At 33.3% G+C, this 57671-nt stretch carries 51 protein-coding genes, 1 pseudogene and 1 riboswitch (2 of these 53 cut by a window edge); of the genes and pseudogenes, 11 read left to right on the top strand and 41 right to left on the bottom strand.

Annotated features, from left to right (window positions below):
• The 9 genes and pseudogenes from BED47_RS06075 to BED47_RS06035 form a co-directional block, all read right to left on the bottom strand.
• A protein-coding gene (locus BED47_RS06075; RefSeq protein ID WP_069032880.1) for a carbohydrate kinase family protein crosses the window boundary here: on the bottom strand, positions 1-502 show its 5' portion. 467 nt of this gene lie to the left of the window's left edge; the window shows 502 of its 969 coding nt (coding positions 1-502); it begins with the start codon at positions 500-502; its stop codon lies off the left edge, out of view.
• Between the two features lie 71 nt (positions 503-573).
• Positions 574-2049 (bottom strand): glycoside hydrolase family 32 protein, encoded by a 1476-nt coding sequence (locus BED47_RS06070; RefSeq protein WP_069032879.1) that lies wholly within the window; start codon positions 2047-2049, stop codon positions 574-576.
• A gap of 63 nt (positions 2050-2112) precedes the next feature.
• A complete protein-coding gene (locus BED47_RS06065) occupies positions 2113-3570 on the bottom strand; it encodes a sucrose-specific PTS transporter subunit IIBC (RefSeq protein ID WP_069032878.1) in 1458 nt (485 codons plus the stop codon).
• Positions 3571-3699: 129 nt separating this feature from the next.
• Positions 3700-4692 (bottom strand): LacI family DNA-binding transcriptional regulator, encoded by a 993-nt coding sequence (locus BED47_RS06060; RefSeq protein ID WP_254664556.1) that lies wholly within the window; start codon positions 4690-4692, stop codon positions 3700-3702.
• A 433-nt stretch (positions 4693-5125) separates the two neighbouring features.
• Positions 5126-5407, bottom strand: a complete 282-nt coding sequence (locus tag BED47_RS06055) for a hypothetical protein (protein WP_175403457.1) — start codon at positions 5405-5407, stop codon at positions 5126-5128.
• Between the two features lie 691 nt (positions 5408-6098).
• Positions 6099-6386: a barstar family protein gene (locus BED47_RS06050; protein WP_069032875.1), complete on the bottom strand. Its 288-nt coding sequence runs from the start codon at positions 6384-6386 to the stop codon at positions 6099-6101.
• A 149-nt stretch (positions 6387-6535) separates the two neighbouring features.
• Positions 6536-7168: pseudogene (locus tag BED47_RS06045) on the bottom strand (SpoVR family protein); the annotation flags it as partial.
• Between the two features lie 191 nt (positions 7169-7359).
• Positions 7360-10413: an Ig-like domain-containing protein gene (locus tag BED47_RS06040; RefSeq protein WP_069032874.1), complete on the bottom strand. Its 3054-nt coding sequence runs from the start codon at positions 10411-10413 to the stop codon at positions 7360-7362.
• A gap of 256 nt (positions 10414-10669) precedes the next feature.
• Positions 10670-12091, bottom strand: a complete 1422-nt coding sequence (locus tag BED47_RS06035; RefSeq protein ID WP_069032873.1) for a SpoVR family protein — start codon at positions 12089-12091, stop codon at positions 10670-10672.
• 1010 nt (positions 12092-13101) lie between these two features.
• Between BED47_RS06035 and BED47_RS06030 the strand changes: the two genes are divergently transcribed.
• Positions 13102-13359, top strand: a complete 258-nt coding sequence (locus tag BED47_RS06030; RefSeq protein ID WP_069032872.1) for a YhdB family protein — start codon at positions 13102-13104, stop codon at positions 13357-13359.
• A gap of 42 nt (positions 13360-13401) precedes the next feature.
• Here BED47_RS06030 and BED47_RS06025 read toward each other — a convergent pair whose 3' ends face one another.
• The gene (locus tag BED47_RS06025) at positions 13402-15126 is read right to left on the bottom strand and encodes a phospho-sugar mutase (RefSeq protein WP_069032871.1); all 1725 of its coding nucleotides are present in this window, start codon (positions 15124-15126) and stop codon (positions 13402-13404) included.
• 172 nt (positions 15127-15298) lie between these two features.
• Between BED47_RS06025 and BED47_RS06020 the strand changes: the two genes are divergently transcribed.
• A complete protein-coding gene (locus BED47_RS06020; RefSeq protein ID WP_056471273.1) occupies positions 15299-15511 on the top strand; it encodes a DUF1540 domain-containing protein in 213 nt (70 codons plus the stop codon).
• 47 nt (positions 15512-15558) lie between these two features.
• Here the strand turns inward: BED47_RS06020 and BED47_RS06015 are convergent, their stop codons facing one another.
• On the bottom strand, positions 15559-16425 hold the full coding sequence (locus BED47_RS06015; RefSeq protein ID WP_069032870.1) for an SDR family oxidoreductase: 867 nt from the start codon (positions 16423-16425) through the stop codon (positions 15559-15561).
• Between the two features lie 187 nt (positions 16426-16612).
• Between BED47_RS06015 and BED47_RS06010 the strand changes: the two genes are divergently transcribed.
• Together BED47_RS06010 and BED47_RS23405 are read left to right on the top strand one after the other, a co-directional pair.
• Entirely contained in the window at positions 16613-17914 is a 1302-nt protein-coding gene (locus BED47_RS06010) for an NCS2 family permease (protein WP_069032869.1), read from the top strand.
• Between the two features lie 136 nt (positions 17915-18050).
• The gene (locus BED47_RS23405; RefSeq protein WP_139116344.1) at positions 18051-18344 is read left to right on the top strand and encodes a hypothetical protein; all 294 of its coding nucleotides are present in this window, start codon (positions 18051-18053) and stop codon (positions 18342-18344) included.
• Between the two features lie 172 nt (positions 18345-18516).
• Here BED47_RS23405 and BED47_RS06005 read toward each other — a convergent pair whose 3' ends face one another.
• Together BED47_RS06005 and BED47_RS06000 are read right to left on the bottom strand one after the other, a co-directional pair.
• Positions 18517-19389 carry a patatin-like phospholipase family protein gene (locus BED47_RS06005; protein WP_069032868.1) on the bottom strand — a complete coding sequence of 291 codons (873 nt, stop codon included), beginning with the start codon at positions 19387-19389 and terminating at the stop codon, positions 18517-18519.
• A 641-nt stretch (positions 19390-20030) separates the two neighbouring features.
• A complete protein-coding gene (locus BED47_RS06000; RefSeq protein ID WP_069032867.1) occupies positions 20031-22427 on the bottom strand; it encodes a penicillin acylase family protein in 2397 nt (798 codons plus the stop codon).
• 128 nt (positions 22428-22555) lie between these two features.
• Here BED47_RS06000 and BED47_RS05995 point away from each other — a divergent pair, with 128 nt between their 5' ends.
• Positions 22556-23110 carry a thioredoxin family protein gene (locus BED47_RS05995; RefSeq protein ID WP_069032866.1) on the top strand — a complete coding sequence of 185 codons (555 nt, stop codon included), beginning with the start codon at positions 22556-22558 and terminating at the stop codon, positions 23108-23110.
• 63 nt (positions 23111-23173) lie between these two features.
• On the opposite strand, the gene BED47_RS05990 is transcribed toward BED47_RS05995, so the two are convergent.
• From BED47_RS05990 to BED47_RS05960, 6 genes are all read right to left on the bottom strand, one after another.
• On the bottom strand, positions 23174-23935 hold the full coding sequence (locus BED47_RS05990; RefSeq protein ID WP_254664555.1) for a prepilin peptidase: 762 nt from the start codon (positions 23933-23935) through the stop codon (positions 23174-23176).
• Positions 23936-24154: 219 nt separating this feature from the next.
• The gene (locus tag BED47_RS05985; RefSeq protein ID WP_069032864.1) at positions 24155-24613 is read right to left on the bottom strand and encodes a C40 family peptidase; all 459 of its coding nucleotides are present in this window, start codon (positions 24611-24613) and stop codon (positions 24155-24157) included.
• 340 nt (positions 24614-24953) lie between these two features.
• Positions 24954-26630, bottom strand: a complete 1677-nt coding sequence (locus BED47_RS05975) for a glycoside hydrolase family 13 protein (protein ID WP_069032862.1) — start codon at positions 26628-26630, stop codon at positions 24954-24956.
• Positions 26631-26891: 261 nt separating this feature from the next.
• Entirely contained in the window at positions 26892-27704 is an 813-nt protein-coding gene (locus BED47_RS05970) for a polymer-forming cytoskeletal protein (protein WP_069032861.1), read from the bottom strand.
• Positions 27705-27724: 20 nt separating this feature from the next.
• Entirely contained in the window at positions 27725-28342 is a 618-nt protein-coding gene (locus BED47_RS05965; protein WP_069032860.1) for a DUF4004 family protein, read from the bottom strand.
• A 229-nt stretch (positions 28343-28571) separates the two neighbouring features.
• Complete coding sequence (locus tag BED47_RS05960; protein WP_069032859.1) at positions 28572-28907, bottom strand: MGMT family protein; 336 nt, start codon at positions 28905-28907, stop codon at positions 28572-28574.
• 154 nt (positions 28908-29061) lie between these two features.
• Here BED47_RS05960 and BED47_RS05955 point away from each other — a divergent pair, with 154 nt between their 5' ends.
• Together BED47_RS05955 and BED47_RS05950 are read left to right on the top strand one after the other, a co-directional pair.
• Positions 29062-29760 carry an FTR1 family protein gene (locus tag BED47_RS05955; RefSeq protein WP_069032858.1) on the top strand — a complete coding sequence of 233 codons (699 nt, stop codon included), beginning with the start codon at positions 29062-29064 and terminating at the stop codon, positions 29758-29760.
• A 175-nt stretch (positions 29761-29935) separates the two neighbouring features.
• A complete protein-coding gene (locus BED47_RS05950) occupies positions 29936-30226 on the top strand; it encodes a HesB/YadR/YfhF family protein (RefSeq protein ID WP_069032857.1) in 291 nt (96 codons plus the stop codon).
• Between the two features lie 81 nt (positions 30227-30307).
• Here BED47_RS05950 and BED47_RS05945 read toward each other — a convergent pair whose 3' ends face one another.
• The 11 genes from BED47_RS05945 to BED47_RS05895 form a co-directional block, all read right to left on the bottom strand.
• Positions 30308-31459 carry an SLC13 family permease gene (locus BED47_RS05945; protein WP_069032856.1) on the bottom strand — a complete coding sequence of 384 codons (1152 nt, stop codon included), beginning with the start codon at positions 31457-31459 and terminating at the stop codon, positions 30308-30310.
• 342 nt (positions 31460-31801) lie between these two features.
• On the bottom strand, positions 31802-34903 hold the full coding sequence (locus BED47_RS05940) for an efflux RND transporter permease subunit (RefSeq protein ID WP_069032855.1): 3102 nt from the start codon (positions 34901-34903) through the stop codon (positions 31802-31804).
• 111 nt (positions 34904-35014) lie between these two features.
• A complete protein-coding gene (locus BED47_RS05935) occupies positions 35015-36340 on the bottom strand; it encodes a sensor histidine kinase (RefSeq protein ID WP_069032854.1) in 1326 nt (441 codons plus the stop codon).
• Entirely contained in the window at positions 36337-37020 is a 684-nt protein-coding gene (locus tag BED47_RS05930) for a response regulator transcription factor (RefSeq protein WP_069032853.1), read from the bottom strand. The genes BED47_RS05935 and BED47_RS05930 overlap by 4 nt, the downstream gene beginning before the upstream one ends.
• Before the next feature lie 171 nt (positions 37021-37191).
• Positions 37192-37371, bottom strand: a complete 180-nt coding sequence (locus BED47_RS05925; protein ID WP_069032852.1) for a hypothetical protein — start codon at positions 37369-37371, stop codon at positions 37192-37194.
• 88 nt (positions 37372-37459) lie between these two features.
• Positions 37460-37597, bottom strand: a riboswitch (cyclic di-AMP (ydaO/yuaA leader).
• Between the two features lie 281 nt (positions 37598-37878).
• The gene (locus BED47_RS05920) at positions 37879-38067 is read right to left on the bottom strand and encodes a hypothetical protein (RefSeq protein ID WP_069032851.1); all 189 of its coding nucleotides are present in this window, start codon (positions 38065-38067) and stop codon (positions 37879-37881) included.
• A gap of 146 nt (positions 38068-38213) precedes the next feature.
• The gene (locus BED47_RS05915) at positions 38214-38561 is read right to left on the bottom strand and encodes a VOC family protein (protein WP_069032850.1); all 348 of its coding nucleotides are present in this window, start codon (positions 38559-38561) and stop codon (positions 38214-38216) included.
• A 50-nt stretch (positions 38562-38611) separates the two neighbouring features.
• Positions 38612-39190, bottom strand: coding sequence for a TMEM175 family protein (locus tag BED47_RS05910; RefSeq protein ID WP_069032849.1), 579 nt, complete (start codon positions 39188-39190; stop codon positions 38612-38614).
• A 115-nt stretch (positions 39191-39305) separates the two neighbouring features.
• Positions 39306-39806, bottom strand: a complete 501-nt coding sequence (locus BED47_RS05905) for a DinB family protein (RefSeq protein ID WP_069032848.1) — start codon at positions 39804-39806, stop codon at positions 39306-39308.
• A 313-nt stretch (positions 39807-40119) separates the two neighbouring features.
• Positions 40120-40389 (bottom strand): hypothetical protein, encoded by a 270-nt coding sequence (locus BED47_RS05900; RefSeq protein ID WP_069032847.1) that lies wholly within the window; start codon positions 40387-40389, stop codon positions 40120-40122.
• Between the two features lie 312 nt (positions 40390-40701).
• The gene (locus BED47_RS05895; RefSeq protein ID WP_069032846.1) at positions 40702-42297 is read right to left on the bottom strand and encodes an FMN-binding glutamate synthase family protein; all 1596 of its coding nucleotides are present in this window, start codon (positions 42295-42297) and stop codon (positions 40702-40704) included.
• Between the two features lie 603 nt (positions 42298-42900).
• Here BED47_RS05895 and mprF point away from each other — a divergent pair.
• From mprF to BED47_RS05880, 3 genes are all read left to right on the top strand, one after another.
• Positions 42901-45423: a bifunctional lysylphosphatidylglycerol flippase/synthetase MprF gene (mprF, locus tag BED47_RS05890; RefSeq protein WP_069032845.1), complete on the top strand. Its 2523-nt coding sequence runs from the start codon at positions 42901-42903 to the stop codon at positions 45421-45423.
• A gap of 205 nt (positions 45424-45628) precedes the next feature.
• Positions 45629-46081 carry a MarR family winged helix-turn-helix transcriptional regulator gene (locus tag BED47_RS05885; protein ID WP_069032844.1) on the top strand — a complete coding sequence of 151 codons (453 nt, stop codon included), beginning with the start codon at positions 45629-45631 and terminating at the stop codon, positions 46079-46081.
• A 26-nt stretch (positions 46082-46107) separates the two neighbouring features.
• Entirely contained in the window at positions 46108-46527 is a 420-nt protein-coding gene (locus tag BED47_RS05880; protein ID WP_069032843.1) for an organic hydroperoxide resistance protein, read from the top strand.
• A 45-nt stretch (positions 46528-46572) separates the two neighbouring features.
• On the opposite strand, the gene BED47_RS05875 is transcribed toward BED47_RS05880, so the two are convergent.
• The 5 genes from BED47_RS05875 to BED47_RS05855 are packed head-to-tail and all read right to left on the bottom strand — an operon-like array spanning position 46573 to position 51003.
• Entirely contained in the window at positions 46573-47352 is a 780-nt protein-coding gene (locus BED47_RS05875; protein WP_069032842.1) for an ABC transporter permease, read from the bottom strand.
• Positions 47353-47364: 12 nt separating this feature from the next.
• Positions 47365-48087: a phosphate ABC transporter ATP-binding protein gene (locus BED47_RS05870; protein ID WP_069032841.1), complete on the bottom strand. Its 723-nt coding sequence runs from the start codon at positions 48085-48087 to the stop codon at positions 47365-47367.
• Between the two features lie 60 nt (positions 48088-48147).
• Positions 48148-48948 carry an ABC transporter ATP-binding protein gene (locus BED47_RS05865; protein WP_069032840.1) on the bottom strand — a complete coding sequence of 267 codons (801 nt, stop codon included), beginning with the start codon at positions 48946-48948 and terminating at the stop codon, positions 48148-48150.
• A 4-nt stretch (positions 48949-48952) separates the two neighbouring features.
• The gene (locus BED47_RS05860; RefSeq protein WP_069032839.1) at positions 48953-50005 is read right to left on the bottom strand and encodes a FecCD family ABC transporter permease; all 1053 of its coding nucleotides are present in this window, start codon (positions 50003-50005) and stop codon (positions 48953-48955) included.
• Positions 50002-51003 (bottom strand): FecCD family ABC transporter permease, encoded by a 1002-nt coding sequence (locus tag BED47_RS05855; protein ID WP_069032838.1) that lies wholly within the window; start codon positions 51001-51003, stop codon positions 50002-50004. The genes BED47_RS05860 and BED47_RS05855 overlap by 4 nt, the downstream gene beginning before the upstream one ends.
• Before the next feature lie 169 nt (positions 51004-51172).
• Here BED47_RS05855 and BED47_RS05850 point away from each other — a divergent pair, with 169 nt between their 5' ends.
• Positions 51173-52132 (top strand): ABC transporter substrate-binding protein, encoded by a 960-nt coding sequence (locus BED47_RS05850; RefSeq protein WP_069032837.1) that lies wholly within the window; start codon positions 51173-51175, stop codon positions 52130-52132.
• An 84-nt stretch (positions 52133-52216) separates the two neighbouring features.
• Here BED47_RS05850 and BED47_RS05845 read toward each other — a convergent pair whose 3' ends face one another.
• The 6 genes from BED47_RS05845 to BED47_RS05820 all read right to left on the bottom strand — a co-directional run.
• Positions 52217-52756 carry a GNAT family N-acetyltransferase gene (locus BED47_RS05845; protein ID WP_069032836.1) on the bottom strand — a complete coding sequence of 180 codons (540 nt, stop codon included), beginning with the start codon at positions 52754-52756 and terminating at the stop codon, positions 52217-52219.
• A gap of 235 nt (positions 52757-52991) precedes the next feature.
• Positions 52992-53693 carry a response regulator gene (locus BED47_RS05840; protein WP_069032835.1) on the bottom strand — a complete coding sequence of 234 codons (702 nt, stop codon included), beginning with the start codon at positions 53691-53693 and terminating at the stop codon, positions 52992-52994.
• On the bottom strand, positions 53659-55293 hold the full coding sequence (locus BED47_RS05835; RefSeq protein WP_069032834.1) for an ATP-binding protein: 1635 nt from the start codon (positions 55291-55293) through the stop codon (positions 53659-53661). The genes BED47_RS05840 and BED47_RS05835 overlap by 35 nt, the downstream gene beginning before the upstream one ends.
• A gap of 69 nt (positions 55294-55362) precedes the next feature.
• Positions 55363-56868 (bottom strand): tripartite tricarboxylate transporter permease, encoded by a 1506-nt coding sequence (locus tag BED47_RS05830; RefSeq protein WP_420488132.1) that lies wholly within the window; start codon positions 56866-56868, stop codon positions 55363-55365.
• 45 nt (positions 56869-56913) lie between these two features.
• Positions 56914-57366, bottom strand: a complete 453-nt coding sequence (locus BED47_RS05825; protein WP_069032832.1) for a tripartite tricarboxylate transporter TctB family protein — start codon at positions 57364-57366, stop codon at positions 56914-56916.
• A 62-nt stretch (positions 57367-57428) separates the two neighbouring features.
• Positions 57429-57671, bottom strand: the end of a protein-coding gene (locus BED47_RS05820) for a Bug family tripartite tricarboxylate transporter substrate binding protein (RefSeq protein ID WP_439097768.1). Its footprint extends 777 nt past the window's final position; the window shows 243 of its 1020 coding nt (coding positions 778-1020); the start codon falls outside the window, past its right edge — the gene reads right to left on this strand; its stop codon occupies positions 57429-57431.

The following is a 57671-nucleotide window of genomic DNA, read 5'->3' as shown; positions in this document are numbered from 1 at the left end:
GTACATTTGGATCGAAGCTAACAATTCCACCTTTTGTAATAATTGATTTTATTGCTTTTAAATGAGCTCGCTTCATCGGACTTTCAACTAAATCAACGGAACAAAAATGAAGAATATCGTTTTTTGTAAACCATTCATCTTTAACTTCGTCCTCAGTTAGTAATAGATCGGCAGAAGGATTTCTGTAAAATGAAAAGTCACGATCACCGTTTTCCCGAAGGGAAACAAAAGCTAAGCCAGTATTAGCATCAGTAGTTCTTAAAACTTTATCTGTCTTGACGCCAACGGCCGATAATTGATCACATATAAAGTCACCAAAAGCATCTTCTCCTATTTTTGTAATCATGGACGCGCTGCCACCGTACTTAGCTACTGCTGCAGCGACATTTGCAGGTGCGCCACCAGGTGCACGCTCAAAAGAAGTAACATCCTTTAAAGGTCTACCTTTCTGTAAAGGAATAAAATCAATTAATACTTCACCGATTGAATATAGTTGTCCCACTTTTCCACCTCATCACTTTTAAAGTTTCTACTTTATCAGCATCAAATTTAACATATTAAAATTTTAAAAAGTTAATAATCCCATTTCACTGCTTGAAGTTTAACACTTCCACGTGATGCAAAGAAACGAATTCCAGTGCTTTCTCCTTTTGGGAAAATCCTGCTCGTGATTACTTCTTCACCATCATTTATGAAAATCTCAACTGAAGAAACATCGACAAACATATGAATCTTAATTTTATCTTGTTTTAATTCCTGACTACATTTCCTAATCGTTCCAAAAGGAGAATCAATGGTTTTTCCAGAAAAAGTACGATCGAGTATAACCTTTTTCTCTATAACATCATAGGTCAATACCGTTTTTTCTTTTTTACTTGTCCTAAATTCAATCCCAAATTCGGATGCATCTATATTTTTAAACTCACAAATCATCTCATATGATGTTCCTGTGAAACTATTTATCATCTTTAATTCACTATTAATAATATTTTTTGTTCTAGCTTCCTGTTTACGAAGTGACTCAAGCTCCTTCACTGGCTGTTGAATTAATTTCCCATTTTGTACTGACAATTCTCGAGGAATAGTTAAACAATGCGCCCATCCATTTTGATCTGTAGGATACTTAATTTCAGGTAAACCCATCCATCCTACTAAAAGACGACGCCCTGATGAATCAATTGTAGTTTGAGGTGCATAAAAATCAAATCCACGATCAAGCTCTATAAATTCTCCATGTTCCATAACTTTTTGCAGTAGATCTAATTTTTTACCTAACACATATCCAGACTGATAAATATTCTGATACTTGTCTCCTTCTGGTTCTATACCTTGAGGTGAAAAGATGAGTACTCCTTGATTTTGTAATTCGAAGTAATCAGGGCACTCCCACATGTATCCAAATGAATCCATTTTTGTCCTAATTTCCCCTTCAAATGTCCATTTAAACAAATCTGGTGAACTATATAAAACTACACAGCCAGTTTTATTACTTCTTTGTGCTCCAATTATTGCATAAAACAATTCTCCTACCTTCCATACTTTTGGATCACGAAAATGATCTGTGTATCCATGTGGTACGTCAGAGATTACAGGGGTATCTAGTTTTGTAATCCCCCCCCTTTTACCCATTATAGCAATGCATTGAAAAGGATGTCTTACCCAATGTTCATCACGTGTATTTCCTGTATATAATAAATACAGATTATTCTTATGTTCTATGGCTGACCCTGAGTATGCTCCATGACTATCGTAGTATTTATTCGGCTTTACTCCAATTCCATCGTTTTCCCAATGTACAAGGTCCTTTGATTTAACATGATACCAATATTTTAACCCATGCACAGGACCAAGTGGAAACCACTGATAAAACAGATGATATTCCCCATTAAAATACGAGAAACCATTCGGATCATTTAAAAGCCCTGTGTTTGGTTGAATATGAAAAGATTGCCTCCATGGACAATTATCTACTTTAGATTTTAGTACAGCCAATTCTTCATTACTAACTTCTTCTAACTGGCGGTAAAGTAGTTCTTTTGTCCACTCCATTTTTTTCACTCCTTTAAAATAATAGAAGGGAAAATTTAAATTCCCCCTCTTCTTTTGAAGCGCTTATGAATAAATTGCTTTTTCGGATGACATTTTAGTAGTAGTTATTCTTTCATCTCTTTTTGCTAGTACCAATGTTACAATAAATGCTATCGAAAAAGATATTACCATTCCAACAATATACGGAATAATGCTTGTAGGTTTTATCGAAATAATACCAGGGATACCAGCTGCTCCGAGCGCAACTGCTTTTACTTTATATAACGTTACAAATGAAGAACCAGCAGACGATCCAATTATTGCACCTATAAATGGATACCTTAATTTTAAATTAATTCCAAACATTGCAGGCTCAGTAATTCCTAAAAGTGCTGAGATACCACTAGCCGAGGCAGTACTTTTAACTTTTTTATCTCTTGTGGTAAGAAAAATGGCAATTGTTGCTGCACCCTGTGCTACATTAGACATTGCTGCAATTGGAAATATGAATGATCCTCCTGTTTTACCAATATCAGCTAATAATTGTGTTTCTACTGCAATAAAACTGTGATGCATTCCAGTTATAACTATTGGTGCATAGATAAGGCCAACTATGGCTCCACCAATAAATCCAGTTGTATCGTATAACCATATTAAACCATCCGTTAATAAGTTACCTGCTGTGCGTGTAAATGGTCCAACTACCGTGAAAGTTATAATACCTGTAATAAAAATAGTAAGTAATGGAGTTAATAGATTGTCTATTGCTGAAGGAATTACTCTTCGCAAGTTTATTTCTATTTTAGCAAGAATAAAAGATGAAACGAGAACTGGTAATATACTACCTTGATACCCTACCTTTTCAATCTCGAAACCAAAAATCTTCCATACCGGAATATCATTTTTTATTAATGCCGCACCATAACCGTATCCATTTAGTAAGTCCGGATGAACCATTAACATCCCAAGTACCGCACCTAGATAGGGATTTCCTCCAAAACGTTGCGTTGCTGAAAAACCAATTAATATTGGAAGGAATACGAATGCTGCATTAGCGAACGTATTAATAAGTGAAGCTAAATCTGCAAGTGCAGGATTAGCTTCCACCAATGACTTACCCTCAATAATTAAATTCTGTGCCGTCAACACATTGTTAATCCCCATTAGTAAGCCTCCAGCGACAATGGCTGGGATAATTGGAACAAAAATATCTGAAAGTATTTTCACAAAACGTTGAAGTATATTCATTTTCTTTGTACCAGCATCTTTTACATCTTTAGTTGACATTTCTGAAATGCCAGCTAACTTTGCAAGCTCTTTATATACTTCATTTACTATACCCGCACCAAATATTATTTGATACTGTCCACCCGTAGAAAACGTCCCTTTCACTTCTTCTAGTTCATCTAATTTTTTTTGATCAATAATTTCTTCATCTTTTAATACTAGTCTTAGACGTGTTGAACAATGAGCCGCGGCAGTTATGTTCTCTTTTCCACCTATTGCTTCGAATGTCTCTTCTGCAATCTTTTTAAAATCCATAATAAATACCTCCTTTTTTTCATTGGAACCGGTTCCGAAATACATTAAAAAAACACAACACCTGGTTTGATTCTCAAAAGGAACCGGTTTCAAAATAAATCATATTTTTTGGAACCGGTTTCAACTTGATTATAAAATATTAACAATTCGATTGTCAACGCTTTCTCTTTCGATTAATTTAAATTTCGAATGTGTAACTTTATTGACATCTTCCCCATTAACTAATTTAACTATATTCCTAGCGGCCACTTGACCTGCATCTTTATAAAAATACTTAATAGTGGTTAATCCTGGATGAATCACCTCTGTAACATCGTATCCACCAAATCCTGTAATTGATAAGTCTTCGGGAATCCTTAACCCTTTTAAAGATGCAGCTTTTAAAACTCCAAGCGCTATATTATCTGTTGCGCACACTATAATTGAAGGTTTATATTTTTCAATTATCAATGTGGCCTGTTTTAAAGCTTCCATCATGCTAAAACTTGTTTCATGGAATCTTACATTGCAATCTACTACCTCCTCTAAAGCTTTTTTAAATCCTTCTTTACGTCTAACACCTACAGCAATATCTTTTTCTGTAACACCTAGGAATGCAATGTTACGATGTCCCTTTAACAAAACATATTTACCCATCTCGTAACCAGATTCGTAATCTTGATGAATTAAACTATATATTTCGTGATGGAGTTGACCAACTAAGATGACAGGTATTTGTATTTTTTTAAACGCCTCTAAATGCGCATCTGTTATCTGTGTAGCCATCAAGATTATTCCAGCTACTTTTTGTCTTGCAAAGCCATAAATGCTTTCAAGCTCTCGGTCTAAATCCTGACTAGTATTTGATATAAGCATTTGACAATTTAAAGCCCTTAATTCCTCATCAATTCCAATTAATGTTTTAGCAGCCGCATATGAATCTAGACGAGGAATAACTGTGCCTATAATATTTGTTCTCTTTGCTTTGAGACTTTGTGCGAAAGTATTTGGAATATACCCAGTGTTTATAATAACATTTTCAATCTTTCTTTTTGTTTCTTCACTAACTGATCCTCCGTTAAGATAACGTGATACAGTGCTCTTAGCAACCCCAGCTAGTTTGGCAATATCAGAAATTGTCATTTCCTTCACTCCCATTAGTTGAATTTTTTCTCACAAGCATTTAACCTACCATTAGTAAATACAGAACAAACGTATGTGCTAAAAAAATTGTATTATATAATCTACTTTTTTTAAAGCTTAATTAATGCTCACAAATTAAAATCAAGTATCGTTAGCCAATCCAATTATAAGTGAAAATTTAGGAGATATGACAAACTTGTCTATTATCACAATTTATACAGCAGTAGCAAAAATTGAAAAATCTGTCGTGCTACAATTGTTTTAACTTGTTAAATATTAATTATTGCTATTCCCAAAAACACATACTTCCCCATTATTCTTTACCAATAAGCTTACTTACCAACGTTATTTTGCCCAATTAATTAGATTAAAACAAATCTTGGATGGCTGTTTATATATTATTTTAGATTTGTATTTTGTATTTTCATAGATTCTACAGTAATATTGTCGGGATTCCCAAAGGACGTTTCTTTCCATTCTTCTTTGGTATGTATACTCTTTTAACTGGTTGTGCTTGGTAAGTCTTTGCTTTCAACTTTTCAAGTAAAGACATGATATTTTCATGCAGGTTTGATTCATAGCTTTCTATTGATTCACCATCAATACCACCTGTTCCTTTATTCGCCTTAACTTGTTCAAAGCTTTGAGTTAATTTGCGGTCGAATAATAATTGACCATAAACACTGTGTAATTTAAATTTCCACTCTTGATTCATTACGTATTCCATGCCTTTCCTTGATGTTCATCCAAACGGTTTTACCTCGGTAACTTGATTGTTAACATTCCATCTTGTCCATGACTTGGAGTCATAGGTCGTTCCCCTTCCGTTCATTCGATGTTATGGTCATCAAACTACTTCTGTACTATGAGAACGTCTGACTTCTCTACCAGTTCATCATCACTTCGGATTTCCCTTATAGATTAGAACCCTGCCTGTTCGGTAAGGTAGAGACCTCACGGGGTCATCGCATTTTCCTTCAAGACATACCCTGCACCATCACGTTATAAGCCACCTTTCCTCGTTCTGACTTCTAAAGAAAATGCCATTTTAGTGGGCTTCCTCACTCTTCGAAAAGTCGCTAACTTACTCCGCCCCCGTGCTTCACACTTCTTGCATTAGGGTCTATCTTTTCGTCTACGGGTCTCTCGATTTACCGCATCTCCTTCAGACAATACCTCACGATAATGCCCTAGATTAGACTTCTCGAACTAGGTCAGTCTCCTCGAGGATGGATTTTCACCATCTGGAAGTCATTAATTTATCCTTCATTCAGTCGTCACACCGAGGTGTCGTCTCTGTCTAGATAAGCAAATGAAGGGCGCTGACTAAGTCAGCACCCTATGCGACTGCCCGTCGCACAAAAAGCCGCATATTAGCAGCTTGTGATCTTCAACTATTGCATGCTTTAGTTGAATAAGAAATTACTCTTCCAGCTTGTAAATTCATTATTGTAATCATTCAGGCACTCTTTCATTATTTTTGTATCACGAGGCAAGGCTTTTTTTAAGTCAGACCATCCAATAAAAATTATTTTCTTAGGCAGGGGTGCTACAAGACCTGTTATTGCATCCCAGAAAGCATCCCAATTTTCACCATAAAAATCTGGAAAAGATAGTTTTTCTTTAAGTAGTATATGTAAATCTTTTTTAGTTTTTATATCACTTACATCAATTGTTACTATTTCATTAGTCATTAAAACACCTCTATATTCAATACTACTTAATATATTAACATTGTTTTTCTTGTTCAACTATCCTGCCATTTAGTTGAATAAGGTTAACTTACCAAAAAAGAATTTTATACTTTCTAATCCATTAAGAAAACCACCTAAAAAAGGTGGCTCTAAATATACTTCCGATGAATATTCTTTCCATCATAACTAAACAACACAGACTTATTCTCAATATTCGTCTCCAAATGAACCCCTCTACCCCACAACTGATGAATATACGGCATAACCTTCTCAACATACTTCACATCAAGTTCCATATTTTCATAGGAATGCTTCAAATAAAGCTCACCATTTTTTAAATAATCGCCCTCTTGAACAACAATATAAGGAAATCCGCCATTTACCCTACTAACAACAAGTTGATCTCTTACATTCTCCCAAGCTTTATCGGTAACCTTATACTCCTTACCTTGGCGCTGGAATAAATACATATCTTCTCGCATTACTAGTTCTTTAGTTAAGTAGTTTCGTATGAATGAGCTATCAGACTCTAACTCTCGCACTTCAAACATTTTTTCTCTTCCGCTGCCAGGTTTAACACCTAACTCACGCATTTCTTTTGTTGGATGATTGTATCGTTCTTCAATGTCTTCAAACATACGTAATCCTAAGTAATATGGATTAATGCTTGTTTTCGATGGCTGTACAACACCTGCGTTTAGTTTTGCGTATTCGATTGCTTCGTTTGAGTCGAGGTTCAGTTCGCGCATAATACGGATGTGCCAATAACTTGCCCAGCCTTGTTTCTCTCAAAGATCTTCTTTTTTCCAACAAAAAAATTTATTAGTATTAGTCCAGCAAACAAAGATTTTAACCAATCTGAAATCCAGAAAAAATGATTTTCCTTAATTTGTCAGTAGATGTTTTATATTTAGGGTTGAACAAAAAAGCAGTGGAATTGAGTTTCCACTGCTTTTCATATTTCATGCAGATTTTAATAGACCTTTACAGTTCTTGTTGCACTAATTAATCCTTTTGCATCCTTTACGGTTACATATAAATATGTACCGGCCTTTTGCTTTGGTATATTCACCTTAAAATCCCCATAGCTATTTGCTTTCGAAGTATAAACTTTTGTACCGATTTTTACTGAAGCAATTGCATACTTTTCAGTCTTCCCGGTAACTGTTGTTGAATAATATCTAACTGAACTCACTAACGGTATATTCGGAGCAACACGAGTAACTTTTAAGGATCTAGCATTACTAACTTTTTCAGCTACGGTTGAAGTCACATTAATTGATATTCCACTGTTTTGAATTGGTATCGATACTTTGAAATTCCCTACACTATCAGCTTTAGCGCTGTATGACTTTGTGCCAATCTTAACAGTTACTACCGCATACTTTTCGGTTTTTCCAGTAACAGTTGCCGCTTTATTGTTGAGTGTGTTAACCACCGGGACATTCGGAGCAACTCTAGTAACCTGCATTTCTTTTGGTAAGCTTATATTACCTGCTGCATCTTTTGCAGTAATACTCAATTTTACACCACTGTTTTGAGTAGATATCTTGACTGTGAACTTCCCGTAAGAGTCAGAAATGCTACTATATGATAATGTCCCCACTTTCACGGTAACCGTGGCTCCTTTTTCACTTACCCCTGTTACTGTAGTAGATTTGTTTGTTACCGTACTAACTACTGGAATATTTGGAGCAACTCTAGTAATCTGCATTTCCTTTGGTAAGCTTATATTACCTGCTGCATCTTTTGCAGTAATGCTCAATTTTACACCACTGTTTTGAGTAGATATCTTGACTGTGAACTTCCCATAAGAATCAGCAATGCCGCTATAGGATAATGTCCCCACTTTCACGGTAACCGTGGCTCCTTTTTCGCTTATCCCTGTTACTGTGGTAGATTTATTTGTTATCGTATTAACCACTGGAATATTTGGAGAAATTCTTGTAACCACCACATTTTTGGACTGACTTTGGTTCTGTGCAAGATCGGTTGAAGTAACAGAAATCGCTGTTCCACTATTTTGAATCGGGATCATAATGTTAAAAATACCATTTACATCAGCAATGGCGTTGTAAGTTTTATTACCTATAACAGCTTTAACAGTTGCTCCTACTTCCGTTTTTCCTGTGATTTTTCCATCTTTATTGGTGACAGGATTAACGATTGGTTCTGGCGGTGAAGTTTTATCAATCACCGTGGTAGTTACACTTGGACTTACATTATTTGAAGCGTCACTTGCAGTCACGTATAGAACTGTACCTGCTTTTTGCATTGCTATTGGTATTGCAAAACTACCATCATTCTTTGCATAGCCATCAGAGACAATTTCTTCCCCATTTCTGATCGTGATCTTTGCCCCTGCTTCCGAGTTGCCGATGACTTCCTTTGATGCGTCAGTTAGTGGAAAATCAAAGGAAAGTTTTAACGAAGGTGCTGTCACATCCTTCACTGTTAATTGAATGATGTCACTCCTATTTTGATCTTGATCTTCTGCAAAAACTTTCATTATCGTGCCGGCTACTTGTGGTTGGAAATGTATTGAAAACATACCATCTAAAGCATAGGACGAACCAATGAGTGTTTCACCAGCAAACACTTTAATTATCAAGTTTTTGTCTGCATATCCACTAATACTAGTCGATTGATCAGTCATTTCAGTAGTTATAAGCTGTGGTGCGACTGGGAGTGCTCGGTGGATCACCGTAACAGTCTTAGCTTCACTCCTATTTCCGGACTCGTCTATAGCAATTACACGTACCTGTGAATCAGCCATTAATGTTTTAATTGCAATCGAAAAATAACCATTTTCATCTGTTATATCCTTACCGACTAATTCGCTACCAACCATCGCCACTACGGTGGATAATGGCTCGGCTGTACCTGTGATTGCTAGTTCAGTATCAGTCACTTCATTTACGCTAGGGACTTCTGGTGGCGTAGTATCCATCACTGTCACTTTCGTCATTGGACCTGTTCTGTTGAAACTATCTCTTACTATTATCGATAAGACGGTTCCGCCTCGTTGGAGTTCGATTGGAACCTGAAAACTTCCATCCGGCAGTGAATTTCCCTCACCGATCTTCACATCATTATGGTAAATTTCCACAAGGCTGTCCGCATCAGTCATGCCATTAATAGATTGGTCATGATCGCTCACGCTTGTGACGAATACGCCCAATTCTCCTTTTGGGTAGCTATTTTCAAATGGTTTATATGTATTCGAAGAGATGTCTAACTTATCTCGATAATCGACAATTCCTTGGTTAATCTGACTGGAATCTGTCACACCCCAATAATTATTTTTCCCATCAAAGATTATCCCATTATATCCAGAGATTTTCACCTTTATTCGAGGGTAACCGAAGAAATTGTTTTCGTTAATAAAAATATTTGGATTTCCACCGTCAGGTTCTCTACTATTCAAGTTAATATCTGGAGCATAATGATCAATTGGATTGATAAAGGTGTTATTTTTTATCATCACTTTACCACTTCCATTATTAACATCTAGCGTTGCTTTTTGACTAAAAAAATTATGCTCGATCACAGAGTCCAAATTAGAGGACGAAAGAAAAATGGAACCGTTTCGATATTGGTTATGTCGTAGCGTAACATTTTTTTTCATTGTGGTTACGAGGAAACCACCATTGTATGTAGTTTGATGAAAATGGTCGGCATACTCAATTTGAATCGTGCTGTTATTAAAATCAGTACCCTTTACATAAACATCTTGTAATAAAATGCGGTCTTGTTCCGTACCAACAGCCTGTAATTTACCTTTAACAGAGATCCATAACCCATTTTTTCCAATCAACTGTACACCAGGTTCTATGGTAAGCGTGACTCCCGGATAGATATCAATTATACCTGTTTGAATATAAGGGGATCCCTCTTTTGTTAATGTTCTGTTCTCGCTAATGACACCATAAATTTCGGTTCCGGTTGTCGTTTCAGCGAATTTTTTAGCTGGAAAAAGAGAAAAAAGCAAAAGTAAAACTATCAAAAGTTGGAAGTATTTTTTCATTGATTCGCTCCTTAATTTTTTAATTATATCTTAATTTTTATTGCTATCCTGTTCTTTTGCAAGATAAATTCACTTAAAATTCCAGAATATATACAAAAACTAGCGTTGGTCGACTATTTCACTGCCGTAGCTCAAATACCGAGAGTTTAAAATTTTAAATACCTAACAAAAAAATATAATCAGTATTCAAGCTGGCATCTTACCGAAAAAGAATTCTATACTTCTAAACATAAAAAAACCACCTATAAAAGGTGGCTCAAATATACTTCCGATGAATATTCTTCCCATCATAACTAAACAAAACAGACTTATTCTCAATATTTGTCTCCAAATGAACCCCTCTACCCCACAATTGATGAATATAAGGCATTACCTTCTCCACATACTTCACGTCAAGTTCCATATGTTCATAGGAATGCTTCAGATAAAGCTCCCCATTTTTTAAATAATCGCCCTCTTGAACAACAATATAAGGGAATCCTCCATTTACGCGACTAACTACAAGTTGATCTCGTACATTTTCCCATGCCTTATCAGTAACTTTATACTCCTTGCCTTGTCGTTGGAATAGGTACATATCTTCACGCATGACAAGATCTTTCGTTAAGTAGTTTCGTATAAATGAACTATCAGACTCTAACTCTCGTACTTCAAACATTTTTTCTCGACCGCTGCCAGGTTTAACGCCTAACTCTCTCATTTCTTTGCTTGGATTATTATATCGCTCTTCAATATCTTCAAACATTCTTAGTCCTAAATAATACGGGTTAATGCTTGTTTTTGATGGCTGAACTACTCCTGCATTAAGCTTTGCGTACTCAATCGCTTCATTAGAATCAAGATTTAATTCTCGCATAATTCTTATATGCCAATAACTTGCCCAGCCTTCATTCATAATTTTCGTTTCAAGCTGTGGCCAGAAATAAAGCATTTCTTCTCGTAACATAGTAAGGATGTCACGTTGCCATTCTTCTAGTTCTCTAGAATATTCTTCGATAAATAATAAGATATCTTTTTCGGGTTGTGGTGGGAATTGTTTACGTTTAATCGGGATCAAGTTTGAATCATTTTTCTTTTCTTTACTTTGATCCATATTCCATAAATCGTCATATGGTGTAACTCTTTTTTTCTCTTTCATTGGGAAATCACTTTCTAAATCATAAGCTAGTTTTGGTCGCATCAATGAAGGATCAATATGCTCTTGAATTGAGAGTACTGCATCTAGGAAATTTTCTACTTCTTGTTTTCCGTATATATGTTCATAGTGTTTAATTCGTTCAGCAGTAGCTGCCATACTTTCAACCATATCTCTCTTCGTATTTGAGAAACGAATATTATTTTTAAAGAAGTCACAGTGTGCTAAAACGTGTGCAACGATTAATTTATTTTGAACGAGAGAGTTTGTATCTAATAAAAACGCATAACATGGATCAGAGTTGATTACCAATTCATAAATTTTGCTTAGTCCCAAATCGTAATGAAGCTTCATTTTATAAAACTGTTTTCCAAAGCTCCAGTGGGAGAATCTTGTAGGCATACCGTAAGCGCCAAATGTATAAATGATATCTGCAGGACAGATTTCATAGCGCATTGGGTAAAAGTCTAGCCCAAATCCTCTCGCAATCTCTGTAATTTCGTCAATAGCATATTCCAACGCTCTATAATCACTCGCCTTCATCACACTCTCCTCCTGTCTCTTCTTATATTATTCTATGAACTAAAAATTGAATTAATGTAAAAATAGTCATATCCAAACTATATTCATTTATCTAATTCGAAATTTTTCAAAAAAACATAAACACAAAAAACGTATGAAAAAAATTCATACGGTAGTTCATTTTATTTGTGCAATGTGATTGATATAACTTCATTTTTGAATTTTTTTTTGATTAAGAAAATCTAATTAGTTTGGAGTACATAGTTTCTCCAGATTGCTTATTATTTTAATCTTATTATCCCTGTTTCAAATAAAAGTATACTTAAGTGTTGGAAAAGATTTTATCTGTAGGGGAGAATTCAGATTAAATCAATAGGAGCTTTTATATTCCGGGTACCGCAATTAATTTCCGCGAATCGCATTAAATTCCGGAAATCGCAATTAATTTCTTCGAATCGCAATTAATTTCCGCGAATCGCAATTAATTTCCGTGAATCGCAATTAATTTCTTCGAATCGCAATTAATTTCCGCGAATCGCAATTAATTTCCGTGAATCGCAATTAATTTCCGTGAATCGCAATTAATTTCCGTGAATCGCAATTAATTTCCGCGAATCGCAATTAATTTCCGTGAATCGCAATTAATTTCCGTGAATCGCAATTAATTTCCGCAAATCGCAATTAATTTCCGTGAATCGCAATTAATTTCCGCGAATCGCAATAAACTCCAGGAATAGCAATTAAAACTCCAACCTAAATACAAAAAATAACAGTAATCAATATATTTTGGGCAAATTTCATCTATTTTGAGTTCCATTTAACTTAAATTGATCAAAACCAATAAAGTATTGCTAAAATACGAAAAATCATAACACTTTACTTCCTGTTTACTTCCTGTTTCCCCTTTCATTCTTGCACTTAACCATCCTTTTTTTACCTAACCTCTACCGTAACCTTTTGTTAAATTCTCTCATGGCTAATTAATTTTTTTCGCCATAAACTATGTGTACCCTCTAAAAAGGAGGTTCACAATGCAAGTACAATCCGATTATGATTTAGCATTGTATTACACTTATTGTTGTCAATGGGATAAGCTTCTCGTGTTAATGGTAAATACGAAAGACGAACTTTTTTCAAAGCGTATCGAACATTTTCTACATGCCTTTAAATACGAGAGGGATTTAGCGATCATTGATGAAAAACTAAAAGGTATGTTCCAGCATATTGAGCATGCCACTAGAGAAGAAAGCGCAGAGGAACAATCTTTTATCTCATCATTAGAGCTTTAACTAAAAATAAATGAAAAGAGCGACTAAATAGTCGCTCTTTTTTTAGACTAATACTTCAATTTTTTCCATAAATGCTTGTTGTAAACTATCCAATTTTTGGATGCTATCTTGACGAGATTGTCCAACAATTCCAAAATAGAACTTGATTTTTGGTTCAGTTCCAGATGGGCGTAAGCATACCCATGAACCGTCTTCAAGTTGATACTTTAATACGTTTGATTTAGGTAGAAGTATTTGCTCTTTTTGTCCTGAATCTAAAGTCGTTTTCTCTTGAAGTTTATAGTCTTCAACTGTAACAACTTTTAGACCATTTATATCAACCGGAGGATTTTGACGGTAATTTGTTAAAATCGATTGGATTTTTTCTGTACCTTCAATCCCTTTTAATGTTAATGATTTTAGTCCTTCTAGGTAATAGCCATATTGCTCATATAGGCTATTTAGGCCTTCATATAAAGTCATACCTTTTGTTTTGTAATAAGTAGCAATTTCTGCAGCAAGTACTGTTGCTTGGATTGCGTCTTTATCACGAACAAATGGTTTAATTAAGTAGCCATAGCTTTCTTCATAACCGAATAAGAATGAGTATTCGTTCGTTTGCTCATATTCTTTAATTTTTTCACCAATAAACTTAAATCCAGTAAGTGTATCGATTGTTTTAACACCAAATTTTGATGCGATTACTTGACCAAATTCAGATGTAACGATTGTTTTAAGTAATAGAGCATTTGAAGGTACATCTTGTTGGCTTAATAAATAATGAAGCATTAATGCTCCTGTTTGATTTCCAGTTAGGACTACATATTCGCCTTTTTCATTTTTCGTAGCGATTCCTAAACGGTCAGCATCAGGGTCAGTTGCAATTAATACATCTGCATCAATCTCTTTACCGTAACGAATTGCATATTCAAATGCTGCGTGTTCTTCAGGGTTTGGTGATTTTACAGTTGTAAAATTTGGATCTGCTTTTGCTTGTTCTTCAACAATTGTTACATTTTCAAAGCCAACTGCTTTTAATGACATTGTTGCAGGTAGTAATGCTGTGCCATGTAATGGAGTAAAGACAATTTTTAAATCCTTACCATGTTCTTGAACTAATTCGTTATTAACAACAACAGTCTTTAGTTGCTCTACATATAATTTGTCCATTTCTGCATCTAATCTATGTATTAAGCCTTTATCAACTAATTCTTTTTCAGAAGATACTTCAATTTCTAACTCATTTTCAAATGAATTAACATATTCAATTACTTGATCAGCAGCAGCTGGAGGTAATTGTCCACCGTCATCACCATAAACTTTAAATCCGTTATATTCAGGTGGATTATGACTAGCCGTAATGACAATTCCACCGAAGCAGTTTAACTCACGTACTGCAAATGATAATTCTGGTGTAGGACGTAATTCATTGAAGACATACGCCTTAATACCATGGGTCGCAAGTGTTTTTGCTGCTTCCATTGCAAACTCAGGACTTTTATGACGAGAATCGAAAGCAATTGCAACTCCACGGTTTTTTGCTTCTTCTCCAAAGCTTTCAATATATTTTGCAAAACCAGCAGATGCTTTACGGATAGTATAAATGTTCATACGATTCGTTCCAGGCCCGATTTCCCCGCGCATTCCACCAGTTCCAAATTCTAAATTTTGATAAAAGCTTTCCTTAAGTATAAGGTGATTATTCTCAAGATTAATTAATTGTTCTTTTAGTTCTTGATCTAATGTCGGTGATTGAATCCATTTCTCATAAGTTGTTTCCCAATTCATATTGTTCTCCTCCTATACTTAATCAGAGTTTTGATTCGATAAAAGTCTTACGAACTCCTTCTATATAACAAAAGTTTACAATATTCTCACTAAAATTTCTATAAATGCACTATTTTAATCTGAATGAGATTGAAAAGTATGTAGAAAATAAAAACTAAAGGAGGGTGAGTTCATGCCAGAAATTAGATGTAGTGTTGCAAATTGTAATTTTTGGGGGCAGGGAAACTTTTGCCAAGCAGACTCAATTCTTGTTCAAACCGAAGCATACGAATACTCAAATGACTTTGATTTAACGATTCAAAATGCAGTCTTAGACGGTGAGATAACTACTTCTGCTGTACATAGTGGTGAAACTTGCTGTCATACGTTTCGACCTAAATATTAATAAAATGGTGCCATTTACATTTTCGTATATGGCACCATTTTATTAGTTTATCCGTTCACAATTACTCCACCATTAACATGAATGATTTGTCCTGTAATAAAGGAAGATTCATTGCTGGCTAAATAAAGATATGCCGGTGCGAGCTCTACTGGTTGTCCAGCTCTTTTCATAGGAGTTGTGCTACCAAACTTTGCTACTTCTTGTTCGTCAAAACTTGCTGGGATCAATGGTGTCCAAATTGGCCCAGGAGCTACACCATTAACACGAATTCCCTTTTGAGCAAGATTTGTAGAAAGTGAACGAGTAAATGTAACAATCGCTCCTTTCGTCGCAGAGTAATCCAATAATTGATCATGTCCTTTATAAGCAGTTATTGACGCAGTATTTATAATAGAGTCTCCTTGCTTCATATGTGGAAGGCAAGCTTTTGATAAAAAGAACATTGAAAAAATATTCGTTTCAAATGTTCTTTTCAATTGCTCTTCAGTAATGTCTTCTAAATTCTTTTGTGGATATTGAACAGCAGCATTGTTCACTAAAATGTTAATTTTCCCAAAGGTTTGAATTGCATTTTGAACGATTTGTTTACAAACTTCCTCTGTTCGAATGTCACATCTCATTATTTCACAATTTCCACCAAAATCATTTATAAATTTTTTTGTATCTTCTGCATCAACATCCTCATCGAAATACGGAATAAAAACTGATGCCCCTTCTTTTGCAAAAAGTATTGCAACTGCTCTTCCAATCCCACTATCTCCCCCAGTAATAATGGCTACTTTTTCCTTTAATTTACCACTTGGCGTGTAGTTTGGATCATCTGATATAGGTATTGGCGTCATTTCCTTTTCGATACCTGGTTGCTTATTTTGATGTTGCGGATTAAATTTAGTCGGAAACTGTTTCTGATTCATTTACTACATCCTCCTTTAAAATAATTCAGATTTAGCATACCCAAATCGTACTTTTAGGAATACTAAACATAGTTGAATTTGTTAAAAGCTGTAAAATTCACAAAAACTATTGCACTTTCACAATAAAACGAATAATATTAATAACTGTTGAGTATATCATTCGTATTTTTTAGCAAGGAGAACTATTATGTTTAAATTAAAAGAAGCTAACACTTCAGTTAAAACAGAAGTAATAGCTGGTTTTACCACTTTTTTAACAATGGCTTATATAATAATTGTTAATCCTATAATTTTATCTGCTGCTGGCGTCCCATTTGACCAAGCATTTACTGCAACAATCATTGCAACTTTAGTCGGAACATTATTTATGGCATTGTTCGGAAACTATCCAATTGCAATTGCTCCCGGAATGGGAATGAATGCATATTTTGCTTATTCAGTTGTTTCAAAAGCACATGGTATTTCATATCAATTGGCTTTCTCAGCTGTATTCGTTACAGGTATTTTATTCGTAATTCTATCTTTAACTAAATTTAGAACTCATTTAATAGAAGCAATTCCAAATACATTAAAACATGCAATTAGTGTTGGAATTGGATTATTTATCGCTTTTATAGGTTTACGTCTTTCAGGTATAATCGTTGCTAACAAAGATAATCTTGTAGGATTAGGTGATCTTCATTCGCCTGGAGTAGTTCTTACTTTAGTCGGAATCGCCATTACAGTGATCTTATTTGCCTTAAATGTAAACGGAGCTTTATTCTTCGGAATGGTTTCAACAGCAATCATTGCGGGCTTTGCTGGAAAATTACACATTAAAGGAAGTATTTTCTCTTTACCTAAATTACCTGAGCATATTATTGTTGCTAATCCAATAACTGCATTTTCAGATGTCGTTCATTATGGATTATATTCAGTTGTCTTTTCATTTTTATTAGTTACAATTTTTGATACGACAGGTACATTTTTGGGTGTAGCTTCACAAGCTGGTTTATTAAATAAGAAAGATGAAAAACGTACTGGTCGTGCGATGCTTTCTGATTCACTTGGTACAACAATTGGAGCTATGTTTGGTACTTCACCTACAACTGCTTATATCGAGTCTACTGCTGGTGTTGCAGCTGGAGGTAGAACTGGTTTAACGGCACTTGTTGTTGCATTACTATTCGTTTTTGCAGCATTCTTTAGCCCACTTGTTAATTCAATTTCTGATGTAGCAGCAATTACATCACCGTCATTAATCGTAGTAGGTTGCTTAATGATGGGTAGCGTTCGTCATATTGAGTGGGATAACTTTGAAGAAGCATTCCCTGCATTTCTAGTTATTATCACAATGCCACTTACATCAAGTATTGCTACAGGTATTGCTCTTGGGTTTATTACCTATCCATTATTAAAAGTCGTTAAAGGGAAAGCAAAAAATGTTAAACCAGTTATTTATATATTTGGTATTTTATTCTTAATCCAAATGGTTTTTTTCCCACATTAATATTAAATATTTCAAGGCACATGATCTTTAAAAAGATTAATGTGCTTTTTTATTTTTTTTTTAGGTACTAGCCTTTCCTTGATGGGACATCTATGCATATTTTGTTTATGTAGATTATTCAAGGAGGTGTTCTACGATGTGGAACAACCAAGATCAAGTCAACATGAACTCAAGTAGATGTAGACGTAATGACTGTGATTGTGACGATTGCAGAAGAAGACGTTGCGACTGTGATGATTGCCATCGAGATCGTTGTGATTGCCATAACCATGATTGTCACTGCAGATGCCGATGCTGTTGTACTAGAAGAAAAAGTAACTGTGGCTGTATGAATCCGTGTTTAGGTGTCGATATGGTAATGTTTGAAATGATGATGAAAAACATGATGAACAATAATAACAACAAAAATAATAATAATAATAAGGATTAATCTATCTTCTCCCTCCCCAAAAAAAAACAACCTGAATTTAACAGGTTGATCAAACTGATGCAAACGCTCGATTTCTTAGTGTTTCGCTTTTATAATATGCTTCGTACTTTGAAAGACAAGCGTTTTCAATCAGTCTAAATAGTTTAATTTTCAACATATTAAAACGACCTGATTAACAGGTCGTTTTTTCATACGATATAAAACCTAAAATTTGTTCACGAAGCCGATTAGCATCTTCATATCCTTCTTTATAAAGCTCTAATAAACGTTCTTTTTTCCGTTCGATTCGGCTAACCTTTAACTTTTGTATAGGACGAATGACTAATATATTTCCAGCTTTTTCTTGCTCCTCAATATATTCAAGTTGCTTATTATAAACTTCATACCTATTTAGTACTGCTTGAACAAGCCCTGGATAATCCTTATACTTTCTTTGCAAATACCAAGTTCCTTTTGATGGTTTTTTACGATAACCAGCATTTCTAGTCAAAACAACTATATTTTTACGGTTGCCATCTGCTTCAGATTTACCGATTGGAATCGGATCTGCAATGCCACCATCCATCAAGAAATGATCATTAAACTTAATGATTGGAGCCATTAACGGTAAAGAACTTGATGCCCGAATTATATTTAACATATCTGTTGATTCTACAATTTGATCTTTATCAAAATAGACAGGTTCTCCTGTAACACAATCAGTCGTACCAACTACAAATTTTTGCTCAGCATTATAAAACGAATTAAAATCAAATGGATCTAACTCATTAGGAATAATATCAAATAATAAGTCCATACCAAAAAGCTGCTTATTACGAATTAAATTTTTAAAAGAAATATAATCTGGATGCTGTAAAAATTCCGTATTTACTCGTTTATTACGACCATGTTGTTTTGATAGATAAGAAGTACCCATACAAGCACCCGCAGAAACACCTATCACATAAGGAATTTCTATATTTTGTTCAAGAAAATAATCAAGAACACCGGCAGTATAAATCCCCCTCATTCCTCCACCTTCGAGAACTAACCCCATTCCATTCATTTTCACAGCCCCCCTTTATTCAATTAGTTTAGGACAATCTATTTAAATATTTTATTATATGAGGTGTCGAAAGGGAAGAAATTAGAGTTGAGTACGAGACAAGGTGTACAATTTTGATTTAACTTTTAAGGTGAGAAATTCCTCGAAGCTGCTTTCGGGTAATACAATTAAATTCTGGGTATCTCAATTAAATTCTGGGTATCGCAATTAAATTCCGGGTATCGCAATTAAATTCTGAGTATCGCAATTAAATTTTGGGTATCGCAATTAAATTTCCGGTATCGCAATTAAATTCCAGGAATCGCAATTAAATTTCGGATATCGCAATTAAATTCCAGGAATCGCAATTAAATTTCGGATATCGCAATTAAATTCCAGGAATCGCAATTAAATTTCGGGTACCGCAATTTAATTGCGGGTATCGCAATTAAATTCCAGAAATCGCAATTAAATTCTGAGAATCGCAATTATAATACTCAAATTCCCCGCTCATCTCATAAAATTAATTCGTTTCCACCCTTCTTATTCAATTTTTCAAATTATTGGTTGGTTTCATTAAAAAATGCTATATAAATCACTACATTCTCACTTCTCAAACAAAAAAACAGACCCCATAAAGGTCTGTCCTCTATACTTCCTTCTTACTTCTTTTTTGTTTTTCCCGGTACAAATATTTCTTTAACACCTTCAACACTTTTCAAAGATGTAGTATGATATGTTCCTTTTGCCCAATCTTCCATTTGATCACTATACCATTTGCTTCCGAGGTTTCCGGATTGTCCTGGTCCAACTACGTTTACTGATTTACTTAAATCTGCAAAGTCTACAACAGTTCTCCATGATGCACCATGGTCTACGATTCCTTGGTCATCATATCCTGCTGCTTTAACTGTAGTTGAGCTGCCTCCTACTGGGATTGGATCTCTTGCATTAAAGAAATAGCTTAAGATTTTAATACTAGATAATGGGTGTTCGAAAGCAACTTTATGGTGATCCCCCCATTTCCACTTAGCTGCATTTTCACCGTCTGTTTTGCTAATATTTTTAATTGTTGATTTGAAGGTTTTTAATAAAAGTTTATCAATTCCGCCTTGTTCATCAACCCAGATTACTTTTTTCCCATTTAAGCTGTCACGTAGCAATTGATCGACTACGACTTTGCGGTCTCCAAATAAATCCATCATATCGTTTGAAATTTGTTGATCGAACAATGCTTTATTTATTTCAGTCATCCACAATTGGAATATGAGAGGTGAAGCTTCATCTTTATCATCTATAAAATTCCATTTTTCAAGTTCCTTTAAAGCTGATTTTTCAACAGATGATAATTGATCTTTATTTTGTTTTATTGACTTAATAAACTTCGGTGCATGCTCCTTCGCCTGTAAGTTCATTTCGTCCATTTGTAGCTTTTGCATATCTTTAACAGTCAGTTTGTCATTCTTTTTTAATACTTCCTGAATGCGTAATTGACGGTAAGGCTGTGCCCATGAATTTGAAATATGGTATGGATATGAATCATCCACTACTTTATTATTTGCAGATGAAATAAAGCCTTCCTTTGGGTTAACGATTGTTGGTAGTTCATCGTATGGAATGTATCCTTTCCAACCATAATCACTAGTCCAACCTGGGACTGGCATTAGCCCATCACCTTTTTTACGGATTGGAATTTTCCCATTCGCTCGGTAGGCAATTGTTCCGTCATCCGATGCAAATACGAAATTTTGAGCAGGAGCTTCAAATAAAGCTAATCCTTCTTTAAACGAATTCCAATCCTTTGCAACATCAAACTTTAAAACGGCTTCTAGCTCTGTTGTTGGTTGTAGTGCTGTCCATTGTAAAGAGAATACAGTATCTTTTCCAGCATCACTCGCAAATTCCGAGATCACTGGACCATGTCTCGTAATCATAACAGGTAAAACTTTATTCTTTTTACCTTTAATTTTGATCGTTTCATTTATAACCTTTGCCTTTTCCCATTGGCCATCATATAAAAATTCGTCTGATTTATTTGGATTTCGTTTTTCAATATATAAATCTTGTACATCTGGTCCTACGTTTGTTACTCCCCAGGCAATATGTTCATTATGACCAACGATGATTCCCGGCACCCCTGCAAAAATTACACCACTTACATTCATATCACCAGATTTTAATTGAGTTTCATACCAAATTGCCGGTGTCGCCAATCCTAAATGAGGATCATCTGCCAATAACGCTTTACCGGACTTAGTTTTAGAACCACTCACAACCCAATCATTACTACCATTCCAAACTGGGGGAATAACTGCACTTGCAAAGCTCTTTTCTACGTCTATTTTTGAAGTATTACTTGGAATAATATACGGATCTAAATCATTATTAGCTGGGAATAGCTCCAAAGCCTTATCCTTTGGAAATTTATTCATAGCATAATAACGAAATGCTTGTTCATTCCAGTGACCGCCTAAATCAAATGCCATATATTTACCAATTACTAGTGAGTCAATTGCCGTCCATTTAGTTGGATTATATTTTAAAATTTTAAACTCAACTGGTAGTTTATTTTCTTTTATTGCGTATTTTATGTACGCATTTACGCCTTCTGCATACCAATTTAATACATTTTGTCCATTTTTATCGTATTTGCTATAAGAAGCTTCAGCAGCTCTTCTTAAACCAAGCGTTCGAAAATATGAGTCGCGCTCCACTGTAGCATCACCAATTATTTCACTTAATTGTCCGGACGCTTGTCTCCTGCTTAAATCCATTTGAAATAATCGATCTTGTGCAGTTACAAAACCTTGCGCAACATACAAGTCATGCAAACTTTTAGCACTAATATGAGGTACTCCTTTATCATCCCTAACTACCTCAACTTTATGGTTTAACGTACGTATCGTTAAATTTCCTTTAATGCTTGGTAATGATTTTTTGGTTAAATACAAGCCGGTGCCCGCAACGATTAAGACGTTAACGATTACGATAGTTGATGTAACTTTAATCCACTTTGGAAAGCGCTTTCGATTTTTTGAGATTTCAATAGGCGCACTCATTTTTCTCCCTCCTGCTTAAACTGCATATAAAACATATACTGTATAATAATTCTGCAAGTCTTTTTGCATTCCTTCTTATGACGAATGGGGTATAATACTATTTATTAACTTTAAAGGAGTGTATGGAAATGTCATTAAATTCTTGGTTCGAAAAAGGCATGACTTTTGAAGAATATGTGGAAGCAATGAATGTAAATAAAGAAGAACTTCTAAAGATCTATAATGAAGTAACGATTCCTGAAAGTACACAAGCAAAACTTGAACAATTAAAGAATCGTCATTGGAAGGTTGTTACTTTAACTGCAGATTGGTGTGGAGATGCATTACTTAATGTACCAGTTATTCAGAAAATGATGGAAAAAGCAAATATAGATACTAGATTCCTAATTCGTGATGAAAACCTAGAATTAATGGATAAATATTTAACTAATGGTAAATCTCGTTCTATTCCAATTTTTGTTTTTATGGATGAAAAAGGGAATGAAGTAAATGTTTGGGGTCCACGTTCTGCGGAGATTGAAGAAATTGTACTTGAAATGAAAAAAGAGCTTCCAGATAAAGATGATCCTAATTTCCAAGAAAAACAAACTGCTGTTTTTAAAGCCATTCGAACAAACTTCGTTGAAGACAAAAAATACTGGAATTCAGTTATTAATAGTGTAGAAGAAAAACTATTCTCATAAGAAGAAGTACTGGTTATTTAGTTGAAAGAATTTTTCAATTAAATAGCCTTTTTATTTATCAGTTTAACAAAAAATTATATCGTAAAATTCTAATAGATTTTCACTATAAAAATAACTTACTACTCCACCCATTGCGATGAATGGACCAAAAGGAATCGGATTTCGTTGCTTTAACTTTCCGGACAATATTACGACTAATCCGTAAATACTGCCTGAAAAGCATGCAAGCATAAATGCAATAAGGTTTAGTTTCCAACCTAAAATTATTCCTAGCACACTAAATAACTTTATGTCTCCTCCTCCCATACCACCTTTACTAATCAGATTAATTAGAAGCAAAACCACGAATGCTCCTAGCGCTCCTACTATACTACTCCACCAAGGAACCAATGGAATTAAGATTCGTTCAAAACTAAAAATAAATAAAAAGATTAGTAGAATACGATTAGGGATAATCATATAGTTCACATCCGAAACAACAATAATAATTAATAAAGATATTATCGAAAGAGCAATCATTAACTCTTTATGAAAACCAGTTTCATAGATGGAAAATACAAATAACATACCTGTTAGTATTTCAATTAATAAATATAGTTTGGAAATAAGACTCCCACAACTTTGACATTTCCCTCTTTGGATTAAAAAAGAAAATACAGGTATTAATTCAAGAGAACTCAGTTTATGTCCACAATTTGAACATGAGGAACCTGGTGAAATAATCGATTTCCCAATTGGAACTCTTAACCCGACAACATTAAAAAAAGAACCAAATACTAGACCTAATACAAAAAAAGTAAAGTAGACTATTGCTATAATTACCAACCCCCTTAAAGTCATGTAACTAGTTTAGTTAAGGGTCATTATATCATTGGATCATAATCTACTTATTTATTAAAAATGAAAACTTTATGAAAGATAAAGAAAACTCAGCGATAGGTGGAGGCAAAGACGTAGTTGCACTTATATTTTATTCCTAAAAAAAGTGCAAAAAAAAAGCAATCTACCATTCTTAAGAAAAGTAAATTGCATTTATTATTATGTTTATTTAATTACGCTACCTGAGCCAGCGAATTTTGGTTTCCAATATGTATTAGAAAGACTTACTACAGCTACTCCCTTACTTGAAGTCGCTGAAATAAATGTATTATTTCCCATGAAAATTCCTACATGGCTAATACCTTTTTTGTATGTATTTTTGAAGAAAACTAAATCACCAGGAACAGGCTTTTTAACAATTGAGCTGACAGTATACATCGACGAAGCAGTTCGAGGTAATGTAGTACCTACTTTTTTGTATACATACCCTACGTAACCCGAACAGTCAAAACCTTTAGTAGATGTACCACCAAAACGATATGGCACTCCAGTATATTGTTTAGCGATTTTTGTTACCTGATTTTTCTTTGAGTATGGGTTATATGTAGATGCTGCTTGTGATTTAGTCGTAAAAAATACCATGCTCAGTAAGCATACGAAAGCTATAAGGACTTGCTTTTTCATCTCTTTCTCCCCCTTCATTGATAATGTAAGTCTAACAAAATATAATTTTGAAAGCCATTACAGGAGTGTTACAAATTGTCGAAGTGTTTGTAATACTATAAAACCTTGTAGGTTTTTGCCAAAAATATGCAGCAAAAAATGACTATCATTCGACAGCCATTTTTTAGGATATTGAGAAATTCGAACATCAATTGCCCCATTGCACTTTTTGAGATTTAATTGCAGTTTCAGCTTTTTTATTTGCACTTCCACAGATTTCCCCATGGAAAGCAATCATCCTGTACAAAGTGAAAACAGACTGTCATGTGACAGTCTGTTCAGTAAATACCATATAAAAAAATTAAATTAAGCGATAAACTCTAGCTTCAAAAGGTTTAAATTCCATATTTTCAACTAATTGATGATCTGTTAATTCAATGTTCGTTAAGCTTAATTGTGCATTCTTTTTCGTAAGTTCTTTCGGTAAAGTAAATGTTTGTTTCTCTGATGATAAATTAGTAATCACTAAGAATGTTTCTTTTTCACCATTTCGAGTATATGCATAAACAGGTTCATTTTTAACGTCTAAATATTCATACGGTGCATAAACTAGTGCTTTATTTTCTTTACGTAATGTAATCATCTTTTTATAGAATGATAAAATAGAATCTGTATCTTTTTCTTGGATTTCAACATTGATTTCATTAAAGTTATCATTCGTTTTAAGCCAAGGTTTCCCCGTTGTAAATCCAGCATTCTTTGTACTGTTCCATTGCATAGGTGTGCGAGAATTATCACGGCCTGTTTTCCATAAAATGTCCAGAACATCTTGTTCAGTTGAACCATTTTCAATCATTGTATTATACATATTTTTTGCACTTACATCATTATAATCGTTGATTGATTTGTAATGAACATTTGTCATTCCTATTTCTTGCCCTTGGTATATGAATGGTGTACCTTGCATAAAGAAATACATTACACCAATCGCTTTTGCTGAAATTTCCCAAAATGCTTCATCATCGTTTCCTAATGTACTGACTGCTCTAGGTATATCATGGTTCTCTATAAATAATGCATTCCATCCATATCCTTCTAACCCAGTTTGCCATTTAGTAAGTACTTCTTTTAAATCAGCGATCGAAGTTTCAGATTCATCGGTTTTCTTCCAAAGATCTAAACTTTCGAATTGGAAAATCATATTGAACTTACCTTCTTTTTCTCCAACCCATAGGTGTGCATCTTTCGTTGTTACACCATTTGCTTCACCGACTGTCATGATGTCATATTTATCAAATGTTTCACGTTTTAGTTCATCCAAATATTTGTGAATTCCTTCTTGATTCATGTGCATATCAAAGCTTGCCACATACTTCTCTTTCTTTGGATTTGGCATATCTGGAAAACCTGGTCGTTTTCTTATATGACTGATCGCGTCTACTCGGAAACCGTCGATTCCTTTATCTAACCACCAATTAATCATGTCATATACTTTTTGTCTTACTTCTTTGTTCTCCCAATTTAAATCAGGCTGCTTTTTTGAGAATAAGTGTAAGAAATATTCATCCGTTGCTTCGTCATATTCCCATGCAGATCCACCGAAAATACTTTCCCAGTTATTTGGCTCATGGCCTGATTTTTTTCCTTCTCTCCAAATATAGTAGTCTCTATAAGGATTATCTTTCGATTTTTTAGATTCTAAAAACCAAGGATGCTCATCACTTGTATGATTGACTACTAAATCTAAAATTAACTTCATTCCTCTTTCGTGAACATTCTCTAATAACTCATCAAAATCAGCCATTGTGCCAAACTCATCCATAATGTCCTGATAGTCTGAGATATCGTAACCATTATCATCATTTGGTGATTTGTAAAAAGGACAAATCCAAATTACATCTATACCGAGTTCTTTTAAATAATCTAATTTCGAAATTACACCTCTTAAATCACCAATTCCATCACCATTTGAATCCATAAAGCTACGTGGATAAATTTGGTAAGCAACCGCTTCCTTCCACCAACTTTGATTTGTCATAATCTCTCTCCTCCAAATATATAAAAGCGTTTTCATTATCGACTATATTAGAAGCCTTTAAAAAAATTAAGTACAATATCATTGCAACCGTTTGCACATTATTATCTTAACATTCAACTAACTATAGTTCAATAACTGAAATTAAGAGCCAGCTTGCACTTTATTAGAAATTCCTATTTTAACTCCCTTATGCTGCCTTATTTAAAAACCGTTTTCCCAAAAAGCAAAAAAAAAAGCAACTTAGGATATCCCTTAAGCCGCTTATAGTTCTAATTTCTTTACATCCTTTACCTTTGCTGAAGGATGTATTTGAACATCTTCTGTATATTCAACTAGGTCAATTACACACTTTGGTCCAATTGTTACAGCATCGCCTCGTACTACACTCGCTGTTGTATAATCAATCTTTACAGCACTTCCCTCAATTACATCTGATTTAAAGTTCAATCGATTGTTAAAAAGTTTAGTAAAAACACGTGAAAATATATTATTGTCATCGAATCGACTAATTTCAATTGTTTCTCCACCAATTTCAGGTATATAGCTAAATCCATTATGAGGTAAATAGCCAAATCCCCCATGGGTAATTTTTACATTTTCAGCATTTAATAAACCATTCATTGATAAGTGACCTTTAGCTGTAAATACTTCACATTCAGATCCTTTTTCTGTAGAAAGTGACCCTTTTACAGTAATTACTTCAGCTTTCACTATTCCTGTCGTTTTCATTGAGCCTGAAACATTAATACTTTGAACATTTAAGTCGCCCTTTGTTTTAAAGCTACCGCTAACATTTACATCTCCACCAGAAACTTTTCCATCAATCGAAGCCGAGCCACTGACACTCATTTTTTTTGCATCAACATCACTTAAACATTTAGCGCTCCCACTGCAATTAAAATAATCAGTTTCTACTTTTCCATTAAATTTTGCTGAGCCACTTACTTTCACTTCATGACAAAAAATATCACCAAGTATACGTCCGCTTCCACTTATTCTAACGTCATCATATTTGCCAGTACCAATTGTTCCAGAACCGTTAATAATTGCATTCTGCTTTGATTGAACGCTCACTATAATCTCTCCTCCATAATTTATTTAATCGATTTATTTAAATAGTTCGAGAGAGTAACATTGATTAAGATCGAATCCTTTTGATCAACAAACGTCTCATGTTGATTTCCAATAATCCATGTACCCATACCAAATTTTCGAATATAAATGACAGTCGCATCATCCAAGTTAATTTGGTTTTTATGCGTCTCAACCAAATTTAAAAATTGTTTTATTTCTTCTATTGTTACACTACCATTTGAAAGCCACTCGTTTACAAAAAGTAACGAACATAGTTGAACCGTACTTAAATGCTCTAATTTAGTATTTGGAAAAAGTGATTGATATATTTGTACGACTTGTTTAGGGATTTGCTCCAAAGATAAAGTAGCATTCCCACGATCAGAAACGATTTCTTCATTGACTGAAAACACTCTAGCAATATCATCTAATGATTGATCATCCTTCAACTCTTTTATTTTTTCAATCCGATCCAAAATTCTCTGTTTTGGAAAAAACGTTTCCTGCCCAGTAAAGCTTGATTTTTTCATAAACCACTCTTCCGGAATGATGTTTTTCCTTTTCCATCGATAAAGCTGTCCGTACGATATGCCTGTAAGTTGTAGTAAATCTTTTTTGGAAATTAATTCTTCACCCATATGACATTCCTCCTGACACGAGTATAACAAAACAATGTTTTATTGTAAAGTATTCCATCGTAACACTTTCGATACAACATTTATACAATTTCACAACAATATTATGCGTAACAATGTTTTAATTATAGTCATTTTTGAAAAAAAATACCCAAAATCCATTTATTAATGAATTTTGAGTAGTAATCTCGTTCTTAATCTATCTAGTTAGAATGAGCCTTTTCCTTAGATCCTAAATTAAATCCACATCTTCTTTCTCAAGAACTACACTTACTTGATATTCCTTTAGGTTAATTGTTCTCTCGCTCGTAAATTTAACCCCTTCGTTTTGGAGGAAATGCTTTTGTCTTAAAAATCCTTCTTCATCTTGAATTCCTATTTCACCTTTAGCATTTATAACTCTATGCCATGGCAATTGGTATTTTTGGCCCATCGAGTGTAATATTCTTACAACCTGCCTAGCTCCTCTTGGACTTCCGGCCAATTTTGCAACTTGACCATATGTCATTACTTTTCCTCGTGGTATATTTTTAATAATTTCAATCGCTCTACTTGTAAAAGATTCCATTTTTTCCCCTTCTAATATTTACATTTTGGGCTATTTTATATTAATTTTACCACACAACTTATTATGCCTATTTATTAATAAAATAGTGTCCATTCTTCTATTAAAGAATAATCTAGTTAGTAGATTTAAATATAATCGGGAGGATGATAGTGAATTGAATGCTAATTTTTTAATAGCTTTACGAGAAGGCCTTGAGGTTTCCTTAGTAATCGGGTACTTACTCATTACTTTAATTCAGAGTAAAAAAGAGCATTTAATTAAGTCAGTAGTTTACGGAACAATACTTGGCGCAGTAGTTAGTATTTTTGCTGGATTTTTCATATTTACGACATTCGGTGAACTAAATGGAAATGTTGAACATACTATTGAAGGTGTAATCCAATTAATTGCAGCATTGCTAATCTTCTATTTTATTTACTGGTTAAGTAGTCAAAGTAGCATGAATATTTCAGATAAACTAAAATCAGAATTTAAAATTATAGATAGCAGTATTTCATTATTTTTCATGGCAAGCGTATTTGTGATTCGCGAAGGCTTAGAGCTAGTTCTGTTTGTTTTATCAAATGCACATACAATCGCCTTTGTTGGTATGATTTCTATTTTTTTAGGAATTATTGCAGCTATTTTAATTGCATATTTATTTATCAAAACTACAATTAATTTAAATATTAAAGTGATTTTTACTTTGCTGGGTATTCTATTAATTTTCTTTGGCGGTAAAGTATTTTCTGAAGGTCTATTCTCCTTTATTGATGCTACACCACTAGTTGAACAAATCGTCTACTATGGATTCGTCGTCGTTTCACTATTTATTTTATTTAAAAACAACATCCTATCTTTTTTCAAAAAATAAGATAGATTTATCTAAAACGCCCGTCTTAAAATACTTCAATTATAGAAGAAAACCTTTTTGATCTGGGTTTTCTTCTTTATTCTAGTTACACTTTTTGCACTTAACATCACTTTTCTGTATAGTTTTTCACATTCATACTATAATATTTTTATAAGATAAAGAAAGGTCGGTTACAATGAAAATTAAAATTTCCGAAGATGCATTAAAATGGTTTCAAGATGAGATGAATGTAAAAGAAGGAGATACAATTCGTTTTTTCGCGCGATACGGGGGAAATAGTACAATACATAAAGGTTATTCTTTAGGTGTTACAAAAGAACAGCCTGTGGACATCGGGGAATCAATTACGGTTGATAACGTAGTCTATTTTATAAACGAAACAGATTTATGGTATTTTAAAGATTATAATTTAAGTGTAATTTTAAATGAAAATAATGAATTGCATTTTGATTATGAACCTAAATAATAAATGGAGCTTAGGTAGCGTTTGTGCCTAAGCTCTTTTTTTATTTTTGGTTCTGTTGAAGTAGATTGTTATAACTTTGCATTAAAAGAAATTTTGATATTTCATCGCAAAATAATAAACAAGAGTTAAAAGAGCTAAAATCGAAAAGTTATAAAAGCTAAACCTTATAAGGTACATTTTACTTTTTTGTGGATCTCTCTTTATAAAAAATTTAAATGAAATTACACTTGCAAGGGAAGCAACAATCGTACCAAGTCCACCTAAATTCACACCTACTAATAAAGGCTGCCAATTCACCGAGAATTTTGATAAAAAGATCGCAGCTGGTACATTGCTTATTAGTTGGCTTAAAATGATGGAACTGAAAAAGATTGATGTGGGACTTTTGAGATTTTCGATGGCAAATGTGTGTACTACATTTAATTCCGATATGTTTCCTATAAATATAAAAAAACAGATAAAAGTAAGAAGCAATAAATAATCAATTTTCTTCAATAATTTTATATCAAGTATACATGCGGTTGAAAGTGCGATGATGAACGCAAGTTTGTAGCTTAAAAAACCTAGTATGGATACAGATATAATGCCAAATAGTATTCCCCATAATGTTGCCTTTTTTTTATTTTTTATAGGAATATATGGAAGATCCATTTCCAATTTTTTACTATTTAATCTCTGATTAAAAAAGAATAACAGAACAATTCCTAGCACCACTAATAGAATAATTGTTGTAAAAAATTGTATTGGCCTTATTCCATAGTAAGTAAATATGAAAAGATTTTGAGGATTTCCCATTGGAGTTAGGCTGCTTCCGATGTTAGCCGCAATTGTCTCTAATATAATAGTATCTAACATAGAAGTTTCTATAATCCTACTAATTATAAGTGTTAATGGTACAAATGTTATTAATGCCACATCATTCGTTACAAGCATGGAACTAAAAAAGCATAATAAAATTAGGATTGCTGAAACACTTTTACTATTATGACATTTACTCAGTATAGAAATGGCGAACTTATCCAATAACTTAAGTTCTTCCAGAGCCTTAACTACGAGCATAAGATTAAATAAACTTACTAATACTTTAAAATTTATATATTCTAGTTTTGGTGGATGGAATAAACAACTTACAATTGCTAACAAGAGTGATATGGTAAGTACAATGTCTTTTTTTAAAATTCCAAAATTCAATTTCAATTTTTTTTCGGTTTCCACATATATAGATTCTTTCATAATCCCCCTCCAGTACTATCAATTCTACTACACACCCATGTTTCTTGCATTTGAAACTTCATTGCACTTAAAAAATACCACCTTTTCCATTAAATTACAGAAAAATTGGCGTTTTTTTTTGTTGAGGTGGTATTGATTTGTTTTTGACTTGATTCGCATGTATTGGAGCAATAGGAGATATCGTATTATTAATAAATGGTACTTTTTATGATTAACTCTGATACGCTTCAAAGGGGTGGAATTAGTAAGGTATTTCCCTAAAGGTTATCTTATAAGACAGCCTGTTTTTTAGTTTAAATACAAAAGAGTGCCCCACTATATGTGTGAGGCACTCTTCTTCAATTATTCTTCAATCTTTTTCTTTTTGCTTACTAATTTATAAATAACTGGAATGATGATTAGTGTTAAGAATGTTGAAGTTGTTAAACCACCAATTACAGTTACTGCTAATCCTTTCGAAATTAAGCCTGATGTTGAATTTGAAAGGGCCATTGGTACTAAAGCAAGAATTGTCGCTAATGCTGTCATTAGGATTGGACGTAATCTTGTCTTTGAAGCCTCAATTAATGCGTCAGTTACCTCTAATCCATTTTTACGGTTATGTTCAACTCGGTCTAATAATACAACCGCATTTGTTACTACTATACCGATCAACATTAATAGTCCGATCATTGCACTCATTGAAAGTGTTTGCTTACCAATAAATAGCGCTAAGAAAGCTCCGACTGGTACGAAGATTAAAGAAGTTAAAATAACAAACGGTGTTCTTAACCCACCAAATGTCATGCTCATGATTAAGAATACTAATCCGACAGCAACTACCATCGCTATTCCTAAACTGCTAAATCCATCTGAAATCATATCTAAACCGCCGCCAATTTTCATATCGACGCTTTTTGGTAAATCAATTTTATTTAAATGACTAGTTACATCTTTTGTAATTGCTGCAGTATCTTTACCTTTTACTTCTGCGCTTACTGATGCAAACATTTTTCCATCATCATGGTTGATTGAAACTGGTGCATCCTTTTGAGAAATAGTTACATAGTCTTTAATTTCTTTCGGACCTGTTGCAGTCATAATCTTAATTTTTTCAATATCTTCTTTTGAAGTTGCTTTAGTTTTATAACCTACAGTAAGCTTATTTGTTTCGCCGTTTAAATCGTAATCACCGATTTCAACGTCGTTAATTTTTTCATTAATAGCTCCCATAACTTGGAACATTGAGATATTTTCATCGCGTGCTTTATCGTTTAATGTAATTTCTAATTTAGGTTGTACATCTTTTAAATTATTAGAAACATTTTTCAGACGATCATCACTATTTAATTCTTTTTCAATTTTTGAAGCTGCATCTTTTAAATCATTAAAGTTTGCAGAATATAAATTTACATCAATATTGTTCCCTGTTGGAGGACCATTTTGAGAAAGTTCTTTTGCTGTAATTGTTGTACCTTTTACTTTCGCATCAACAATTGAAGGAACTTCTTTATTGATTTTTGAAAGTTCTTTATCCATGTTCTTTCCGTCTTTTAGATTGATTTGGAAGATTGCTTTATTTTTGCCACCATCCATATTCATCATAAAGTCACGTTTACCACCAACAGTAGCTTGTACACTGTCAATTTTGTCTGAATTTGCAAAGTATTTTTCTAATTCTTTAGCTACTACATTTGATTGATCCACCGTACTATTTGATGGAAGAGTTGCTGTCACTTGAAGTGTTTTATTTACACTACCAGGTAAGAACGAGAATCCTAATAAAGGAATCATCGATAATGAACCAGCTAATAAAACGATAGATAATAAGATAACAATCCATTTACGTTTTAATGCCGAACGAAGTAACTTTTCGTAACCTCTCATAAAACGAGTATCATTACTGTGTTCTTTTAACGGTTTTGATAAGAATTTTGCTCCTAATGTTGGAATTAAAATGATCGCAACAATTAGAGAAGTTAAAATCGAAACGACTACTGAAATAGCAAATGGTCTAAAGAATTCTCCAATAATACCACTTACAAATGCTAAAGGTAAAAATACTACTACAGTTGCAAATGTAGATGATGCAATGGCACCAATTACTTCTTTAGTTGCATATAATGCCATCTCTTTTTTCTTATATTGATTACCCTTTTGTTGTTTCCATCTGTATATATTTTCAATTACAACGATACTATCATCAACAATACGTCCAATTGCAACAACTAGACCACCTAAAGTCATAATGTTCAATGTATAACCTAATGAATTTAATACTGATATTGTTGCAAAGATTGAAATTGGTAATGATAAAATTGAAATGATTGTCGCTCTAATGTTTCTTAAGAATAACAGAATAACGACTACTGTAAATAACGCACCTAATAGACCTTCTTTAATTAAAGAACTAACGGATTTCTCGATTTCTTTACCGTTATCCATAATGACATGTGTTTCTACATTATTGTCTTTCTTAAATGATTTAATTTCTTTTTTAACAGATGTTGCTACATCCGCTGTATTTGAATCTTGTGTTTGAGAAACTGATAAAATATAACTTTCTTTACCATTATATCTAGAAATTTGGTCTTGAACCGAAACTACTTTTACATCTGCAATGTCAGCAACAGTAACATTTTTTGGCGTTACTGTTTGTGCTTGTCCAGCACCTCTACCTAGTTGTGCACCTTGAGTCATCGTACCCATTTGTGTACTTTGAGCAGCTGCACTAGATAAAACTGTTTTTTTGATTTGATCGACTGAGTTTAATGTACCTTTCATTCGAACAGAAACTGTTTTTCCATTATTCTCAACAGATCCTAATGGCACTGCATAATCTAGACCTTGAATTGCCGTTTTAATTGTATCTAAAGATATCCCTTTTTCTTCTGCTTTTTTATTATCTACAACAATTTGAATTTCTTCATCCTTTGTTCCTTGAAGACTTACATCACTAACACCAGTGATTTTTTTAATTTGAGGAAGTAAATCTTTTTCAATTGATTGTTGTAAATCTTTTTCTTGACCGTTATTTGCAATTGCAACTTGATAAATAGGAGCAGAATCCATCGCAATACGTTGAACTGTCGCTTCTGCTTTATCAGGTAACTTTGTTTTATTGATTACATTATCAACGTCTTTTTCAATTTTATCCATATCCGTTCCAAAAGGATAAATCATAAAGATTGAAGCCATATTTTCACTTGAAGTACTTGTTAACTGATCATAGTTTTCAAGCTTCATTAAACCTGATTCGATTGGTTTAGTGACCTCAGTTTCTATATCCTCAGATGATGCACCAGGGTATACTACCTGTACTGCAACAGCTGGAAATGAAACATCAGGAAATGTTTCAATTTGTATTTTTTGGGCAGAATATATTCCCCCTATTAAAACAAGAACACTTAATATAATAACTGATATTGTGTTCTTCAAACTTAATTTCGTTAAGCCTGCAAACATAATATATCTATTTCCCCTTTCGATTCGTTACAATTCTAATACGTGATTAGTTTATCAAATCTATATGAACAGAATATGAACAATTAAGAACATAATTTGAACTTTTTAAGTTTACAAGTTTTTCGGAAGGATAATCGTAAAGCTAGTTCCTTTACCAACAACACTTTCAACTTCTATTTTCCCATGATGTATTTCAATAATTTTTTGTACAATCGAAAGCCCAAGCCCGGTTCCTTTTTTATTTCTAGAACGGTCAGCTTGATAAAAGCGTTCAAATATCCGATCAATATCATCTTGACTTATTCCTAGCCCACTATCGCTTATGAGGACGTGAATAGTATGATCTAGTTCTAAAACATCTACTTTAATATACCCAGCTATACTTGAGAACTTAATCGCATTTTGAAGTAAATTAATCCATACTTGTTCAAGTAGTAAACGATCTGCTACTATTTCTGTTTGTGGTAAATTTAAAACTAATTGAAGCTTATTACTTTCCCAATGTGGCTCTAATGCCAAAATAATTTTTCGAATTTGTTCATCTAATTTGTAAGTCGTTGGCTGGAATGGGTGTTGCTCAGAATCTAATGAAGCTAGCTTTAATAATCTTTCACTCATCATAGAAAGACGTTCACTCTCTTCTTCAATAATGGATAAATAATGTTCTTTTTTCTCTTCAGCTAACTGCTTATTTCTTAAAACCTTTGCAAAACCCTTAATCGATGTTAACGGTGATTGAATTTCATGAGAAACATTTGACACAAATTCACTTCTCATTTCTTCTAGATTGTTTAATTTATTCGTCATCAGATTAAAGTTTGAAGCGAGTAGTCCAATTTCATCCTTACGTTTAATCGTTACTTGAACGTCATAGTTGCCTTTAGCCAGTTCTTTTGTGGCACGTATTAGCTCTTTAACTGGCTTTACTAGTAACTTAGCAACAAATAAAAATGTTACTGACCCAATGATTAAAGTTGTAAGCAAACTAAAAAATAAAACTCTCCGCATTTTAAAGAACCCACGATCAATATTGGGCTGAATAAATAAAGCATATCGATGACCATCTTTTTCAAAAGGTAGACCGATGAGATATCCTTTTGTTTGAACATCTCTTTTGTTTAGTACACTTAATATTTGTTCTTTTTTTATGTTCTTCTTTTTTAGTGCGGTATTTTTCAAAACAATTTTACCGGACTCATCATACAGTGATAGATAAAAATTTTTACTAAGAATTTGTAAGGTCGCATCTACTCCATTTTGATTATCTTGTTTAGAATAGATGGAAATAAAATTTTCTCCAACATCAATTAAATCACCTTGTACCTCTGTTTCAACATGTTTTATAAAGTATTTTGAAGCGATAAAAAAAGTAATAACTAAACTCAACAAAATAACTGAAATAAAGATTAAAACCAATCTTGTATACATGCTTTTCATGCGTGATTTTCCTCTAATTTATAACCTAAACCTCTTATTGTAACGATTTCGACAGTAGCCTTTATCTCTCTTAGTCGCTCACGTACTCTTTTTATATGCACATCAACTGTGCGTTCATCTCCTTCATAATCCAGTCCCCATATTTGCTCAATCAAATCATTTCTCGTAAAGATTCTTCCAGCTTGACTTGCAAGCTTCAACAATAATTCGAATTCCTTTAATGGTAATGTAATCGATTGATCATTCGCCGAAATTTCATATTTAATTTGATTGATCGTTAAATTACCTACAAAAATATTTTTATCAGATAGCAATTGAAATCTTCTTAATAGAGCTTTTACACGGGCTACGATTTCCAAAGGATCAAAAGGCTTAACAACATAATCATCTACTCCAAGATCAAAGCCTTTTAATTTATCTTGAGATTCACCTTTTGCAGTAACCATTAAAATCGGAATATCATAATACTTTTTAACCTCTTTAGTCAGCTCATAACCATCTACTTCAGGCATCATCACATCAACTACTACTATTTGAATATTATTTTCTTCCAATAATGTTAATGCTTCTTGACCATTTTCAGCCTCAATAACTGTATAGCCTTCACCACTTAAAAATATAGAGATTAACTCCCGAATATTTGCATCATCATCGACAACCAATACATTTACATGATTCAATAAATTCACCTACTTACATTTACAAATAATTATGTACATATTATATAAACTCATTATGAACTAAATATGAATTATGAAACCTAAACTAACTATATAAAAAAGAGAATGGCTTAATTGACCACTCTCTTAAGGAAGTTTCCTATTTAAATTCGCGATTTTCTACAATACTAATCAATCTATTCTCACGACTTTACCTGATTTTCTCTCTCTAACGATTCTCTTCCTATTCCCGGACTTTCCACATTTATATTTTCCATTTTCATCATCTACTACAGAATCCTTACGAGTCATAAATACTGCTATTAACATAGTTAAAATAAGAATCCCGCCAAATATATACATTTCTAGCATTTCATAACCCCCACTTACTTTATCAAAATTGAATGCAAAAAAGACACTAGGAAAATCTCCAGTGCCTTAATAAGACATCATTTTGGAAACCTTCTCCCTACACGCCTACGAGGTTAGCTGTCGGATTCGGACCTAAAAAGTAGCCCTACCTAAAAAGGATTCACCCCAAAGTACAATTGCACAAAAATTGGTTCCCCCGCTTCAAAATTGAATGTCCTCAATAATAGAAGAAACACTCAACTAAAACTCAGCGATCTATGGTCATTTAATTTTATGTATATTACTTAAATTACAATTCAACTACTAAATTGTAAACTATTTTACTACTTAAAGAAACTAATATGTCTTTTGATTAAAAATGCTGGGCCAAAAAATGACCATTATGATTGTTCTCTTCCTAGTTGATTTTGAAAAGCAAGTTGTTCAATATTACTTGCTCATAAAGGGGGCATGAGTCAATCTCTGTTATGTAACCCTACTTCAGTTGCTAGTGTATGTAATCGTTGACTATGGTCCTTTAAAATAAGTAATAACGCCCATTATTAAATTTAAAGTGACATATAACAATAAGATAGTTACAACAATTCTTCCTGTGCTTTTATTCTTTTTCTTTGCAAATTTATTAATTAAGAAGACAATAATAGCTATTACAATAATAAGAATGAAAAGTGGCAAAAAAATAAATAAGTCTGACATAGTTTTCTCCTTTAGGTAATCACTTAATATAGAGTTACTAAAAACTAATATTCTATGGAGAATCTTTTTATACCTTGTTAAGCTAAAATGCCTATTTGTACAAAAAAGAAAAAAGGATCGCCGCAGCAACCCTTTTTTATCTCAGATTATTTCTCCCAAAGTTCAACCAATCTACCTTCTGGATCTTTAATCCAAGCAAACTTACCATAATCACTAATCTCTTTTTCCTTTGCTAGAGGTACACCCACTTTTTCAAGATGCTTAATCGTCTCGTCTAAATTATAAACTTGGAAATTTAACATCACTTGCTGTTCTGTTGGAAAATAACTGTCTTCTTCCGTAAAGAACGAAAAGATCGTTTCATTTTCAGAGTCCGGTTTAATAATAGTCCCATTCCAGTTTTCTATTTCTACATTCAGCACTTTACTGTACCATTTTGTTAAAGCATCCAGATTTTTAGTCCTCCAAAATATTCCCCCGAAACCTTTTATCATCATAGATAACTCCCTCACTTTTTATAAATGAATTAAAAAGCACTTTTTGTTTACTTACTTTGCATAACCTTCTCAATTCGACGATCCGGTAATAACCACATAATTGCCACGATTACATAAATTATTTGAGCGAACCAGGGCCAGATTAAAGACGTGCAAACTGCAGATAAGTAACAAACCACTGAAGCTTTTCCTTTCCAATCGTTACCTATTGCTTGTTTTAACTTTGAATTCTTTCCTTCTTTTTTGATAATGATACCCTGCAATATAGAGTAAGCTATTGCGGCCATTAAGAGTATTACACCATAAAGCATTGTCGGATAAGGCTTATAATGGTTTTCTCCCATCCAACCAGAGGCAAATGGAATTAAGGATAACCAGAAAAGCAAATGAAGATTTGCCCACATAATTGATCCTGTCACCCTTTGTAAAGTGTGTATCATGTGATGGTGGTTGTTCCAGTAAATACCAACATAAATGAAACTAAGTAAATAACTAAGAAAGGTTGGGAAAAGTTGTAATAAGTCTTTTATATTTGGACTTTGAGGAATTTTAATTTCTAGGACCATTATTGTAATAATGATTGCAAGTACACCATCACTAAAAGCTTCCAACCGGTTTTTATTCATTGTTTACTCCCTATTATTATTTGTCTTTTTGTTTTATTTATATTTCTATCTATATTAAATTCCTTTTTTCTCGTAAACCTAAAATTTTTATATAGGTTAGCTTAAAGAATGCCCGTCATTTAACAAGCCTTTGTTCTAATTCATTTTTTTGGCGCAAGTGATGACGAAAATGCATATAAACCAAATCATACCATTCCCTTGCATTTAGCCAACCGAACCCTCCATGCTTGACTTTATAATTAGGATTTATACTATCCACTTTCGATTCCCATTGGCTCAACCTTAAAATTACTTGATTAATTCTGCTGATAAGCTCATCCTTGCTATCTGAATTATTAGGTGGATCATTTAGTTCATCTGGTAATCTGATTTTAATCGGTGGAAATCCCCCAATCTTATATAACTTCTCACCAAATTCCGTTTTTCCAAGTGGTTGTTCATCATTTAAGGTGGCGCAAATTTCCATGTTATCTAGATATTCATGGGCACAAATGATTAAATGGTCATACATTTGACCAATAGACCAAACCTCTTCTTCAGATTTAAACCTTAACTGTTCTATAGAGTAATTTTGAAGCTCGTTTTTGTATGTATTAATCAGTTCAAGTTCGCTCAAGGTAGATTCCTCCTTCGTATTGATTTAAATCTAAAATTTTACATTTTTTGCATATGTAACTAATCATTCAATATTCGTTTACAAATACCTTCTTCAAAATACCTACCATTTATCTCATTTAAAAAATCGACTTTGCAGTCGATTTTTTTGTACATCTAAATTAATTATACTTTACATACGTACTATAATAGAGCCCTAATTACTAAATGAAGAATTATTTATAAAGCTCAACAAACACAAAAAAAGGAATCTCCTAAATTAATGATTCCTCAAAAAATTCTCTTTAGCTATGATAAAAATAACTTTTTTAATTTTAATATGGAGTAGGTGTAGGCGTTCCCGGTGGGCTCCACCAAGATTCAACAGTTTTCCAAGCAGTATTATAATCGTAACCTTTTCCCATCAAGTAACCTATAGCAACTGCTTCTGTTAATGCATGTTGATAACCAAGATGTTGTGCTTCTTTTAATCCATGGCTAACAACTGGGTTTATTACTGTTAGAATTTGTTGTGGATTTACAGCTTGCTGTGGATTTCTATAATAATCATTGTAAAAATAAGGTACATGGTTGTAGAAATTCATATTAACCTTCCTCCCTTTTGAATAACTTATTTAGCAATCTTGGGCTTTTGAATCTTTATAATATATGTAGACTTGGGAGTTTGCGGAATAGGCTATAAGCACGGCTTAAAAATTTTCAGGTGAAAATTATCTTTCATCCAGTCGTTACACCGAAGTGTTTTCTTTAGTCTAATAAAATAAATGAAGGGCACTGACTAGGTCAGCCCCCATTGCGACTACCTGACACACAAAAAGACTACCTAAGTAGTCTTTCATTGTTCACCTTTATGATAAAGTCCGAACTAGCACCGAAAACGTTTTAAAGGTACTATTTTAATCTACTTTTTCTACCAATGATTGATAAATTTCCTTCAGTGACCACACTTTCCCTTTTTCATCTTTATAAACGACATGCTCACTTTGAAAGTGGGCAGGGGAATCCAATCCTGCGGCGGCAGCTAACCGAAATAAACCTTCACGCATTGAAATTAGATAATTTGCTGTTCGATATTTTTTTTCATCAATGACGAGGGCTTTTTGTAAATCAGGATCTGTTGTGGCTACACCAACTGGACAAGCATTGGAGTGGCATTTTAATGCTTGAATACAACCAATCGTAATCATAAATCCTCTTGCGATATTAACAAGGTCAGCCCCCATTGCTAGTGCAATTGCTACTCGATCTGGGGAAAATAATTTTCCTGAAGCTATTATTTTAACTTGGTCACGTACGCCATATTTTCTTAAAGCATGATCCATTAAAGGTAATGCAGATTTAATTGGCAACCCTACACTATCCGCCAGTTCCTGGTATGTCGCACCTGTCCCCCCTTCACCACCATCTACAGTAATAAAGTCAGGACCCTTCCCAGTACTTTTTATATGTTTTGCTAATTCATCAGCTTCGTGACCACTTCCAATAACTACTTTCATTCCTACTGGTTTTCCAGTTTGTTCTCGAATTTGTTCCATAAAGTCAAACAAGGAAGGAAAGTCCTGAAACTCTCGAAAACGATTAGGGCTATCAATAGATTTATATGGTTCTACCATTCTTATCCTTGCAATTTCCTCTGTTACCTTTTCCCCATCAATATGCCCACCACGTGTTTTGGCACCTTGAGCTAATTTAAGTTCAAAAGCTTTCACTTCAGGAATTTTACTTTTTTCTTTCAAGGCATCCCAATTAAAATTCCCCTCTTTATCTCTTACCCCGAATAAACCTGGACCAATTTGCATGATAATATCAACGCCACCCTTTAGATGGTATTCAGACAAACCACCCTCACCTGTATTCATCCATGTCCCTTTCGCAATTGCTAATCCCTCTGAGAGTGCAGTAATAGCATTTTCACCTAAGGAACCGTAGCTCATAGCAGACATACCAATCTGGCCTTTTACAATAAAAGGATACCTCGTGTTTTTACCTATCACAATTGCATCACTATCATCTAACAAAAATGCAAGTGAATCATTTTCCTCTAATCTTTCTTCCTTCTGTGTAAACAAAGGCTCTTTAATCAATAAATATCGGTTTGTTGTTACGTTTATTTGCTGGTCCATTTTTAATTCTTCTGACAGTTTTGGAAACATTGAATTTCTAATATAATATCCTTTTTCTTCAAAGTCTCTTTTAGACCCAAACCCAAGGACATCCCGTTTATATTTTGCTTTTTTGACAATATGCTCATATTCTTCTCTAGAAAAAGGTTTACCTTCTAGGTCATTGTTAAATAAATACTGACGTAGCTCAGGACCAATAGTTTCTAAGAAGTACCTAACTCGTCCTATTACTGGATAATTACGGAGTATTGGATGCTGCTTTTGTCTTCGATCTATAAAAAACAAATAGAGTGTACCTATTATTAAAACCAAAAGTAGTAAGGCAAAAAAAATGAATCCAAGGATAATTAAAACATTTGTTATATTCAATTATATTCCCCCTTGAAAAAGTTCCGTAACATAGCGATTAAGTTTATTATAAAAATACTTCATTCTTACTCTCCATAATCGAGTGTATATTTTATTCTTTACATATTTCCTTCCAATTTATACAATGCTTGCATCATCGAATACACTCTTATTAAGCTATAAAGTCATCGTTATTATTTAACATTTTCTTTTATGAAATCCTTTGTATATTCTTTAAGAGAGGTTTGAATTTATTTTCTCTTCCAATTAAGAGGTCTCCCTTTTTTATATAGAACCCATTTAATATTTTCATTTATAAATATTCAAAAAATCTTAAAATAGTCCTCTCATAATTGAACTTTACTGCCCCTACTCCAATGGAAAATGGAAGCGTATTAGGTCTTGCTCCAACGAAAACGAGTGGAAAGCTCTTTTTCACATTAATACTAATCGCAAAATAGTTTTGAAAATTAAAATCTAATTAATTTTTTATCTCCAAAATAATAAGTTATTAAATTTTCTAGGACCTGATAATAATCTTCTTGTTAAATAGTGGAATAATATGGAATACTAAAGCTAATAACTATTATTTTATTTGTTGAATAATAACTTCAGGAGTGTCTTATGAATAAGATTCGGATTAGTAAAGTAGGTTTATTTAAACTATTTTTCATTTCAATATTACTAGTTACATTTATATTTGTTGGAAAAAACGTACTTTTAAACTTCGACTTTAAAATGTTCTTTAACTATATGGAGTCTCTTACATTAATACAGTACTTTTTAATTTTTGCATTAGGTATTTTAGCCGTATCTCCAATGTTTTTATATGACTTCGTACTTGTAAGACTATTAAAATTAGATTTTAGTTTTCGAAAAATATTAATGGTAGCTTGGCTAGCGAATACTTCCTCAAACCTAATTGGTCTTGGTGGGGTTGCAGGTACCACCATTCGAACTCTATTTTATCGAAAAGATCGCACCGGACCCGAAATTGTTAAAGCAGTGAGTAGTGTAACGATATTCTTACTTTCTGGATTATCGATATTGAGCTTAGTTTTATTTACTGGAATATTTGATTTATCATTTTTAAATGAATATAAGTATCTATATATCGCTATTATCATTGCAATTTGTTATTTCCCGGTAATGTTTTTAGTCGTTTATTTAAAGCGTAATTTTTTCTCGGAGAATTTTTCCGCAAAATATATGCTTTCCCTGGTTGTGATTTCCTTATGTGAATGGTCTTTTATTTTATTATTCATTTACTTCATTTGTTTATTTTTACATATCGACATTTCAATCATAGAGGTATTGCCTGTTTTTTTAGTAGCGTCAGTTGCAGCACTTTTAAGTATGATTCCAGGCGGTCTTGGATCTTTTGATTTTATTTTCCTACTAGGTTTTACATACTTTGGAATCGATAAGGAAACGACACTTCTTGTTTTATTGATTTATCGTTTCAGTTATTTCTTTTTCCCGTTTGCTTGCGGTATTATTTTAGCTCTGAAATTATTATGGAATAAAATAAATCAATCATTTAATAATATTCCAAATCAAATTTCAACTTATTTGGGGCATAAATTTTTAACGATTTTGGTATTTTTATCTGGCGTTATTCTATTAGTTTCTGCTGCTGTGCCAAGCATGCTTTTAAGAATAAGTCTTTTAAATTTAATTTTACCTTCGACAATCATTAATATTTCACATTTAATTTCGGTCACAGCAGGTTTTACATTGTTAGGACTGTCTCGTGGAATTGATTATAAAGATAAAAGAGCATGGTATATTACACTATTCATGCTAATTGTTGGGGCAGTTACAACCTATTCAAAAGGATTAGATTATGAAGAAGCACTTTTTGTATTAGCAGTTGCATTTATATTATTTATTTCAAAGAAACAATTTTATAGAGAAAGCTTCGTTTTAACTTGGGGTAAGCTCATTGTTGATAATTTTATTTTATTCTTCTTTTTAGGTAGTTATTTACTTATTGCTTATATCAATCTACCTACAACAAATGTCAAAATACCTGCTAAATATTTACCTTATATACTTGTTAATTCGAGAGATATCGTGATTAGTGCAGTTCTTGGTTTTGCAGCTGCTTTACTATTTTTTTATATCGCATTTTTTAAAGTTAAAAGAAAACAATTTGAATTTATAAATACAAAAGCTGAAGAAGAAAAAATCAAAGAACATTTTAATAAGTATGGTGGTACTGAACTTTCACATTTGGTTTTTTTACATGACAAATATTTATTCTGGGCTCAAGATGAGACTGTATTATTTATTTTTCAGCCATATGCAGACAAATTAGTTATTTTAGGTGACCCGGTTGGTGAAAAATCTCGTTTATATCCTGCTATTGAGGAATTATTAAATTATGCTGATCAATTTGGGTATACACTTGTCTTCTACCAAGTAAACTCAAATTCACTATCCTATCTACATGAAAACGGATTTGATTTCTTTAAACTTGGTGAAGAAGGATTCACCGATATCTCAACGTTCTCTTTATCAGGAAAACGTAATAAAGGTATTCGTGCACTCTATAATAAATTTGAACGAGAAGAATATAGTTTTGAAATTATTGAACCACCTTATTCAAATGAATTCTTTACGGAATTAAAGGAATTATCACAAGAATGGCTGAAAGGACGAAAAGAAAAAGGGTTTTCACTTGGCTATTTTGATGAGGATTACATCAAACTTGCGCCTGTAGCTATTATTAAAAATAATGAAAATAAAATGATTGCTTTTGCATCCATTATGCCAAACTATAATGATCATACGATTTCAATTGATTTAATGCGCCATAAAGTTGACGCTCCAAAAGGAATTATGGACTTTATGTTTGTTAACTTAATTGAATGGTTTAGGTCTAGAAATTTTCATTATTTTAATGTCGGCATGACACCTTTAGCAAACGTAGGTCTATCTAAATATTCATTTACAAGTGAGAAAATTGCAGCGCAAATTTATCAATATGGACAATTTTTATATCACTTTCAAGGTTTAAGAAGTTTTAAAGAAAAATATGTGAACTCTTGGACACCAAAGTTTTTGGCATATCATAAAAAAACATCCTTACCAATCACAATGCTACAAATAACTTCATTAATTTCTAGGTCTAGAAAAAATTAAATTTACAGCCAGTTAATGTATTGAACATTGACTGGCTTTTTTATTGTGAATAAGCTGATTTCCACTTCAAATCTACTCAATTAATAATCAAAATTGAAAAATTGGTAAAAAATAATAGTAATTATTACTTGCAAAACTATTTCTCATCAATTATGATTGTGTCATATTAAATTGTGCACAACTAATATAAAAGGATGTTGATCCAATGAATAAAGAAAATCAGCTTTTGCTTGAAAATCAATTATGCTTTTCAATTTATGCTACTTCTCGAGAAATTACTAAATTATACCGTCCAATCTTAGATGAGATTGGTATAACGTATCCGCAATATCTTGCATTGCTTTCACTTTGGGAAAAAGACCAACAAACTGTAAAAGAACTTGGGGAAACGCTTTTTTTAGACTCAGGAACTCTTACACCAATGCTAAAACGGATGGAATCTGCGGGACTAATTTTCCGTAAACGTGATTCAAGTGATGAGAGAAAAGTATTTATTACATTAACTGAAGAAGGTACTAAATTAAAAGAAAAAGCTTTATGTATACCTGAGAAGTTTTTCAAGGAAAGTAATACTACTCAAGAGGAATTTTTAACAATACTAAATCAAACAAAGGCATTATTAAAGAAAGTTCAAGCTGCTAATGAAAATAAAAAATAGATTATTTATATTAAGGAGAGATCGTAATGGAAAAATTATATACTGCTATAGCAACTGCAACAGGTGGACGTGACGGAAGAGTTATTTCATCAGATGATTTTATTAATTTATCACTTAAACCACCAGTGGAATTAGGCGGACCTGGTGGAGCAACAAATCCTGAACAACTTTTTGCCGCAGGCTATTCAGCTTGCTTTGACAGTGCATTAAATTTAGTAGCTCGCCAGCAAAAAATTAAACTAGAATCTACATCAGTAACTGCAAACATAACAATCGGTAAAGACCCTGCTGATGGGGGATTTAAATTGGCTGCTCAACTTGATGTAAAAGTACAAGGCGTTCCAACAGAAGTAGCCGTTGAACTAGTTAAAGCAGCCCACGGAGTATGCCCATATTCAAAAGCAACTAGAGGAAACATGGATGTACAATTAAGAGTAATCGGATAATATTTAGCAAAATGGGAGAAGGAAAAGTCCCTTCTCCCTCTATCATTATCCTTGTTCTATTATCGTTTCATATTTCAATGAATCATCTTTTGTGAAGAATTTTCTATAGGATAGAAGTGTTGAGGTGAATACACTAATTGCAATTGCGCCAATTAAAATACATTCTATTAACAATTGATATTTAATTGCATATAGAGGACTTATACCAGCAAAAATCATTCCTGTCATCGAGCCTGGTAAAGTAACAATTCCTACAGTTTTAGCTCGATCAATTGATGGAATTAAGGCAGCTTTAATTGAATTTTTTATAACATTATTTGAAGCTTGTTTAGTTGTTGCCCCTAAGCATAATGCAGCCTCAATTTGATTTTTATTTGCCTGGATTTCAGCCCTAAGTCTCGTTAACGCTAAGCTATTTGCATTCATTGATGTGCTAATAATCATACTTGATATTGGAACAACATATTGAGCCTTCAACGCAATTTTGTTTGCTACCAAGACAACTCCTAAAGAAATCATGACGCCTAGCAAAATACTAATAAATGAAATAAAAAATGCGCCTTCAATTTGTTGTGATCTTTTACTCGAAGTATAAGCACCGAATAAAATCATACAAAATAAAATAATGATGACAATTAAAAAATGCTCAATTTGCAATATGAATTCAAGTACATAACCCATGATCATTAATTGAATGACGGTCCTTACTGAAGAAACACCAATGTCTTTTTCAACACCAAGTTTCTGATAATAGGATAATGCGATAGCAATAATAATTAATAAAAATGTCAGAGACACTCCTGTAATATGCAAATTCCCTTCCATGATTTCACCTCTTTAAGCAATTGTAGAAAGAAAATTTTTTCCTAATTCTGTGGTTGGATTATTAAAAAATTCATTAACTGGACTAACTTCTACTAATTTACCGTCAATCAGTAACCCAACTCGATCAGCTATTTGTTGAACTAGATCCATATTATGTGTTACAAGAATAATCGTTAATTTTTCTTCTCTTTTTAAAGTTACTAGAAGCTCCTGAATATGTAGAGTCGATTGTGGATCTAATGCTGAAGTAATTTCATCACATAATAAAATAGTTGGTTTCATGGCTATTGCTCTTGCGATTGAAACTCTTTGCTGTTGACCAACCGAAAGTGTTGAAGCATTCCGATCAAGTAATTTCGTCTCTAATCCTACTTTTTCTAATAAAGATCTCGCAACTGTTTTCGAATCTGTCTTATCATAGCTACCGTTTAATTTGACTCCAAACAAAATATTATCCTCAACAGTCCCTTCAAATAATGAAGGAGTTTGTAGGATCATTACTGCACTTTTTCTTAAACTTTGAGGTGTCATTTTGTATATTGATTGTCCATTTAAATGAATTTCACCTTTACTTATCGACTGTAATCGATTTAACGCCCGAAGCAATGTCGATTTCCCCGCTCCTGAAGTTCCAATTAGGCAAAAAATTTCACCCTTATTAGTTTGAAAATTAATGTTTTTAAGGATCGAACTACCAAGAATATCTACACTTATATTGTTAATTGATAAAGTCATTCTATCTCACCTCTTAGTAAATGAAAGGTGCCCTATTTTAGGACACCTTTTTAAAATTAATTAAATTATTTTTCTTCCTCGCCCATGAGGTATGCAAAGTGGAGTTCCAAATAATGGGTCCTTCACAATATCGCAGTTCATACAGAAAACGTCACAAATTAAGTTCTCATTAATGATGTTTTCTGGGTCTCCTTCTGCGTATACTTCACCATTTGAAATTGCAACAACGTTGTGTGCGTAACGACATGCTAGGTTTATATCATGTAGTACCATAACAATTGTACGCTGTTCTTTTTCATTTAATTCGTAAAGTAAGTCTAATATCTCGATTTGATGTGTTAAATCCAAATAGGTTGTTGGTTCATCCAATAAAATTGTATCTGTGTCCTGAGCCAAAGTCATCGCAATCCAAGCACGTTGACGTTGTCCACCAGATAAAGAATCGACTAATTGATCCTTTAGTTCAAACATATTTGTAATTTTTAAGGCATGATTTACTTTTTCTTCATCTTCTTTTGACCATTGTTTTAACCAAGTTTGATACGGATATCTTCCTTGTTTTACTAATTGAAAAACTGTTAAACCTTCAGGCGCAACAGGACTTTGAGGCAGTATTGAAAGATTGCGTGCAATTTCCTTTGTAGGTCGCTTACTAATTTCTTTTCCATCAAGTAAGATGGTTCCACTTTTTGGTTGAAGTAATCTTGCAAGTGAACGAAGTAGTGTTGATTTTCCGCAGCCATTAGCTCCAATTAAAACCGTGATTTTTCCTTTTGGAACTTGAAAATTTAGCTCGTTTATAATTGTACGATCATCATACGATAACGTTAACTTTTCTGTTTCGATTGCGCTCGTTGACATCTTATCACCTTTTTCCAGTCTTAAATAATAAATAAATAAAATATGGTGCACCAATTACGGCAGTAAATACACCAGCAGGTATTTGAATTGGACTAAACACCGTTCTTCCAATTGTATCAGCCACTAATACCATGATCGCACCGATTATTCCAGATATGGGAATCAATGCACCGTAAGAAGCACCAACTATTTTCCGAGCAATATGAGGTGCAATTAGTCCAACAAATGCGATTGCTCCTGCAAATGCAACTGCACCTGCCACTAATGCAGTACTTATAAATAACAAGATTAGTCGATTTTTTTCTACTTGAACTCCTAAGCTTGTTGAAACTTCATCTCCAAGTTGCTGAGTATTGATATGTCTTATAAACGATAAAGCTAACACGATAAAAACTAGCGTCCAGACTGTTATAATTTTAACTTGTTCCCAGTTCGCTCCATATACACTCCCTGTTAACCACATATTCGCTTCTGTTGCTCTAAAAATAGGTCCAATAATCATAAAGAATGAAGTTGTGCTCTGAGCTAATGCTGAAAATCCAACCCCTACTAAAACCAATCTTAATGGCTTTAATTCCCCATCCTTATATGCAAAAGCATAGACAAATACTAAACTTATGATGGCACCGATAAATGCAGCTAATGGTAGCCATTTTATACTCACTGTTAATTGATTCGTACGATTATCACTAAAAATAGCTAAAAATAATACAACGGCAGCTCCTGCTCCACCTGTTATACCAAGGATATCTGGAGAAGCTAGTGGATTTCTAACTAACCCTTGGAGAACCGCTCCTGCGATCGCTAAAGAAATCCCAGCAAAAATTGCAATGATAATTCGGGGCATTCGAAATGCTTGAATAAACAATTCATCAATTTTTTCCCCTTCACCAAAAATAACAGATATTACTTTTGGAATAGAAATATAACGGTCACCTAGCGTTAAGCTCACTATAAATGAACTAATGAGTAAAAGAAGTGCAATTATTAAAACGGAAAACGATCGTTTATTAAATAGTAGTGAAAAGTACTTGTTTCTTAATTTGATCATGTTCATTTTACTGTACCGCCTTTTCTTGCTAAGTAAATAAAAAATGGTGCTCCAATAACGGCGGTCATAATACCAACTGGCGTTTCTTCTGGCATTAAAATGTAACGAGATCCCACATCAGCTAAAAGAAGTAAAATTGCTCCGATAATACCACAAAATGGAATCATCCAGCGATAATCATTTTTAACGAACATTCTAACTATTTGAGGGACAATTATACCAACTAATCCTATTGGTCCTGCTATACTTACAGCACCACCGGCTAGAATGATGACTAACACGACTAATGTCGTTTTTAATAAAGCTGTATTTTGTCCTAAAGCTCTAGATACATCTTCTCCTAGCATGAATGTATTAATCTTTCCACCAAGTGCAAGTGAGACCACCCAAGCTATGACGATATATGGTAATACCATATGTAAAGAATCAAGTGAGCGCCCTTGAACTGAACCCGCTAGCCAAAATAGGACTTGCTCTAATGCCACTTCATTAGTAACTAGTAAGCCTTGGGTTATTGAGCTAAACATGGCTGCAATTGAAACTCCAGCTAAAGTAATTTTTAATGGTGTCGCTCCGTCTCTCCCTATTGAACTTAGCCCAAATACAAATACGGCTGATAATGTAGCTCCTATAAATGAAAGCCATATAGTCGCATTAGGTGATTGTAAATGGAAAAAAGTGATACTAAGTACAATTAACATCGAGGCACCAGCGTTTATTCCTAGAACGCTTGGTGATGCTAGAGGATTTTTAGTTAAGACTTGCATAAATAAACCAGCGATTGCTAAACTTGCTCCTACTATTGAAGCAATGATCGCTCTTGGTAATCGAACATTTTGAATAATTAATTGTTCATTAGACCCATCAAATTGTGTAAATGAATGGATTAAACTTGTAAAACTAGTATCCGTATATCCTAGTAAAATACTAGAAAAAAAACAAATGACTAATAATAAAATACAAGCTACTAATACGATAATTCTTGATCTTGGGTGAATTAGCATTTTATATCTCCTACTATTCTATTCTCTACTAATAGTCTAAATGATATGAATTATCAAGTCAATGAGAATGATTTTCATTTTCTTATTGACTTCTAATCAAATCTTAATTTATAATACTACTTGTCGAGAGAAATGATAATCATTATCAACTAAAAAGGGAGACCATTCTATGAAAAAACTTAAATTTTCCTCACTAATTGCTCTTTTCATTGCAGCAATTATGGTATTAGGTGCTTGTGGCACTAAAAAATCAGATGAAGCTTCTGGTAAAGAAAGTAAAAAAGCGAATACAATTACGATTGACCATGCAATGGGTACGACAAAAGTTCCTGTTAATCCAAAAAGAGTTGTTATTTTAACAAATGAAGGAACTGAAGCTTTACTAGCATTAGGTGTGAAACCAGTTGGTGCTGTTAAATCATGGACAGGAAACCCTTGGTACGATCACATTTCTAAAGATATGGATGGCGTAGAAGTTGTAGGTGTGGAAAGTGAAGTTAACCTTGAGAAAATCGCTGGTTTAAAACCAGATTTAATCATCGGTAATAAAATGCGTCAAGAAAAAGTGTATGAGCAACTAAGTGCAATTGCACCAACAGTTTTTGCTGAAACATTACGTGGAGACTGGCAAGAAAACTTCAAATTTTACGCAAAAGTTTTAAACAAAGAAGAACAAGGTAATACAGTATTAGCTGATTATACAAAACGTGTTGATGAACTTAAAGGTGAATTAGGCGATAAAGTAAATCAAAAAATTTCAATGGTCCGTTTCATGGGTGCTGATGTACGAATCTATCACCAAGATACTTTCTCTGGTGTCATTCTTAAACAGTTAGGTTTCCAACGTCCTGAGGAACAAAATGCCCCTGATTTTGCTGAAAAAGGTGTAACAAAAGAACGTATTCCAGCAATGGATGGAGATTACATTTTCTACTTTACATTTGATGACGGTAAAGAGTCTGGATCTCAGCTTGAAAAAGAATTTACAGAAGATCCTTTATTCAAAAAGTTAAATGCTTCTAAAAATGGACATGTCATGAAAGTAAATGATGTAACTTGGAACACTGCAGGTGGAATCAAGGCTGCTTACTTAATGTTAGATGACATTGAAAAGACTTTTACTAAATAATAGAATTTAAAAAGGTTTACCTTTACTGTCAGATTGAAAGACAATTTAGGTAAACTTTTTTTGTGCCACGCCTGCAATACTTGCTTATCCTGCTTTCCCTGCTTCTTCAGCATTTCCTGCAATTAACGTAAGCATCATATGCTCTTGGTCCCAATATTCATTGTTAAATTTTAAACTATTAGGGGTTTTCGCAAATGTTTTGAATCCTAGTTTTTCATATAGTTTCTTTGCTGTATCATTACCTTCTACGATATTTAATGTAAGTTGTTCAAGTCCAAAGCTCTTTGCTAAGTGGATCGCTTCTTCAATTAGAAGATGGCCTGCCCCCATTTTTCGAGCGCTAGGAGAAACATAGACAGACTCAATTTTCCCTTTATGCTCTGCTTTAACTTTTTCAAACGTTTTTAAAGTTGCTACTCCAATTAATTGACCTTTGTCAGTAAATGCACCGATCGTATAATTTTTATCTTGATCCAATATTTCTGCTTTGTATTCAATAGGGTCATCTTGATCAAGTATTTCATCCATAGTTGTAATAAAAACTTCAGGATTCTCTTTTAAAACTTCTAAACGAATATTAAGATAGATTTCTGCATCTTCTTTTGTTAATAAACGTATTTTCATACCTATCCCTCCGTAGTTCTTGCAAAGTATATTTTATATAACAAATGGAAGGTTTTCAACGCTTTCAAAAACTAGAATCTAGTAAACTCACATTGTCATAAACTTGTAAAAAACTAAAAAAACGCTTGTATACCAAGCGTTTAGACGATTCTTTTTTCATGATTTTTCACAATTCCTGTTACAGAAATGTTAGGTTTGTCATAGTCATTAAGTAAACTTTACTAAATCAAATAATCTAGTTTTTTATCAAATAAACTCTTTCTGGCCTGCCAATCGTTCCATACGCTAAATCCGCTAATACTTTTCCTTCAGATACTAGATATTCTAAATATCTCCGGGCAGTAGTACGACTAACGCCAATTTCCAGTCCTATATTCTCAGCAGTCATCCCGTTATGAACTTCATTTATCACAAATAACACCTTATCTAAAGTAAGTTTATCAATGCCTTTAGGGTATATACTTTGTTCTTCAATCACCGAATTATTTTTACCGATTAGACCGTCTATTTCTTCCTGAGTTAGATAAGCACTTTTTGATTGTAGGCTTTGCACTTTATTTGAATAATTTACATAACGAATTAAAGACTTTTTAAAACGATCAAAAATAACTGGCTTAATAATAAAATCAAATACACCATAATGTAAGGCCTTATTAACTGAATCGATTTCTTTAGATGCTGTAATCATAATAACATCTGCCAAAATTGAATTTTTCTTCATCCATTGTAGAAAATCTAAGCCATTCATATCCGGAAAATAAACATCTAGTAATACTAGCTGCGGTTTTAGAATCTCAATTAAATCAACTGCTTCTTGGTAATTTGTCGCAATACCAATTACACTAAACCCTTCTATTCTTTCAATAAATCGCTGATGAATTTCTGCAATTCTACTATCATCTTCAACTATTAACACTTCTATTAAATTCTTTTTCATCGTATCTGTTACTCTCCTTTTGGCGTTTCGGAATGGCAACAATAAATGTAGTTCCCCCATGTTCGTTTGAATGAAAAGTAATTTGTCCGTTTAATTTATGGAGCAATCTCTGGACTAGGTGAAGTCCGATCCCTGAGTTTTTAGATTGCTCCTTAGTAGAAATACCATATTCAAAAATCTCATCGATTAATTCCTCAGGGATACCATTTGCATTATCCTCGATTTCAATTACTAAATCTTCACCTAAATCAGTAAGAAATAGTGAAACCAGCTTTTCTGATTTATTTGTTTCTAATACTGCATCGAATGCGTTATTTAATAGATTTCCGATTATTGTTATTAAGTCTTCCCTATTTATTTCTTTTGGGACATCTGCAAAGCTACTATTATAATCAATGTTAAAGTCTACTTTTAACTCATTAGCTAAACTTATTTTGCCTAAAAGAAGTCCTGCAACCACTGGGTCTGAAATTTCTTCCATAATAAAATGGATAATATTTTGAGTTATATTTGATTCCTTTGAAATTAATTCAATCGCTTCTTGATAGGATTCAAGCTGTATTAAGCCTAAAATTGTATGCAACTTATTCGAATATTCATGTGCCTGAGCTCTAAGGCCTTCTGAATATGCTTTTATTTGCGATAGTTCATTTAGCAATTTATTCAATTCTGATTTTTCCCTAAAGGTTGTGACTGCTCCAACAATTTTAGAATCCACTCCAATAATCGGTATACAATTAATAATCATTACTTTTTCATTTATTAAAAACTCTAAATCATAAATTGGCTTACCAGTTTCAACTACTTTCTTCAGATGCGAATTATGCAATATATCTTCTATTTTTAATCCTCTAAGCTTTATATTATTAGGAATAGAAAGGACTTTATGAGCATTTTCATTTACTACCGTAATCTCTCCGTATTCATCAATCGCAATAATCCCTTCATGAATCGATTCCAAAATTGCGTGTTTCTCTTTGTACATCCTTCCAATTTCTTTCGGCTCCAATCCGAAGATCGATTTTTTAATATTAAATGAAATTAAAAAAGCTACACCTATTCCAAGAAGTAATATGACAATACTATTTTTTATTAGTTTTTTACTAAACGTTTGTGCCTCATGATCAATATCTTTTATTAAGTAACCTACAGAAACAACTCCAATTACGTTACCATTATCATCAAAAATAGGAGTTTTTCCTCTTAAAGAAGGGCCAAGTGTACCAGTTGATTCTGATACAATTTCCTTTCCCTTAAATACTTTATCATTATCTCCTCCAACCATTTTCTTCCCAATTAGGAATGGGTTTGGATGTGAATAGCGTACTTCATTTATATTTCCAACAACAATAAACTCCGCTCCAACTTTCTTTCGAATTTGTTCAACGATTGGCTGAATGATTCCTGATGGATTTTCACTTGAAAATGCTTCACGAACTTCTGGCATATTTGCCACAGTTTGAGAAATAGCTAAGGCCTTTAACCCCTTTTCATGTTTAAGGTTTTTTAGAAACATTTCTTGAGATACTATTTCAAAAACACTACTAATAACTAAAATGAGAACAGAAATAAAGATGATTAACTTATAATGTAAACGCATAAAATTTCTCCTTATATTTTTATAATAATCAAAAAACTCCTTTAATAAAAGGAGTTTTGTTAGAATATTTTAAGCTTCTACATTAATAACTACTTCTTTACCCTTCAATTTAATAATAATTGGAATGAGGATCCAAAGTACTCCAATTATTAAAAATACTAATGAAATAGGATGAGTAAAGAAAATACTATAATCACCATTTGATACAGTTAAAGCTCTTCTTAAATTATTCTCAATCATTGGACCTAAAACGATACCTAATACTAGTGGTGCGATTGGAAAATCATTTTTAGAAAGGAAATATCCAAAAATACCACATGCTATTAATAGAAGTAAATCATTTACTGATACTTGTACGGCATAAACACCAAATATTGAAATGGCTACAATAAGTGGCAATAAGTATTTCTTTGGCGTCTGAATAATTTTTGCAAATATTTTCACTAGAGGCATGTTTAAGATAATAAGCATTACGTTACCAATAAACATACTTGCAATTAATCCCCATGCAACATCAGGATGTTCATCGAAAAGCAGTGGTCCCGGTTGTATGTTATACATCATTAAAGCACCCATTAGGATTGCTGTTGTTCCTGAACTTGGGATCCCTAAAGTTAATAAAGGAATCATCGCTCCGCCAGACGCGGCATTATTTGCTGACTCAGGAGAAGCAACCCCAGCAATTGTACCAGTTCCAAACTTTTCTGGCGTTTTACTGACTTTCTTTTCTAAAATATAAGCAAAAAATGAAGCTAAAATAGCACCCGCTCCCGGTAATAGACCGACGAAAAATCCTAAAACAGAGCCCCTAGCGATCGGAGCAACACTTTCTTTTAATTCCTCTTTAGATGGTAATAAATTATTAATCTTTGCCATCTCGCCATCTTCAACTTCATTTTCAATAATTGTTTTAAATACTTCCCCTAGCGCAAATAATCCTACCGCTACTGTTAAAAATTCTAGCCCTTGATATAGCCATGGAATGTCATATGTAAAACGAGAAACTCCTGATACAGAATCAATTCCAATTGTAGCTAGTAGTAGTCCAAAGATCGTCATAATTAATGCTTTTGTTACTGACTTTCCTGCTAGTCCACTTACAGCACATAAACCAAGAAGCATTAATGAAAAATATTCAGCTGGACCGAACTTTATTGCTAATGCCGATAATGGTTTTGCTAATACGATCAGTGCAATAAGAGTAAAAATACCTGCCACAAATGAACCAATTGCTGCAATTGACAAAGCACTTCCTGCTCTACCTTTTTTAGCCATTTGATAACCATCTAAAGTCGTCACTACTGATGAGGATTCGCCTGGAGTATTTAATAAAATTGATGTAGTAGAACCACCATACATAGCACCATAATATACACCAGCTAATAAAATAATCGCACTGCCCGCTGCTTGCTCAGGTCCTAAAAAGCCAGTTACCGAAGCAGTAACAGGTATTAGTAAAGCGACCCCACTCATTGGCCCAATACCAGGTAATACGCCTACTGCTGTACCAATTAATACTCCGGCAAAAGCAAACAATAAGTTGTACCATGTAAATGCAGTTTCAAATCCCTGCATTAAATATTGAAAAGTACTCAAGTTAATAACTCTCCCTTCTTTTTTCTAAAACCAAATTGACCAAACAGGTAAAGTTCCTTTTAAAACATCGACAAAAATAAAATAAATAATGAGTGAATAACCTAATGAAATCGAAAGTGATTTTATCCAGTTTCCACGCTCCATTGTTTGAATTGCTACAATTAGGAATAAAAACGAACTAATAATAAAACCGATTTTCTCAAGTAAAAGTGCGTAAAGAATTGCTGAAGCTAAGATGATAAAAAATTGCTTATAATTATATTGAACTGCTTCCTGCTCTTTTCCCTTATAAGAAAATGTTTCGTAAAATAACCTACAGCTTAATAAAGAAAGCGCACACCCAAGTATAAATGGAAAAACGTTCGGACCAACTACACTTCCATAAGCAGTAGCTGCTATACTCCGACTTTCTAAAATAAAAGTAATACCTGTAATAAGAAAAATGATTGCTGCTAATCGATCAAATTTTTTATTCATAATCTCACCTCTTTAGTTCAGTAATGGAAAAGAAGGAGTGTGATCCCCCTTCTTTATTTCAATTATTTATTCATTCCTAATGCTTTTAATAAATCTTGAACTTGTGTTTCTTGTTCTGATAAAAACGAATTAAATTCTTTACCATCTTTATATTCTGGCTGCCAGCCTTGCTTTTCTACTTCATCTTTCCATTCTTTTGTTTCAACTAATTTTGAAATTGTTTTCTCCCAATATGAGTATGCATCCTTAGACATTTTCTCTGGTCCAAAAACCCCACGCCAAATGATAAACTCAGCATCAATGCC

The sequence above is a fragment of the Gottfriedia luciferensis genome (assembly GCF_001712755.1).
GTDB classification, from domain to species: Bacteria; Bacillota; Bacilli; order Bacillales; family Bacillaceae_G; genus Gottfriedia; species Gottfriedia luciferensis_B.
Note: the sequence above shows the minus strand (reverse complement) of the source record. Positions and strands in the feature narration are given on the sequence as shown.

Bases quoted from the DNA above. Each gene is read 5' to 3' on its own strand.
- BED47_RS06005 (WP_069032868.1), bottom strand. From the start codon at position 19,389: ATGAATGGAATGGGGTTAGTTCTCGAAGGTGGAGGAATGAGGGGGATT.
- BED47_RS06025 (WP_069032871.1), bottom strand. From the start codon at position 15,126: ATGAATTGGGAAACAACTTATGAGAAATGGATTCAATCACCGACATTA.
- BED47_RS06050 (WP_069032875.1), bottom strand. From the start codon at position 6,386: ATGACTAATGAAATAGTAACAATTGATGTAAGTGATATAAAAACTAAA.
- BED47_RS05870 (WP_069032841.1), bottom strand. From the start codon at position 48,087: ATGACTTTATCAATTAACAATATAAGTGTAGATATTCTTGGTAGTTCG.
- BED47_RS05855 (WP_069032838.1), bottom strand. From the start codon at position 51,003: ATGCTAATTCACCCAAGATCAAGAATTATCGTATTAGTAGCTTGTATT.
- BED47_RS05840 (WP_069032835.1), bottom strand. From the start codon at position 53,693: ATGAAAAAGAATTTAATAGAAGTGTTAATAGTTGAAGATGATAGTAGA.
- BED47_RS05865 (WP_069032840.1), bottom strand. From the start codon at position 48,948: ATGTCAACGAGCGCAATCGAAACAGAAAAGTTAACGTTATCGTATGAT.
- BED47_RS05945 (WP_069032856.1), bottom strand. From the start codon at position 31,459: ATGAAAGAATCTATATATGTGGAAACCGAAAAAAAATTGAAATTGAAT.
- BED47_RS05885 (WP_069032844.1), top strand. From the start codon at position 45,629: ATGAATAAAGAAAATCAGCTTTTGCTTGAAAATCAATTATGCTTTTCA.
- BED47_RS05940 (WP_069032855.1), bottom strand. From the start codon at position 34,903: ATGTTTGCAGGCTTAACGAAATTAAGTTTGAAGAACACAATATCAGTT.
- BED47_RS05875 (WP_069032842.1), bottom strand. From the start codon at position 47,352: ATGGAAGGGAATTTGCATATTACAGGAGTGTCTCTGACATTTTTATTA.
- BED47_RS05910 (WP_069032849.1), bottom strand. From the start codon at position 39,190: ATGAATAAAAACCGGTTGGAAGCTTTTAGTGATGGTGTACTTGCAATC.
- BED47_RS05920 (WP_069032851.1), bottom strand. From the start codon at position 38,067: ATGTCAGACTTATTTATTTTTTTGCCACTTTTCATTCTTATTATTGTA.
- BED47_RS05935 (WP_069032854.1), bottom strand. From the start codon at position 36,340: ATGAAAAGCATGTATACAAGATTGGTTTTAATCTTTATTTCAGTTATT.
- BED47_RS05915 (WP_069032850.1), bottom strand. From the start codon at position 38,561: ATGATAAAAGGTTTCGGGGGAATATTTTGGAGGACTAAAAATCTGGAT.
- BED47_RS05835 (WP_069032834.1), bottom strand. From the start codon at position 55,293: ATGCGTTTACATTATAAGTTAATCATCTTTATTTCTGTTCTCATTTTA.
- BED47_RS06000 (WP_069032867.1), bottom strand. From the start codon at position 22,427: ATGAGTGCGCCTATTGAAATCTCAAAAAATCGAAAGCGCTTTCCAAAG.
- BED47_RS05995 (WP_069032866.1), top strand. From the start codon at position 22,556: ATGTCATTAAATTCTTGGTTCGAAAAAGGCATGACTTTTGAAGAATAT.
- BED47_RS05860 (WP_069032839.1), bottom strand. From the start codon at position 50,005: ATGAACATGATCAAATTAAGAAACAAGTACTTTTCACTACTATTTAAT.
- mprF (WP_069032845.1), top strand. From the start codon at position 42,901: ATGAATAAGATTCGGATTAGTAAAGTAGGTTTATTTAAACTATTTTTC.
- BED47_RS06055 (WP_175403457.1), bottom strand. From the start codon at position 5,407: ATGAATCAAGAGTGGAAATTTAAATTACACAGTGTTTATGGTCAATTA.
- BED47_RS05960 (WP_069032859.1), bottom strand. From the start codon at position 28,907: ATGGAATCTTTTACAAGTAGAGCGATTGAAATTATTAAAAATATACCA.
- BED47_RS05925 (WP_069032852.1), bottom strand. From the start codon at position 37,371: ATGCTAGAAATGTATATATTTGGCGGGATTCTTATTTTAACTATGTTA.
- BED47_RS06060 (WP_254664556.1), bottom strand. From the start codon at position 4,692: ATGACAATTTCTGATATTGCCAAACTAGCTGGGGTTGCTAAGAGCACT.
- BED47_RS06040 (WP_069032874.1), bottom strand. From the start codon at position 10,413: ATGAAAAAATACTTCCAACTTTTGATAGTTTTACTTTTGCTTTTTTCT.
- BED47_RS05965 (WP_069032860.1), bottom strand. From the start codon at position 28,342: ATGGGTGAAGAATTAATTTCCAAAAAAGATTTACTACAACTTACAGGC.
- BED47_RS06030 (WP_069032872.1), top strand. From the start codon at position 13,102: ATGCAAGTACAATCCGATTATGATTTAGCATTGTATTACACTTATTGT.
- BED47_RS05830 (WP_420488132.1), bottom strand. From the start codon at position 56,868: ATGCAGGGATTTGAAACTGCATTTACATGGTACAACTTATTGTTTGCT.
- BED47_RS06015 (WP_069032870.1), bottom strand. From the start codon at position 16,425: ATGAATCAGAAACAGTTTCCGACTAAATTTAATCCGCAACATCAAAAT.
- BED47_RS05825 (WP_069032832.1), bottom strand. From the start codon at position 57,366: ATGAATAAAAAATTTGATCGATTAGCAGCAATCATTTTTCTTATTACA.
- BED47_RS06035 (WP_069032873.1), bottom strand. From the start codon at position 12,091: ATGAAGGCGAGTGATTATAGAGCGTTGGAATATGCTATTGACGAAATT.
- BED47_RS06010 (WP_069032869.1), top strand. From the start codon at position 16,613: ATGTTTAAATTAAAAGAAGCTAACACTTCAGTTAAAACAGAAGTAATA.
- BED47_RS06065 (WP_069032878.1), bottom strand. From the start codon at position 3,570: ATGGATTTTAAAAAGATTGCAGAAGAGACATTCGAAGCAATAGGTGGA.
- BED47_RS05900 (WP_069032847.1), bottom strand. From the start codon at position 40,389: ATGAATTTCTACAACCATGTACCTTATTTTTACAATGATTATTATAGA.
- BED47_RS05845 (WP_069032836.1), bottom strand. From the start codon at position 52,756: ATGAAAATACGTTTATTAACAAAAGAAGATGCAGAAATCTATCTTAAT.
- BED47_RS05950 (WP_069032857.1), top strand. From the start codon at position 29,936: ATGAAAATTAAAATTTCCGAAGATGCATTAAAATGGTTTCAAGATGAG.
- BED47_RS05880 (WP_069032843.1), top strand. From the start codon at position 46,108: ATGGAAAAATTATATACTGCTATAGCAACTGCAACAGGTGGACGTGAC.
- BED47_RS06070 (WP_069032879.1), bottom strand. From the start codon at position 2,049: ATGGAGTGGACAAAAGAACTACTTTACCGCCAGTTAGAAGAAGTTAGT.
- BED47_RS05850 (WP_069032837.1), top strand. From the start codon at position 51,173: ATGAAAAAACTTAAATTTTCCTCACTAATTGCTCTTTTCATTGCAGCA.
- BED47_RS06020 (WP_056471273.1), top strand. From the start codon at position 15,299: ATGCCAGAAATTAGATGTAGTGTTGCAAATTGTAATTTTTGGGGGCAG.
- BED47_RS23405 (WP_139116344.1), top strand. From the start codon at position 18,051: ATGTGGAACAACCAAGATCAAGTCAACATGAACTCAAGTAGATGTAGA.
- BED47_RS05985 (WP_069032864.1), bottom strand. From the start codon at position 24,613: ATGAAAAAGCAAGTCCTTATAGCTTTCGTATGCTTACTGAGCATGGTA.
- BED47_RS05975 (WP_069032862.1), bottom strand. From the start codon at position 26,630: ATGACAAATCAAAGTTGGTGGAAGGAAGCGGTTGCTTACCAAATTTAT.